This window comes from Pseudomonas sp. A-RE-22, assembly GCF_019956035.1.
GTDB classification, from domain to species: domain Bacteria; phylum Pseudomonadota; class Gammaproteobacteria; order Pseudomonadales; family Pseudomonadaceae; genus Aquipseudomonas; species Aquipseudomonas brassicacearum.
Genome location: NZ_JAHBCZ010000020.1, coordinates 1 through 55,756 on the forward strand (window position 1 = coordinate 1; position 55,756 = coordinate 55,756).

Consider the following 55,756-nt stretch of genomic DNA (forward strand, 5'->3'; position numbering starts at 1 on the left):
GATGAAGGCGGCGCGGTCTCTGAGAAAACGAGCCACCTGCATCGCGGGCAAGCCTTGCTCCCACAGCAATTTTTTCACAGTGGTTTTTCCTTCAACAGTGTTGGTCCCCTCGTCACAGTCGATCGCGCTAGCGCTCGATGCTGCGGTTCCAGCGGGCGTTCCAGGCCGGGCGTTGTTCGTTGACCTGATCCCAATCCACGGCAATCGCCGTTTCCAGGTATTGCTTCATCGCTTCCACCTGGCCGCGGGTCTTGTCGGTGGTCGGGGTGTTGGGGTTGGACGGGATCTGGTCGCCTTCTTCCAGGGCGATGGCCTGGGCTTGCGGGGTCAGCAGGAAAGCGGCGAGCTTTTGCGCCAGTTCCGGTTGGGTATTCTGGGCGATGGCACATTCGGCGACGTTTAGGACCACGGCGCCTTCCTTCGGCTGGGCATATTCGACCGGCATGCCCTTGATTTTCAATGCGGTCACCTGGGTTGGCGTCAGTGGGAACAGCGCGGCTTCGTCGGTCTGCAGCATTTCGGATATCTTCGCCGAGCTCGGGATGTACTCCAGCACGTTGCGCCCCACCGTGTTCGGCCAGGCCTTGAAGCCCGGTTCGACGTCGGTTTCGCTGCCGCCCTGGATCCGGTTGAACATCAAAAAGCCGTGCAGGCCGAACGTGGATGAGGCCATCGACTGGAACACCACTTTGTCCTTGAAGCGTGGATCGGCCAGGTCCATCCATGAGGTGGGCGTATTCCAGCCCTTTTCCTTGAAAAGCCGGGTGTTGTAGGCCAACCCCGTCACCCCGAGGCTGACGGCCACGGCCTGATCCTTGATGCGCCCCTTGGCCGGGATCTGCGCCAGGGGCGGGCTGTCCTCGAGCTTGTCGCACAGGCCCATGGCGATGGCGCGATACATGATGCCGTCATCGAGGAACATCACATGCATCTGCGGGTTGCCTTTGCTGGCCTGGACTTTGGCCAGGATGTCGGCGGAGGTGCCGGGTACGATGACCACTTTGACGTTGTTGGCTTTCTCGAAAGCCGGCAAGACCTTGTCGGCATAGAGCCGCTCCATCGTTCCGCCGTTCATGCCCAGGTAGAGCGTCGGCTCGGCCAACGCCTGGGTGACCGGGAGCAGGGCGCCCAGGCAAGCGGAACCCAGCGAGCAGAAACCGAACAGTGCACTGCGTTTGACGTTATTCATTGGCGCGACCTTCCTCTATCAAGCAACGGAGATGGAGTGAAACCGGGTGATGGAAAACGCATCCAGCGGCGTGGTCGAAGCCCCGCTGCAGATGATCTCGGTGAGCGCCTGGCCCACCGCCGGGCCGATCTGGAAGCCCGCGCCGGCAAAGCCGAATGCGTGCAACAGACCAGGCTGGGTGCTGCTGTGGCCGATCACCGGTTGGCGATCTGGCAGGTAACCTTCGGTGCCGCTCCAGGTACGAATCGCCTGGGCGCCCTCCAAAAACGGGTAGAGCTCGACGGCCTGGCGCAGGATTTCCAGCACTGCGCTCTGGCCGGGTCGGGCGCGTGCAGCGTCCAAGGCAAAACCCTGCCCGCCGCCCAGCACGCAATTGCCGCGCGAGACTTGGCGGGCATAGATACCGCCGCCCTCGACGCCAGTGCTGGCGTCCATGACCAAAGGCAAGGGTTCGGTGACCAGCATCGCTGGGTGCCCGGCGTGCATCGGCACCGCTTCGCCGAATTGCGCGGCGAACTGGCTCGCCCAGGCACCGGCGCAGTTCAGCAGCCAGGGCGCGTGGTACGTCAGGCCCGTTGCGGTGTGTACGACAAAGCGCTGGCCGTCGTGCACAACGTTGCTGACGGCGCATTGTTCGTGGACTTGCGCGCCATGCCGGCGAGCGGCCTGGGCAAAGGCTGGCGATACCAGGCGCGGATTGGCATGGCCGTCGTCCGGGCACAGCGACGCCCCGACCGCAACGGCGCCGACCCACGGAAAACGGGCGCGCAGGGCCTTGCGATCGAGCAGCTGCAGATCCAGGCCAAAGCCCTGGCTGGCGGCGGCATAGTCGTGCAGCGCTTGCAGATCTTCAGCGCTGCGGGCCAGCTTCAGATGACCGCTGCGCTGGTACTCACCGTCGATGCCAATCAATTGTGGCAACTGGCTCCAGATCTCATGGGCCCGTTGCGACAAGGGCAATTGCGACAGCGGCCGGCCCTGGCGGCGCACACCGCCGTAGTTCACGCCGCTGGAATGCGAGCCGCAGAAGTCGCGCTCCAGCAACGCCACCCGGCGTCCGGCCTTGCTCAGGAACAATGCGGCCGAGGCGCCGACGATGCCGCCGCCAATGATCACTGCATCCACTTCGATCATGGCTCGACCTCCAGGCCGAACGGCACGGGCTTGATCGGCGCCTGGGCCCGCAAGCGGCCGATGCTGGACACGGTGCGGCCACTTTCGCGGGCAATGATTTCCGCTGCGGCGGCACCGCACATTCGTCCCTGGCAACGGCCCATGCCGACCCGGCAATGCGCCTTGACCCGATTGATCTCCCAATGGCCTTCGCCCACCACCCGGCGAATGTCGCCGGCGCTGACTTCTTCGCAGCGGCAAATCATCAGGTCATCGACAGCGTCTGCGGCCCATTCTTCAGGAAAGGCAAACGCACGTTCCAGGCCCTCTCGGAAATGGCCGGTACGTTCGAGGGATTGTTCCAACTGAGTGCAACGCTGCGGGTCGATCAGATAACCAATGTCTTCGAGCAAGGCGAGGGCCGCCCGTTCACCGGCCATCTCAGCGGCGTCGGCGCCCATGATGCCGGCGCCGTCACCGGCCAGATAGATCCCCGGCACGCTGCTGCGACCAGCGCGATCCCGTCGTGGCAGCCAGGCGCGGTTGAGGGCGTTCCAGGAAAACTCGCAACCCAGCAGGTCGGCCAGTTGGGTTTCACTGCGCAAGCCGTGGGCGAAGGCCACAGCGTCGCAGTCAAGGGTGTGTTCGCCGTTGGCGTTGCACCATTTCAGCGACTGCACCCGGCGTTCGCCGTCGAGACGCGACAGGCTCGCGCCTTGATGCACGGCAATGCCATGGGCAGTCAGCCAGGCGCGATAATAGAGGCCCTTGGCGAGGGTAGCCGGTTGTGCGAGCAGGCCGGGCAGGGCGCGGACCTGGGCGCTAAAGGGCGAACTGTCGAGGACCGCGACCACGTTGGCGCCGGCCCGGGCGTATTGATAGGCCACCAGATACAGCAAGGGGCCGCTGCCGGCGAACACCACCCGCTCACCGATGGCGCACCCCTGGAACTTCAGGGCGATCTGCGCCGCGCCCAGGCTGTACACCCCGGGCAGAGTCCACCCGGGTACCGGCAGGATCCGGTCGGTGGCACCGGTTGCGACGATTATGCTGGCGTACTCGAGGCGGTCGGCGCGGCCTTCATGCAGGGTATCGAGCAGGCCGGCTTCGGCGTTCCACACCAGGGTGTCGGGACGGTAATCGAGCTGTTCGCGCAATGCGTCGAGCGTCTGGTGGATGGCGTTGGCCTTGTGCGCTTCGAAGCCATAGAGCTTGCCTGGCGAGCGCTTGAAGTTGGCCGGTTGGCGCCGATAGATCTGCCCGCCACCGCGGGCGGCTTCGTCCAGCAGGATCGGGTATAGGCCGTGGGCGACCAATGTCTGCGCGGCACGAATACCGGCGGGGCCGGCGCCGATGATGGCTATAGGTTTCATTGCCACCTCATTGGCCGGGCCGGGGGATTTGTGCTGTGCTTGAAGCCGTCATCGCGAGCAAGCTCGCTCCCACAAGGGGTCTGTGGTGGATGCGGCTCTTGTGCGCGCCGCGATACCCCTGTGGGAGCGAGCTTGCTCGCGATGAGGCCAGGCCAGTCGACAGTGTTCATACCTGACGCCCCGGTTCGCGGCTGATGTGCTGGCCGGCTTCGAGCAGGGTCGAGCAGGCGCGTACGCGGCGGCCGTCGCCCAGGCGGACCCAGCAGTCCTGGCAGGCGCCCATCAGGCAGAAACCGGCCCGGGGTTCGGCGCTGAAGTCGCTGCCGCGCAGGTGTTCGCTGCAGGTCAGCACGGCGGTCAGCAGCGTGTCCCCCAGCAGGCCGGTGGCAGGCTGGCCGTCGAGGGTAAAGTCCAGGGCCGGGCGGTCGCCTTCGGCCAGTCGTTTCAGCAGCGCCATGGTGTCCTCATTGTTTGCCTACCAGGACCCGATCCAGGCCATAGACCCGGTCGAGCAGAATCATGGTCAGCGCGGTGAGCGCGATGACCAGTGCCGAAACCGCCGCCATCATCGGGTCGATGGATTCGGTGGCGTACACGTACATGCGCACCGGCAAGGTTTGCGTGGCCGGCGAGGTGACGAAGATCGACAGGGTGACTTCATCGAAACTGTTGATGAACGCCAGCAGCCAGCCCCCGGCTACCCCCGGCAGGATCATCGGCAAGGTGATTTGCCGGAACAGCGTGAAGCGCCCCGCCCCCAGCGATTGCGCGGCCTGTTCGGCGCTGCGGTCCAGGCCGATGGCCGAGGCCAGCACCAGGCGCAGTACATAGGGCGTGATCACCAGCACGTGGGCGAAGATCAGCCAGGCAAAGCTGCCGTTCACGCCCATCAGCGCAAACAGGCGCAGCAATGCGACCCCCAGCACCAGGTGCGGAATGATGATCGGCGACAGGAACAGGCCGTTGAAGAAGTCCCGGCCGGGGAACTCGAACCGGGTAATCGCGAGGGCCGCCGGCACCGCGATCAACGTCGCCAGCGAGGCCGCGCTGAACGCCAGGACCAGGCTGTTGTAGAACGCATCGACAAAGTCCGCGCGTTCGAACACGGCGCGAAACCAGCGCAGGGAAAACGTCGTGGTCGGCAGGCTCAAGGTGTTTTCCGGGGTGAAGGCGACGAGGCAGACCACCACCAGCGGCGCGAGCATGAAGACCACCACCAGGGCGTGAAACAGCAGCGCGAAAGGACCGTTTCTGGACATGAATTACCCCAATGACTTCTTGTAGCGGCCTTCGATCATCCGGTTCCACGACAGCATGATCAGCAGGTTGAGCAGTAGTAGCGCGACGGCAATGGCCGCGCCCATTGGCCAGTTCAGTTCCGACAGGTACTGGTCGTAGATCAACGTGGCGACCATCTTCAAGCGCCGTCCGCCGAGCAGACCGGGAATCGCGAAGGAACTGGCGGCGAGGCCGAACACAATCAGCGTGCCGGACAGCACGCCGGGCATGATCTGCGGCAACACCACTTTGCGGATCACCGTGAACTGGCTCGCTCCCAGGGACAGCGCGGCCTGTTCGGCGGCCGGGTCGAGTTTCTGCAGCGAGGTCCAGACCGGAATGATCATGAACGGCAACATCACGTGGACCAGGGCGATGACCACGGCGAATGGCGTATAGAGCAGCTTCATCGGCGAGCCGCCGAAGGCTTGCTGGGCCTGGTTGACCAGGCCGTCGGCGCCGAGCAGGAGGCTCCAGCCAAAGGCGCGCACCACCACTGAAATCAGCAGCGGGGTGAGAATCAGGATCAGGAAAATCGAGCGCCACGGTGCGCCCATGCGGCTGAGAATGTACGCCTCGGGCACGCCGATCAGCACGCACAGGAAAGTGGTCAGGGCGCTGATCCAGAACGTGCGCAAAAAGATCTCGTAGAAGTACGGATCGCCCAGCAGGCTGGTGTAGTGCTCGAAGGTATAGGCGTCGCCGTTGATGCCCGAACTGTAGTCGAAGACGTTGAACGACAGGACCAAGGTCAAGCCCAGGGGAATGACCAGCAAGCCCAGGTACAAGGCCAGGGCTGGCGCGGACATCAGGTAGCCTTGGCGACCGCGGCGCATTGCATCGATCAGCTTCATGCCGGCACCTCGTCCGCAGTCAGCACCCGCAGCAGCGCCGGGTCCCAATCCAGGCCCACCGCCGTGCCTTCGACCAAGGGCGCGGAGCCGTCGTTGCGGCGCACCACGCAGAGTTCACCCAGGCTGGTCGAGACGCCGTACAGCCATTGGCTGCCAAGGAAGAAGCGGCTGACGAGGGTGCCTTGCAGTCGCCCTGAACCGGCCTCGCACAGGTCGATTTTTTCCGGGCGCAGGCTTAGCGTCAGCTCGCCATTGCCCTGGCTGCAGGCTTGAACGACGCCCGCACTGTCCCGCATGCCGGGCAGCAGGTTGGCTTTGCCGACGAAGCCGGAAATGAACTCGGTGCGAGGGTGCTCGTAAAGGGTGTACGGCGCATCGATCTGGGTGATGCGCCCGGCCTGCATCACCACGATCCGGTCACTGATCGAAAGGGCTTCGGACTGGTCGTGGGTCACCATCAGCGTGGTGATCCCGACTTCGCGCTGGATGCGGCGGATTTCGTATTGCATCTCTTCGCGCAAATTGGCGTCGAGGTTGGACAGTGGCTCGTCGAGCAACAGCACCGGCGGCTCGATCACCAGCGCCCGGGCCAGTGCCACGCGTTGGCGCTGGCCGCCCGAGAGTTCTCGCGGGTAGCGGTCGGCGTGGCGGTCCAGGCGTACCAGTTTCAACACCCGGTCCACCCGTTGTTGCAGTTCGGTATTGGCCACTTTGCGCATGCGCAGGCCGAAGGCGACGTTGTCCTTGACGGTCATGTGGGGAAATAGCGCGTAGCTCTGGAACACCACACCCAGGCCACGGCTGGCGGGCTTGGCGTGGGTAATGTCGCGGCCATCCAGCAGGATGCGCCCGCTGCTGACCTCGACGAAGCCGGCGATCATCTGCAGGGTCGTGGTTTTGCCGCAGCCGGAAGGTCCCAGTAGCGAGACGAACTCGCCTTTTTCCACCGACAGATTGGTGGCGACCACGGCGTCGATATCGCCGTAACGTTTGCCAAGTCCTTCAAGTTGCACAAAAGCCATAGCTGCGCTCCACCTGAGATTGTTATGCGTCGCCCGCGAGCGCGCTTTTTTATGGGCAGATACGAAAGGGTGTTGCTGGGGTGCGTTGGCGCTCGACCTTGAGTCGGCTGCCGCTGTTGTTCGAATCGCCCCTGTCTGGACGAAGAGTAGGACGAAGAATAGGATGGGCTCAATGGACTATTTCACTGAAGCGAAGACTATTTTCAATTTCATTCAGTGAGTAAATTGAATAATGAGAAATGGCATGTCTAATTCCACTGATCGGAATAATGAGAAAGGCGAAGTCGGTGTCGGTGCGGTCTCCCGACTGTTTGCCGTGCTGCGCAGCCTGGGTGACACCGCCGAGGATGGGGAGCGGGTGACACAATTGGCTCAGCGCATCGGCCTGTCCCAGCCCACCACGCATCGCTTGCTGCGCAGCCTGATGGACGAAGGCATGGTCGAGCAGGACGCACGCAGCAAACGCTATCGCCTGAGCCTGGAGTTCTTCGCCCTGGCCGCCCGCGCCGGCAACACCGGCAACCTGCGCGAATTGGTGCGCCCGGCGATGCTGCGGTTGTCGGCCTCCCTGGGGGACTCGTTATTTTTGCTGGCACGCAGTGGTTTCGATGCGGTCTGCCTGGATCGCAGCGAGGGGCCGTTTCCGATCCGCACGTTCACCGGCGACATTGGTGGCCGCGTGGCGTTGGGCGTGGGGCAGGGCAGCCTGGCGATCCTGGCGTTCCTGCCGGAGGAAGAGCGCGACACGGTGATTCAATACAACCTGCCGCGGCTCAAGGATTTCCATTTGTACGATGAAGTCTTCCTGCGTTCGGAAGTGGAGAACGTCCGTACGCTGGGCTACGCCGGGCGCAATACCGGCGTATTGCAAGGCATGGCCGGGGTGGCCGTGCCGATCCTGGACCGCGACGGCCGCGCCGTGGCCGCCTTGAGCGTGGCAACGGTGAGCGACCGCCTGGGGCCCGATCGCCTGCCAACGGTGGTGGACATGCTCAAGCGCGAGGCGGCCCTGATCGGACCGCGGATCAACCCGTTCGACCCGTTGCTGCGCAGGCCTTCGCAGGTGTTTGGGCAGGGGTGAACACACTCTCAAGAGCGGCCTGTATCCCCTGTGGGAGAGAGCTTGCTCGCGATAGCGGAGGTTCAGTTAGAAATGATGTCGACTGATACACCGCCATCGCGAGCAAGCTCGCTCCCACAGAGATTCCCACAAGGGGGCTCAGAACTTCAGGGTCTGCTTGAGCCGTTGCACCGTCGGCGTATCACTGGGAATGACCATCGCATAGTTGTAGCCCGGCCCGGACCAGTACTCGGCTTGCAATTCGCCCTCGCGGCGACTGCCCCGGGGCAGGAGGAAGTTTTTCGGGCCGGGTGGGCGCACGTAGAAGCTGATTTTCTGACCGCTCGGGTCCTGATAGACCACCATTGCCGCCGCGCCTTGTTCGGTGCTGAGCAAGCGCCCGCTGACCGGCTTGAAGCCTGCGCCCGACAGGTCTGGCAGCCGGTCGGCCTGGGTGAAGTAGCGGTCGAGCCAGCCTTGCATGCTCAGCTCGTCACTCGTCTGGTAATCGGCCGGAAGGATGCCCTGTTGGGCAATCAAGCGGTATGCCTGCAGGGCGTCAGCCATCGGGGCAGCAGCGCTGAGCAGGGTCATTTGCCGCGCCTGCCAGCCACTGACCCCGCCCACGCTGACAGCCAGCAGCAACACCGCGGCGCTGGCCAGGTGGCGGCGGGAGCGATGTTTCAGGTGCTGGCGAATCATGGCTGGGTCGAGGTCGGGGTTGGGCGGCTGTTGCAAAGCGCCGCTCAGGGCCGTGCGCAGGTGTTGCGCGTCCTGTTGCCAGGCGCGGACCCGGGCGGCGACTTCCGGCTGGTTGGCCAGGTAGGCCTGCACCAGGCGCTGGTCGGCCTCGCTCAGTTGGCGATCGACGTAGGCGTGCAGGTCGCTGTCGCTGGGGGGCATGCTGATCATTTGAGTATCCGCAGGGTAGGGCGGGTGATTTCGCCGTCGCTGAGTTGGCGCAGGGCCTGGCGAGCGCGGGACAGGCGGGACATGACCGTGCCGATCGGCACGTCGAGGATGTCGGCGACTTGCTGGTAACTCAAGCCTTCCACCGACACCCACAACAACAGTGCACGTTGTTCCGTCGTGAGTTGATCGAAGGCCTGCAGGGATGATTGCGCGATCACGCTGCGCTCGGCCGAAGGGTGGGCATCGTCGCGGCCGGTGAAAAACTCCAGCATGCGCGCATACCGACGGGAGCGGCGATGACCGTCGAGAAACTGCCGGTACAGAATCGAAAACAGCCAGGCCCGCAGATCGCCGTCCGGGCGCTTGTCGTTCCACTTGGACAACGCCCGTTCCAGGCATGCCTGCACCAGGTCATCGGCGTTGCTCGGGTTGCGCGTCAGCGACACGGCAAAACGCCGTAGCCTGGGGATGAGCTCGCGCAACTGTTCGTCGAGTGCGTTCATGAAAGTGTGGTTTCTATGGGCAGTCATTGCGCCGGGACTGGAAAGACGACCCGCGAACGAGATTATTCCAGTGCAGGAAAAATAAATACGAGGTGTGGGAATAAACCTGTCACGCCTTCGTCTGACGGGTCCTTTCCAACAAATGGCCCCGAGCCCTGGAGCTTTCTCATGGTAGATACTTCACCCTCGTCGAGCCGGCCACCCTTGAGTGCCGCCGGCCTGATATTGCGTCTGAGCGGCATCGCGGTGATTGTTGCCGCGCTGGCCGGGGCGTTTGCCTACGTCAATGGCAGCCTCGACCCACAGCGCCTGACACCGCAGGCGTTGGTCAATGTGCTGGAAAAAAACAACGGCGTTCATCCGGGCTTCCGACGCAACCATTCAAAAGGAGTCTGCGTCGCGGGCTATTTCCAAAGCACGGGCGAGGCCAGCGCCTATTCCAGCGCCCAAGTATTCTCGCAGCCGCAAACGCCAGTGGCTGGGCGTTTCGCCTTGCCCAGCGGCAACCCCTATGCGCCGGACGGCAGTGTGCCGATTCGCAGCCTGGCACTGCGTTTTACCCAGGCCAACGGCCAGCAATGGCGCACTGGCATGAACAGCATGCCGGTGTTTCCGGTGGGCACGCCCGAAGCCTTCTACCAACTCCAGCAAGCCCAGTCGCCGGATCCTGCCACCGGAAAACCGAACCCTGCGGCCGTACCGGCGTTCTTTGCCGCGCACCCCGAAGCGATGCCGTTCCTGCAATGGATCAAGACCGCCAAGCCGTCGGCCAGTTATGCCACCGAAACCTACAACGGCATCAACGCGTTCTATCTGGTCAACCCCGCCGGGCAGCGTCAGGCGGTGCGCTGGGGCGTGGTGCCGATGAGCCAGGACGCTGCGGATGCGACGCCACCCCAGGGGGGCGACTTCCTCGAGCAAGACTTGGTGAAGCGTCTCGCCGCCGGGCCGTTGCGCTGGCAGTTGAATATCTCCCTGGCCAACCCGGGGGACCCGGTGAACGATGCCAGCAAGGCTTGGCCCGCCGACCGCAAGGTACTCAATGCCGGCACGCTGGTGCTCGAGCGCACTCAGGCGCAGGACAACGGCGAATGTCGCGACATCAACTATGACCCGCTGATCCTGCCCCAAGGGATCGAAGGTTCCGAAGACCCGCTATTGGTCGCGCGTTCCGCCGCCTATGCCAGTTCCTATCTGCGCCGTACCAGCGAAGTGAGCCAGTTGCCCGCCAAACAGGAGTCCCGCCCATGAGCGCCCCTCGTCACTTTGCACCGCTGGCCCGGCTGCTGCACTGGCTGATGGCAGTGATGATCATCGCCATGCTGTTCATCGGCGCGGGCATGGTCGCCTCGGTCTCCGAACGCCATGAATGGCTGCTGCAGTTGCACAAACCATTGGGTATCGCGATTTTACTGTTGGTGATCGTGCGCCTGGTGGTGCGTTTTACCACCCGTCAACCGCCGCTGCCGGCGGATCTGCCGGCCTGGCAAGTGCTGGCGGCAAACGCCTCGCATGTGCTGTTGTACGCCCTGATGCTGGTCCTGCCGCTGTTGGGCTGGGGCATGATTTCGGCGGCGGGGGACCCGGTGATGCTCGGCGACTCGTTGCAACTGCCTTCGATTCTGCCAGCCCACGCCCAGACGTTCGCACTGCTGCGCAAGGCCCACGGGTACTTGGCTTACCTGTTGTTCGTGATGGTGCTGGTGCATCTGGCGGCGGCGTTGTTTCACGCTTGGGTGCGCCGGGATGAGGTGTTGGACAGTATGTTGCGCGGCAAGGGTTGATGGGTTGTGGCCAGGGAGCAAGCTCCCTGGCCACAGAGGATTGATCAGGTCATTGGATCAGCGCAATTCGTCGACCATGGCCTCGATGGTGCTCAATACATCCTTGCCCAGTTGCATCGAGCGTTTGCCAGACCAGCCGGTGATCGGGTTCGGGTGATCGTTGTGGTCCTTGAACGGCATTTCCAGGGTCAGGGACAGGCAGTCATATTTCTGCCCGACCGCGTTGCAGGCCAGGGTCATGTTGGCCTGGCCCGGTTCGTCGCGGGTGTAGCCGTGAATGGTCTGGAAGTCTTTGGTCTGGTGCTTGAGATGGCTGCGAAAGCGCTCTTCGAGTTCGGCAATGCGTGGCGTGTAGCCCGGGTTGCCTTCGCAACCGGCGGTGAAGACGTGGGGAATTTCCTCATCGCCATGAGCATCGAGGAACAGATCGACGCCGTACTTTTCCATTTGCTGCTGGACGAAAAAGACCTCGGGACTGATTTCCGGACTGGCGTTCTGCCAGGCACGGTTGAGGTCCTGGCCCATGGCGTTGGTCCGCAGATGCCCGTGGAACGCGCCGTCCGGGTTCATGTTCGGCACCAGGTACAGATCGGCCTTGGCGAGCAACTGGTTCAGTTGCGTATCGTCATGCTGCTGGAGGCGTTCGATCACACCCTCCATGAACCACTCGGCCATGTGCTCGCCGGGATGCTGCTGGGCGATGATCCAGACTTTGCGCCGGCCTTGCGCACCGCTGCCTTTGCGCAGCAGCTGAACGTCACGGCCTTCCACGCTTTTACCGACGGCCAACAGTTCGGCGCCGGCCTTGTGCTGCGCTTGCTCGATCAGCCAATCGTGCCGGCCGCGACTGTAGGGTTCGAAGTAGGCGAACCAGGCGTTGGTCTGTTCGGTCTCCAGATAAAAACGCAGGGCGTCGCCTTCAAATTGGGTCGGAATGCGGAACCAGTTGACGTGATCGTAGGAAGCAACGGCCTGGTAGCCCGTCCAGGCCTTGTTGTAAGACGATTGGCTGGCGTTGAGCAGCCGGAAGGAATACTCCTGGCCGACGTGCAGGCCGCTGGCCTTGAAGTGGAACCACTGGAAATGGGCGCTGCGGGTGTCGGGCCTGATCTTGAGCAACGACTGCAACGGGTTGCTGATGTCGACGACTTCGATGTTGCCGCTGTCGAAATTGGCACTGATATCAAAGGAAGATTTAGCCACGGTCACGATTCCTGGAGAGGATTTTCATGGCCATTACTGTACACGCAAGAAGGGGGAGCCGAGACGATTTACGTCACGTAAAAGAGGGGGCGTCCTCCCTGGACGCCGAGCCAGCTTAGAGAGTCTGCAATTGATTCTCAAGCGCTGGCTGCCGATAGTTTCAGCCTGCGTGGCGGGGCTGCTCTTGCAATCAGATATTCATTTGCTATCATCGCCGCCACCAAATTGGCAGCACCCAAAAAGACTTCTTTAGCCTGAAGCCATAAGCCGAAAAATCGGCAAAAAAAGACCCGGCAAAAAGCCGGGTCAAAAACCGTGATTAGCCTGATGAGGAGATATTCCAGAAGTCCGACCTAAGGTCTTCTGGTCTATCGACTGATCTCGCGATCAGCTGATGCAATAATAATCATTATCATTTGCAAGTCAAATGGTTTTATCGCATCGATTGGAAAATTTTCTCGTCGTCCGCGTTCGCGGCGACATTCCCAAGCGTTACCCCTAGCGAGTCGGGTAGCGATCCAGGGATCGGTCAAGCATCACCTTGACCAGATCAATCATGTGCACCACCGAAAATGCCAGGTCACGGCTCGAACCGTTCAACTGGTTGGCGGACTCGTGGGCGGTCGCCGCTGCACAGCGCAGCAGGTCGCAGGCATGAACAAGGGCTTCTTCTGCGCCGATGCTGTGGTGGACGTCGAAGAAACGATGTTCTGCCTGTGCCTGCGAAACACCTGGTTTCAAGTAGTAGTCGAGGGCGCGTTTGGCCGCCGGGCAATCCTGCAAGGAAGGGAACGTGCTGTCGAAAGGGCTGCCGGGTTGGTCTTTGTCGGGTGTATCCATGGTGATAAAAATCTCCGTGTGTGGGGCTGAACTCCTGAATCCAGAGTAGTACTTATCGTAATTGTGACGATAATTTAAATACTACAATTTGTGTTTTGAATGGCCGGAGTCATCCACGTATCGTGCCGCACATGGATAAATGGATAGAGTTGGTCAAGGCCAAGATGAAGGAGCTGCGCATCACGCAAGTGGTGCTGGCAGAACGGTTGGGAATGTCCCAGGGCGGCGTCGGCCATTGGCTGACCAGGCGCCGGCAACCCAGTGTCGAAGACATGAACCGGGTCCTGCGGGAGCTGGGGCTGGAGTTTTTGGAAGTGGCGATGGTGATTCGCGAGCCGGACACCTCCACGGACGAAGGCATGACCCTGGCGCAGAAGTACAACCCGTACTTCCGCTACCCGGTCAGTGAGTGGCACGAGGTTGGCGAGGTTCGCGAAGGCGATCCTGGCGCCTACAGCCAGGTGCGCTACGAACTGACGGACTACCACGCCCTGGGGGCCGCGTTCTGGCTGGTGGTGGTGGGCGACGCGATGACCGCACCCAGCGGGTTGAGCATTCCCGAGGGCATGTCGATCCTGGTGGATCCGGCGATCGAGGCGGTGCCAGGCAAACTGGTGGTCGCCTGCTTGCCTGGCAGCAGTGACGCGACCTTTCGCAAATTGATCGAAGAGAGCGGGCAGCGTTACCTGGTTCCGCTCAATCCGACTTACCCGAAAAACCTGTACACCGAGCAATGTCGCCTCATCGGTGTGGTGGTGCAGGCCACCATCAGGTTCTGACTGGATCGGCCCAAGGAGCGGGCCGATGCCTATTCTTCGAACGCCACCAGGGCGCTGCCTTCGCTGACCATTTCGCCTTCCTGGCAATACAGCGCCTTGATCACCCCGGCCTTGGGCGCACGAATGCTGTGCTCCATTTTCATGGCCTCCAGGACCACCAGTTGAGCCCCGGCTTCTACCGGCTGGCCGACACTCACCAATACCCGCACGATACTGCCGTTCATGGGCGCGACCAGGCCGCCTTGATGGCTGTGGCTGGCCTCGGCGGCGGCCAACGGGTCGTACAGGTCGATCCGGTGCAGGTCACCCGCCCATTGCAGATACAGGCTGTCGCCTTGGCGAATGACCCGATGACTGCGGCGCATGCCGTGGTGCTCGATCACCAGTTGCTCGCCCTTGAGTTCCGCGCAATGGGCGCTAACGTCCAGCGTCAGCGCGCGATCCTGGCCTTCGCAGCTCAGGTGCAAGGTGGTTTCCCTTGGCAGCCCCAGACGCAGCCCGGTGGTGCTGGCCCAAGGCGAATCGACATCATCGCAGCGCACGCGCGGTGTCAGGCTCAAGGCGAAGCCCTGGGCGGCTGCGAACCAGAACGCATCATCCAATTCGCCCGGCTCTGGCAGCAATTGCGCCTGGTAACGTGGGATAAATCCGGTGTCCAGTTCTGCTGCCGCGAAGGCGGGGTGGGCCACGATTCGGCGCAGGAACCCGATGTTGGTTTTCAGCCCGCCAATGGCAAATTCGTCCAGCATGCTCAACAGCCGCAAGCGCGCCTGCTCACGGTCTTCACCCCAGGCAATCAGCTTGCCGAGCATCGGGTCGTAGAACGGCGAGATTTCATCGCCTTCTTCAACCCCGCTGTCGACCCGTCGGCCCGGACCCTCGGCCGATTCGCGATACAACGCAAGGCGTCCGGTGGCCGGCAGGAAATCGTTGACCGGGTCTTCGGCATATAGCCGCACTTCGATGGCGTGACCGAGCAGCGGCACTTGCGCTTGAGTGATCGACAAAGGTTCGCCTTGGGCGACGCGGATCTGCCAGGCTACCAGGTCCAGTCCGGTGATCGCTTCGGTGACTGGATGCTCGACCTGCAAGCGGGTGTTCATTTCCATGAAGAAGAATTCGCCCCGCGCATCCAGCAGGAACTCCACCGTGCCGGCCCCGACGTAACCAATCGCTTGGGCTGCGCGCACGGCGGCTTCACCCATGGCCTGGCGCAATTGCGGGGTCAGGCCGGGGGCGGGGGCTTCTTCCACCACTTTCTGGTGGCGGCGCTGGATCGAGCAATCGCGCTCGTTGAGGTACAGGCAGTTGCCGTGTCGGTCGGCAAATACCTGGATTTCCACATGGCGTGGCTTGAGCAGGTACTTTTCCACCAGCATCCGTGAGTCGCCGAACGAGGACTGCGCTTCACGCTGGGCCGAGGCCAGGGCTTCGGCCAGTTGGCTGACGTCCTCGACGACTTTCATGCCCTTGCCACCACCGCCGGCCGTGGCCTTGAGCAATACCGGGTAGCCGATGTGCTCGGCGGCGTCGCGAAAGTTCTCCAGGTCCTGGGCTTCGCCGTGATAACCGGGCACCAGGGGCACCCCGGCGGTTTCCATCAAGGTCTTGGCCGCCGATTTGCTGCCCATGGCATCGATGGCCGAGGCCGGTGGGCCGAGGAAGATCAGCCCGGCGCTTTCAATCGCCCGGGCGAACCCGGCGTTCTCGGATAGAAAACCATAACCGGGATGGATGGCCTGGGCGCCGCTGGCTTTCGCTGCGGCGATCAGTTTGTCGATTTGCAGGTAGCTGTCGGCGGCCTTGCTGCCGCCCAGGTCGACGCGGATGTCGGCTTCACGGCTGTGGCGGGCATCGCGGTCGGTGGCGCTGTGGACGGCAACGGTGGTCAGGCCCATGGCCTTGGCGGTGCGCATCACGCGGCAGGCGATTTCGCCACGGTTGGCCACCAGCAACGTGGTTAGGGCAGGGGCGTTCATCGACGCGGCTCCTTGTTATTCGATTCGGCTTGCCAGTTTGGCGCACGCTTTTGCAGGAAAGCCCGCAGGCCTTCCTGGCCCTCCGGGCTGACGCGGATGCGGGCGATGGCGTTTTCGGTGTAGCGCCGCAGCGCCGGGGTAAGGGCGCCGTTACCGACTTCACGCAGCAGTTCCTTACTGGCGCGCATGGCCGCCGGGCTGTTTAGCAGCAGGTTGTCGATCCACTGTTCGACCTGCTGGTCCAGGGCCTCGGCCGGGTAGCTTTCCGACAGCAAACCGATTTCTTTCGCACGTTGCCCGTCGAAGCGTTCCGCCGTCAGGGCATAACGACGCGCGGCACGCTCGCCGATGGCTTGCACCACGAACGGGCTGATCACCGCTGGCGCCAGGCCAATGCGCACTTCCGACAGGCAGAACTGTGCTTCATCGGCGCCAATGGCCATGTCACAAGCGCTGATAAGCCCCAGTGCGCCACCGAACGCGGCGCCCTGGACGACGGCAAGCGTGGGAATCTTCAGCTTGGCGAGGTTGTACATCAGCTCCGCCAGTTCCCGGGCATCATCGAGGTTGGTGTGGTAGTCGAGCTCGGCCGATTGCTGCATCCAGGCCAGGTCAGCGCCGGCGCTGAAATGCTTGCCGCGACCGCGGATCAGCAGGAAGCGCAAGGTTGGATCGCTGCTGACGTGGTCCAGCGCCAGGATCAGTTCGCGGATCATTTCGGCGTTGAACGCGTTGTTTTTCGACTCGCGGCTGAGCCACAGGGTGGCAACGCCCCGTGGGTCGGTGTGCAGTTCGAGGGTGTTGAAATTATCCATGGGCATTCCCCGTTTACATCCGGAACACGCCGAAGCGGCTCGGTTCGATAGGCGCGTTCAGTGACGCGGACAAGGCCAGGCCCAGCACATCGCGGGTCTGGGCCGGGTCGATGACGCCGTCGTCCCATAGCCTGGCACTGGAATAGTAGGGGTGACCCTGTTCTTCGTACTGATCGAGGATCGGTTGCTTGATCTCGGCTTCCTGCTCGGCGCTGAAGGGGTGGCCGCTGCGTTCGGCTTGTTCACGCTTGACCTGCACCAGCACGCCGGCCGCCTGTTCGGCGCCCATCACGCCAATCCGCGCGTTCGGCCACATCCACAGGAACCGCGGGTCGTAGGCGCGACCGCACATGCCGTAGTTACCCGCGCCGAAACTACCGCCAATGATCACGGTGAATTTTGGCACTTTGGCGCAGGCCACGGCCGTCACCAGTTTGGCCCCGTGCTTGGCGATGCCGCCGGCTTCGTACTTCTGCCCGACCATGAAACCGGTGATGTTCTGCAGGAACAGCAGGGGGATTCCGCGCTGGCAGGCCAGTTCGATGAAGTGCGCGCCTTTCTGCGCGGCTTCGGCGAAGAGAATGCCATTGTTGGCCAGGACCGCGATCGGGTAGCCATGCAAATGGGCGAAGCCGCACACCAGCGTCGTTCCGAACAGCGCCTTGAATTCGTCGAACACCGAACCGTCCACCAGGCGCGCGATCACCTCCCGCACATCGAACGGCTGCTTGGCGTCGGCCGAAACCACGCCGTACAACTCGTCGCCCGAGTAAAGCGGGGCAATCGGCAGGCGATGCTGCAACTCGCCCTGTTTGCGCCAATTGAGGTTGGCCACGCTGCGGCGAGCCAGGGCCAGGGCATGTTCGTCGCTGTCGGCGTAATGGTCGGCCACGCCTGAGATCTTGCAGTGCACATCGGCGCCGCCCAGGTCTTCGGCACTGACCACCTCACCGGTGGCGGCTTTCACCAACGGTGGGCCGGCGAGGAAAATCGTCGCCTGCCGGCGAACCATGATCGCCTCGTCCGCCATGGCCGGCACATAGGCGCCACCGGCGGTGCAGGAACCCATGACCACGGCGATCTGCGGGATGCCCTGGGCACTCATGTTGGCCTGGTTGAAGAAGATCCGGCCGAAGTGCTCGCGGTCCGGGAACACTTCGTCCTGGCGCGGCAGGTTGGCGCCGCCGGAGTCCACCAGGTAAATGCAGGGCAGGCGGTTCTGCTGGGCGATGGTCTGGGCGCGCAGGTGTTTTTTTACCGTCAGCGGGTAGTAGGAGCCACCTTTGACCGTCGCGTCGTTGGCGACAATCATGCATTCGACGCCTTCCACTCGGCCGATGCCGGCAATCACGCCAGCCGCCGGCACGTCTTCGCCATAGACTTCATGGGCTGCCAATGGGCTGATTTCCAAAAACGGCGAGCCCGGGTCCAGCAGCCGGTTGATGCGCTCACGGGGCAACAACTTGCCTCGCGAGGTGTGCCGCTCCTGGGCCTTGGGACCGCCGCCTTGGCGAATTTGCGCGAGCAGTGTGCGCAGGGCCTCGACGTGTCCGAGCATCGCATCGCGGTTGGCGATGAACTCCGGCGAGCGCGGGTTGAGCTGAGTGTGCAGCGTGGTCATGGTCAGCTCCGTTAGCGGGTTTCGTTGAACAGTTCGCGGCCGATCAACATCCGACGAATCTCACTGGTGCCAGCACCGATTTCGTACAGCTTGGCGTCACGCAGCAGACGACCGGCCGGGAATTCATTGATGTAGCCATTGCCGCCGAGGATCTGGATGGCGTCGAGGGCCATTTGCGTGGCGCGTTCGGCGCTGTAGAGGATCACCCCGGCGGCGTCCTTGCGGGTGGTTTCGCCGCGCTCGCAGGCCTGGGCCACGGCATACAGGTAGGCGCGGCTGGCGTTGAGCTGGGTGTACATGTCAGCGACCTTGCCCTGGATCAGCTGGAATTCGCCAATGCTCTGGCCGAACTGCTTGCGGTCGTGGATGTAGGGCACGATGAGGTCCATGCAGGCCTGCATGATCCCGGTCGGGCCGCCAGAGAGCACGACGCGCTCGTAGTCGAGCCCGCTCATCAGCACTTTCACGCCACCGTTGAGTGCGCCGAGGATGTTTTCTTCCGGCACTTCGACGTCATCAAAAAACAGCTCGCAGGTGTTGGAGCCGCGCATGCCGAGCTTGTCGAATTTGTTGCTGCGGCTGAAGCCTTTCCAGTCGCGCTCGACGATGAAGGCGGTGATGCCATGGGGACCTTTTTCCAGGTCGGTCTTGGCGTAGATCACGTAGGTATTGGCATCGGGGCCGTTGGTGATCCAGGTCTTGCTGCCATTGAGCACGTACTTGTCGCCATGCTTGTCGGCCCGCAGTTTCATCGATACCACGTCGGAGCCGGCGTTCGGCTCGCTCATCGCCAGGGCACCTATGTGTTCGCCGCTGATCAGCTTGGGCAGGTATTTGGTTTTCTGTTCGTGATTGCCGTTGCGGTTGATCTGGTTCACGCAGAGGTTGGAGTGGGCACCGTAGGAGAGGGCGACCGAGGCCGAGCCGCGGCTGATTTCTTCCATTGCCACTACGTGGGCCAGGTAGCCCAGGCCAGCGCCGCCGTATTCTTCCGGTACGGTGATGCCCAGCAGGCCCATGTCGCCGAACTTGCGCCACATGTCGGCGGGAAACAGGTTATCGATATCGATCTGCGCTGCTCGCGGCGCCAGTTCGGCCTTGACGAAGGCCTGCACCTGGTCGCGCAACATGTCGATGGTTTCGCCGAGGGCAAAGTTCAGGGATGGGTAGCTCATGGGACACCTTTGGCTTTTTTATCGGGTGCGGAGAGTGGCGGAATCGCTCTCACCTTTACGTTAACGTAAGCTTGTGATGAGAGGCTGTCAATCGCCCTTTACGTTAACGTCAACTTGAGCCAGAGTAAGTGCGCTTCAATAGCTTTACCCAAGGCATCTGTGCGTGAGATTCCACTGCTACACCCACTAATAAAGACAAGAGGGGGCGTCATGGATCAACCCGGTTCGCATTCGCAGCTCAGCTACACCCGTGGCTCCCAGGCCAAGGCTTTGCTGGCCCAAACCATCGGCGAGGTTTTCGACCAGACGGTGGCCCGCTATCCCGAGGGCGAGGCGTTGGTGGTTCGCCATCAATCGCTGCGTTATACCTGGCAACAACTGGCCGACGCCGTTGATCTGCACGCCCGAGCCTTATTGGCGCTAGGCTTGAAAGCCGGCGATCGCCTTGGCGTGTGGGCGCCCAATTGCGCCCAGTGGTGCATCAGCCAGTTCGCCAGTGCGAAGATCGGCGTCATTCTGGTCAACATCAATCCAGCCTATCGCGTTTCTGAACTCGAATACGTGCTGAAACAATCCGGATGCCAATGGCTGGTGTGTGCCGGGGCGTTCAAGACTTCGGATTATCACGCCATGTCGCAAGCGCTGGTACCAGAGCTGGCGGAGCAATCGATTGGCCACCTGCAGAGCGAACGCTTGCCGGATTTGCGCGGTGTGATCAGCCTCGATTCCCAGCCACCATCAGGTTTCCTGCCCTGGTCGCAACTGGCCGCCCTGGGTGCGGCGGTGACGCCGGAACAACTGGCTGAACGCCAATCCAGCCTGCGGTCCGATCAACCGGTGAATATCCAGTACACCTCCGGCACCACTGGTTTCCCCAAGGGCGCCACCCTCAGTCATCACAACATTCTCAATAACGGATACATGGTCGGCGAAAGCCTGGGCCTGACGGCTGGCGATCGGCTGGTGATCCCGGTGCCGCTCTACCATTGCTTCGGCATGGTCATGGGCAACCTGGGCTGCATGACCCATGGCAGCACCATGATCTACCCCAGCGATGCCTTCGACCCGTTGCTGACGCTCAAGGCCGTGGCCGAGGAAAAAGCCACGGCACTGTATGGCGTGCCCACCATGTTCATCGCCCTGCTGGACCAGCCGCAGCGGGGCGACTTCGACGTGTCCAGCCTGCGCACTGGCATCATGGCCGGGGCCACATGCCCCATCGAAGTGATGCGACGGGTCATCAACGAAATGCACATGGCCGAAGTGCAGATTGCCTACGGCATGACGGAAACCAGCCCGGTGTCATTGCAGACCGGTCCTACAGACGAACTGGAACTGCGCGTAACCACCGTCGGCCGTACCCAGCCGCAACTGGAAAGCAAAATTATTGATGAGGCCGGCAATATCGTCCCGCGTGATGCTGTCGGTGAGTTGTGTACCCGTGGCTACAGCGTGATGCTCGGTTACTGGAACAACCCCAAGGGCAGCACCGATGCCATCGACCCGGATGGCTGGATGCACACGGGCGATCTGGCGACCATGGACGAGCAGGGCTACGTGCGCATCGTCGGGCGCAACAAGGATATGATCATCCGCGGCGGGGAGAATATTTACCCGCGTGAGCTGGAGGAGTTCTTCTTCACTCACCCGGCGGTGGCGGACGTGCAAGTGATCGGCATCCCGTGTTCGCGCTATGGCGAGGAAATCGTCGCCTGGATCAGGTTTCATCCCGGCCACAGTGCCTCCGAGCAAGAACTGCAGGCCTGGTGCAAGGAGCGCATCGCTCACTTCAAGACGCCGCGTCATTTCAAATTCGTCGAAGAATTTCCCATGACGGTCACCGGCAAGATCCAGAAATTCCGCATGCGCGAAATCAGCATCGAAGAACTGCGCGATAGAGAAGGCTGAGCAAAATCCCCTGTGGGAGCGGGCTTGCTCGCGAAAGCGGCGTCACAGTCGATGAAGATGTTGGATGGGCTGGCCTCTTCGCGAGCAAGCTCGCTCCCAGAAGAAAAACCCAAACCCCAGACAGCACAAAGGGGAGCCGAAGCTCCCCTTTAATTTTGTCGTCGCGTGCTCTTTTTTTATTATTGAGGGGCGGCCTGTTGTTGTTTTTGGCAGCCGTTGCCCTTTACCGCTGTTTTTGGCGATCCCCATCCGGGATCAAGAGCAAACGTATTTTTTTGAGCGCTGATCTGCTTTTTCGCCTGGCGATCCAACCGATTCGGGAGCTACCTGAAGGTAGTTTTATTGTTCTCTGCCCGGTTGCGGGTTGCTCCTGAAAGCACCCTGAAAAGCACATCCTCTCCAAAAAAATCTGTTAGCTGCGTCTCTGCCGTGTTGTTTTTGTTATGTCAGAGTCGTTTCGTCTTGTTTTTATTGGGTTTGCTGCGTTTTTTTATTCTTGTTATGCAAGAGATATAGCAGGTGGCGTGCCAACTTTTAAAAATTTATATAAATCAATGGGTTGTATTTTTTCGTCGAAAAAGCTGACGCGCCAGACCTGACAAATTGTTTCCGTGTTACTCGTTTCACCGCTGTTACAAGGCCAGCGGTAACACCTCACTGTGCGCTGCGGGCCTTGGCGACACGCGAACCGCTAGGGCGACCGAGCACGTCGCAGATCTGCCGACCCGCGGCGATCAGGGCGTCCAGGTCGACACCGGTTTCGATACCCAAGCCATTGAGCAGGTACAGCACGTCTTCGGTGGCAACGTTACCGCTGGCGCCCTTGGCATAAGGGCAGCCGCCCAGGCCGGCGATGGAGCTGTCGAACACCGCGATGCCTTCCAGCAGGCTGGCGTATACGTTGGCCATGGCTTGGCCGTAGGTGTCGTGAAAGTGTCCGGCGAGCTTGTCCCGAGGCACTTCGGCGCCCACCACCTCAAACATCCTGCGGGTGGCCCCGGCGGTGCCCGTGCCGATGGTGTCGCCCAGGGAGACCTCGTAGCAGCCCATGGCATACAGCTCCCGAGCGACCCAGGCCACCTGTTCAGGCTTGACCGTCCCTTCATACGGGCAGCCCAGCACGCAGGACACGTAGCCGCGCACACTGACGCTGTGCTGCTTGGCGGCTTCCATGATCGGCGCGAAGCGCTCCAGGCTGTCCTTGATGGAGCAGTTGATATTGCGCTGGGAAAACGCTTCGGACGCGGCGGCGAACACCGCCACCTCTTTTACACCTGCTGCCAGCGCGTCTTCAAAACCTCGCAGGTTCGGCGCCAGGGCGCCATAGGTCACACCGGGCTTGCGCTGGATCTGCGCGAACACCTCGGCGGAACCGGCCATTTGCGGCACCCATTTGGGCGAGACAAAACTGCCGACTTCGATGTAGCCCAGGCCGGCGGCGCTCAAGGCATCCACCAGGCGCACCTTGTCGGCGACGCTGATGGGTTGGGCTTCATTCTGCAGCCCGTCACGGGGGCCGACTTCGATCAGGCGTACAAAGGAGGGGAGGGACATGGGGGTTGACCTGTAGTGAGTTGCCAATATATCGAGAACGATGCTGCCCCTGTGGGAGCGAGCCTGCTCGCGATAGCGGTATGTCAGTCAACATTGATGTTGTCAGTTACATCGCTATCGCGAGCAGGCTCGCTCCCACAGGGGGCATGTTGTGTTACTGGACGATTTCCTCGCCCTTGATCGTCTGCTCCAGCGCCTGGATGCAGCGTTCTTCGGCGGTGTCGAGTTCCAGCTTCATCTGTTCGATGTCCAGCAATTGCTGTTCGAGCTGTTCCCGGCGCTCGGTGATTTTCGCCAGCATGCTGTGCAGCTGTTTCTGATTGCCGCTGGAGGGGTCGTAGAGTTCGATCAGCTCGCGGCACTCGGCCAGGGAAAAACCAATGCGCTTGCCGCGCAGGATCAGCTTCAGGCTGACCTTGTCCCGCGGCGAGTAAATGCGCTCCTGGCCCCGTCGCTCCGGGCTCAACAGGCCTTGTTCTTCATAGAAGCGGATGGCCCGGGTGGTGATATCCAGTTCGCGGGCGAGGTCGGAGATGCTGTAGGTCTGGCTGCTCATGGAAGCGCTCGAAACGAAAGGGGCTGGCGCTAAGCTAAAGGCAGGTTGACGTTCGCGTCAAGCAATGAGGTTTCTGCACACAAAAACTGTGGGAGCAAGCTCGCTCCCACAATTTTGATCGCCTAAACCTTGTCGAGCTTCTTCTCATGGGCCGTCACCTGCTGGCACAGCTCGATCATCTGCTCGCGCATCCAGCGGTTGGCCGGGTCCTGGTCGGTGCTTTCGTGCCAGTAGAGGTGGGTTTCCACCGGCGGCACATCGTTGACCGGTAACAGGAAGGCGTGCAGATCGTGGCGACGGGCAAAGCGCTCGGGGACGGTCATGACCATGTCCGTTTGTTGCAGGACCTGGGAGGCCATCAGGTAATGCTGGGAGCGCAGGGCGATCTTGCGCTGGATACCCATCTTGCCGAGGGCCAGGTCGACATAACCCAGCCCGTTGCGGCGGCTGGAAATATGCACGTGGGTCTGCGCCAGGTAATCATCGAGGCTGATTTTTTCCTTGCCCGCCAACGGATGACCCTTGCGCATGGCGCACACGTAGCGATCTTCCATCAACTTGACGTGGCGTACCTGCGGGTCGGTGTTGAGCGGTGCGTCCACCGCGAAGTCGAGGCGGCCGGCGGCCAGCTCCTTGGTGGTTTCACGGCGCTTGGACAGGAAACTCTCGATCGCCACGGTCGGTGCCAGGCGACGCAGGCGCTGGAACAGCAGCGGCAGGATTACGCCTTCGGTGAGGTCGGTCATGCTGATGCGGTAGGTCTTGACGGCCTGCAACGGGTTGAAGATCCGGCTTTCCTGCACCGACACCCGCAGCAGCGACAGGGCGTTGCGCACCGGACCGATGATGTTCTGGGCCATGGGCGTCGGCACCATCCCCTGGGCGGTGCGCACGAAGAGCGGGTCGTTGAAGGTTTCCCGCAGACGCGCCAGGGCATTGGACACGGCCGGCTGAGTGATGCCGACGATCTGCCCGGCGCGGGTCAGGTTGGCTTCGGTGTAGATCGCATCGAAGACAATGAAAAGGTTGAGGTCGACCTTGCTCAGATTCATGGCGCTGCACTCTTATTCTTGGGCTTGTTGTGAGGTGCCGGGTGGCGATGAGAATCAGTGAAACATATATCGGTGATGAATGTTAATACACGCCGAGAATAGGTTAGGTAAATTTTCGTAGCTGAACTAGCATCGATTTCATGACCTAAACAACCTCTGCCAAGAAGGTGCTGCTCATGGATTTTGCCTATTCCCCCAAGGTTCAGGAACTGCGTGAACGCGTCACGGCGTTCATGGATGCCTATGTCTACCCGGCCGAAGCAGTGTTCGAGCGGCAAGTGGCCGAAGGCGACCGCTGGCAACCCACGGCCATCATGGAAGAGCTCAAGACCAAGGCCAAGGCAGAAGGCCTGTGGAACCTGTTTCTGCCTGAGTCCGAACTGGGTGCCGGCCTGACCAACCTGGAATACGCACCGCTGGCAGAGATCATGGGGCGCTCGTTGCTGGGGCCGGAGCCGTTCAATTGCTCGGCGCCGGACACCGGCAACATGGAAGTGCTGGTGCGCTACGCCAATGAAGAACAAAAGCAACGCTGGCTCGAGCCACTGCTGCGCGGCGAGATCCGCTCGGCTTTTGCCATGACCGAGCCGGACGTTGCCTCTTCGGACGCCACCAACATGGCCGCCCGTGCCGAGCGCGACGGCGACCAGTGGGTCATCAATGGCAAGAAGTGGTGGACCTCAGGAGCCTGCGACCCGCGCTGCAAGATCCTGATCTTCATGGGCCTGAGCAACCCTGATGCGCCACGCCATGCCCAGCACTCGATGATCCTGGTGCCAGTGGACACCCCTGGCGTCAAGATCGTCCGGCCGCTGCCGGTGTTCGGCTACGACGATGCGCCGCACGGGCATGCCGAAGTGCTGTTCGAGAACGTGCGGGTGCCGTACGAAAACGTCCTGTTGGGTGAAGGACGTGGCTTTGAAATTGCCCAGGGTCGCCTTGGCCCGGGCCGGATTCATCACTGCATGCGTTCCATCGGCATGGCCGAGCGCGCATTGGAGTTGATGTGCAAGCGTGCCGTCAGTCGCACGGCCTTCGGCCAGCCGTTGGCGCGTCTTGGCGGTAACATCGACAAGATTGCCGACTCGCGGATGGAAATCGACATGGCGCGCCTGCTGACGTTGAAGGCGGCGTACATGATGGACACGGTCGGTAATAAAGTGGCGAAGAGCGAAATCGCCCAGATCAAGGTCGTCGCGCCGAACGTGGCCTTGAAGGTCATTGATCGGGCGATCCAGATCCACGGTGGTGCCGGGGTCTCCAACGATTTCCCGCTGGCCTACATGTACGCCATGCAACGCACCCTGCGCCTGGCCGACGGCCCGGATGAAGTCCACCGCGCGGCCATCGGCAAGTTCGAGATCGGCAAGTATGTGCCCAGGGAAATGTTGCGCAGCAAGGGCTAGGATCTGGCCCACCACAGGCTAATCCTGTGGGAGCGAGTCCGCTTACTCCTTGACGCTCATGTATTCCTCGGCCCAGCGGATGTAGTCCTCGGGCTGGGTGTAGGTGTGGGTCAGTTCGGTGGCGCTCAGGTCCGAAGCCTGGGTGAAGATCTGCCGTTGTTCGCGAAGGCTGTCGTAGGTCGCCTTGATCGCGGCGAAATAGGCGCCGTGGCCGTCGATGGTCACGCGCACACCCAACTCGGCCAGGCGCTTGTCGTCGCGCAGCAACGGGTTGCCATAAGTGACAAGCATCAGCGGCACCGTCAGGTTTTCGCTGATCTTCTCCAGATGATCGAAGTCTTGCACGCCCACCATGCAAATCCCGTCCGCCCCGGCACGCTCATATTGCTGGGTACGGCTGATGATTTCCTGGACCGGCAGAATCGCGGCGTTGGTCCGGGCGATGATCGCCATTTCCGGATCGACTCGCGCCTCCAGCGCCGCACGAATCTTGCCGACACCTTCGGCTACGCCGATCAGGTCGGTGGATTTACGCCCGAACTGGGCCGGCAGCAAGGTGTCCTCGATGGTCAGCGCCGCGATGCCGGCCCGTTCCAGTTCAACGATGGTGCGCATCACGTTCAGGGCATTGCCATAGCCGTGGTCGGCGTCGGCAATGACCGGCAGTTGGGCCACGCGGCCGATGCGGGTGGCCTGTTCGGCAAATTCGCTGAGGGTGATCAGGGCGAAGTCCGGCGCGCCCAATACTTGCAACGATGCCACCGAGCCTCCCAGGATGCCTACTTCGAAACCCAGGTCAGCGGCAATGCGCGCCGACATCGGGTCAAACACCGAGGCGGTGTGGTAGCAGGTGTTGGAAGCCAGCAATTGGCGAAAGTTACGACGTAAATCTTGATGGGAAAGCCTGGACATATGAGTTCCACCAATGGAATGGAAAGGCTTGAGCAAAAGTGTCAACGCCGAAAGATCCAAAGGCTATCACGTGGCAGGCGCAAAGATGATGACGAATGTGTATGGGTGATGCCGTTATGGCATCGAAAGAAGGCTGCAGGCCCGGAAAGTCTGCAGCCGGGCAAAAAAAGCCCATTTCAAACTATTCAGTCTTCGGTCGGTAGGCTCCAGAACTGCTTGATCTCATGGATGTTTCCGACGTTGAAGCGCGTCGGGAAGCCGGGGAGCGTGCAGTGGATTTCGTTGGTTAACTGCATGGCGGTATCGACCACATTGGTACCCGCCCGCAGTAATGGGGTTTCATCCCAGTCTTTCATCAGGTTATTCATGGTTTCTCCTTCTTTAGTTGTTGGACAGCGAATGACTAGCTGGCATTGAGCTGTGACAGCGTCTCTGTAAACAGTGCGATCTCTGGCGCAGCGATGCCGGGGTAAAGCGGTCTGTAATTTTTATCGAAACACCAAGCTTCGTCGATCTTGACCAGGTGTTTAGGATGAATAAGTACACTCAATGAAGCGGACATTGACTTCGGGGCGATTTGCTTGTGGATTTCCTGTAGTGCAGGCATGTGCAGGACTTCACCTGGCGCAAGTTTAAGTTTTCGCACTTTACCCAACCTGGGTTTTTTACCTTTTTGCAGCGGTAGATCATCAAGTATTTCGCGTGTAATGGTGGTGTAGCCATCTCCGCTGTAGCCGACTGCATACATTTCAAAGTCGTGACTGTGGTTCAGGTTATAAATGAATGTTTCGCTTTCATCATGAGTCTCTACCGGCGACCAGAATCCCAGGCGAAGGGTGAATGAATCATTCTTGTGCAGTACAAAACCATAGGCGTTATAGAGGCTGTTGCGCGTACTAAAACCGTCTCGCTGGAGGGTGGTATAAAGATGATCGCTCAATAGACAACGGTTGTTGGCCAGTTGGCGCAAGTCTGCAATGATCCTGGTTTTGTCTCGCAGCAGGTCATAAGTGTTCAGTCGCTCGACAAACGTTTCCAGGTTCATGCCGCCAGCTCCAGTGGACGGAGCAAATTGTCCAGGCGTGCGTCCTTGCGTTTTTTCAGCGACGGGACGTAACTCAACGCGTTTTGCGGGTCAGCCCGATAAAGCATCTGGAAGGCTTTCCATGCCACGGCAGGGTGATAATGGTAGATCAGCTCCCCGGCAACCCTGACACCTTCCGGGTCCTGGATCGTTTCGAGTAATTCGAGGCTCAACAGGTACCGGGCGGTACTATTGTCTTGAGGCAGCCAGGCTGTTTTGCGCAATGAGACAGGATCAAATACGTTGATGTCTGCACTGCGGTCGGGGAAATTAATTCTGCCAATCAATGCAGGTTGTTTTTCGCCCCTTTGAGAATAGTCGAATAAGGTTCGATTGCCATCAATGATCAGCGGATTGCAGTTGTCGATGATCGAGGTGTCGGTTTTTTCAAGTTGATGCGTTTTGAGGGTGTATTGCTGGATTTCGAAAGGCTGATCAAGTGCGAATAGAATACTTTGACCGGGCACCGAGTACAGTTGCGAAGAGGCGGTGTTAGATGCTGGTGCCTTGATACTGATATTGCCCACGCTCGTGCAATGCAGCGTGATGGTCCCGGTATGCGGGTTGGTCATGTTCATGATGGCCGCGCGTCGAGACTGTGCCGTGGCAACGTTGTGTTGTATATCCAGATCGGCGATCAATTGTTTGACTTGCGCGGTCATGTCTAATGTCTTGATTTTCTCCGCTATGCGTTCGAGCGGTATTCGTGTAGCAATCAGATTCTTGATCATGAATATTGTCGTTACAGTGGGGCGATGCGCGAAAGTATGGGTCCCGAGTAGGTAAGTGGCAATTATGCAATTGTGGAGAAGTATTGCTGATTAACGAAGTTCTTATGTATTGAATATCCAAGGTCGGGCGGTACCTTTGGCTACGCCGCCACCGCCTGTTGCCCCTGCCTGGGCAATGCCACGGCCCGCACCGTATCACCCGGTTGCACTTGCAGGCGTTTGGCGGTGAGGCGATCAACGAGCAGCTTGTGGCCATGCAGGTGTGCGCGAGCGCTGGTGACGCGGCAGTTTTCCAGGCGCCGATTGTGAATCAGCCAGACCGGTGCCTGTTCGTCCGGGGTGCCAATGACCAGGGTCAGCATCTGGCTGTCGCGCACGGTACGGATCTTCGACACTGGCGCCTCGATCACCGGGCCGCCGTCAAAGATGTCGATGTAGCCCTTATGGCTGAAACCTTCGGCACTGAGGATCTTCAGGGCCGGCTCGGTGTTCGGGTGAGCCTTGCCGATCACCGCCTGGGCCTGTTCGGTGAGCAGGCAGGTGTACAGCGGTTGGCGTGGCATCAGCTCGGCGATGAACGACTTGTTGCCCATGCCGGACAGCTGATCGGCATAGCTGAAGTCCTTCTTGAAAAAATGCCGTCCCAGGCTGTCCCAGAACGGCGAACAGCCTCGTTCGTCGGCATGGCCACGCAGTTCGGCGATCAGTTTTTCGCCGAACAGCTGGGAGAACTCGGCCACGAACAGCAAGCGCGCCAGGGACAGCAGGCGTCCGTTGTGACCGCGACGTTGCTCGGGGTGCAGGAACAACGAGCAGATTTCCGATTGCCCGGACATCTCGTTGTTGAGGAACAGGGTCGGGATCTGCCGCTGGATCCCCAGCTCTGGCGCCGAGCTGACCGTCAGCCCGACCCGATAGTTGTACCAGGGCTCGCGCAGCCCGACCGCGCCGGTCAGGGCACTGATACCTAGCACCTGCCGGTCATCGTCTTCGAGCACGAACAGGTAATCGGCGTCGGCACGTTCGACTTGCCCGGCAAAAGTTCGTTGGGCCCAGCGAATGCGGTGGGCCAGGCGCTCTTCGTTGGCCGGCAGGCTGGTGAAGCCGGGACCTGCGCAACGGGCCAGGTCCAGCAACGCGGGCAGATCGGTAGTGGCGACCGGACGGACAATCATGCTGCAGCTCCTTCATTGTGTCGGTCCAAGCGTCGATGCGTGCCACGGGATCGAGTGAGTTTCATAGGGCAACCACCCGGATCCGCTCGCCATCCGTGACGCCCAGGGCGACCAGCATGTCGGGCGACAGGGCCACGGGGCCTTCGGCGTTGACGTCCAGCTCGGCGACGATGGCCCGGTAGTTTCCCAGACGGTCGTTACTCACCAGGTAACGGCCTCTGGCATCGATCTGCAGGCTTTGCCGGGCCGTGGCGCTCCGACTTTGCGTGATGGTGCGGACGTTGGCGATACGGGCATGCAAGGTCGGCCCACCGTCGAAGATATCGACGTAGCTGTTGGTCTCGAAACCCTCGCGCGCCAGGATGTCGAAGGCTTCCTGGCCGTCGGGATGCACCCGGCCGATGCAGGCCTGGGCGGCTGGCGGCAGCATGGGTACGTAGATCGGGTATTGCGGCATCAGCTCGGCGAGAAAGGTTCGGCTCTGCAAGCCACACAACCGTTCGGCTTCGAGGTAGGGCAGGTCGAAGAAGTGCTGGCCGATGGCGTCCCAGAACGGCGACTGGCCGTCCTCGCTGCTGAAACCGACGATTTCGGTGATGACCGATTCGGCAAAGCGCTGGGGATGGGCGGCGATGAACATCAGTCGGGCCCGGGACAGCAGCTCCGATTCCGGCGTGCGCACCCGCTCGGCGTCGATGTGGAAGCCACGTAGCAGCGTCTGTCCGTTGAGGTCCTGGCACAGCGACAGCGCGGGCACGCCATGCTGGATGTTCAGCTCCCGGGATTCGCTGGAAAACGGCCGGTTGCGCAGGCTGTAGAACGGTTCGTTGCACCCGGTGCTGGAGAGAATTTCCGAACAACCGACCAGGCGCCCGGATTCCAGGTCCTCCAGGACAAAAAAATAATTCTCCGCGCCAGGGCCCTGCACATCGGCCTCGAACGAGGCGCACGAGTCGAGGATCTTTTCCTCCAGGCGCGCGGTATCGTCCGGCAGCGACGTGACACCCACCAGGCTGTCACGGGCCAGTTGTTGCAGTTGCGGCAGATCGGTTAATTGAACTGGACGTAAGGCCAGCATGGATTGCACTCCTGTTCCAGAGAGCCCGATGACCAGCACTGGGCTTGACGATCACTGTCGATGTCCACGCGTTGTAACCACGGTTGGCCGAGTCCTTCGGCCGCCGGCCCTCACTGACCGGCCGGATCGGGCACGGCGGTAGGGTTGCCGAATTTGTTGAGCACACACAGATAGATCACGCCCGCGGCGATCCAGATCAGGCCGAGCTTCTGCGCAGCCACGCCCATGTTGTACATGATGGCCGCGACGATCACGAAGCCGATCAGCGGGCAAATCAAGTGGCGAATCAGTTGGCCGGACTGCTGGCGACGCCAGTAATGGTTGATGACGGTGATGTGCAGCAACATGAAGCCGCTCAGGGCACCGAAGTTGACCAGGGAGGTGAGGGTGTCCACGGCGTCGATGAACAGGTAGCAGATCAACAGCGACAGCACTGCCACCAGGTAGATGCTCAGGTACGGGGTGTTGTGTTTCGGATGGACCTTGGCCAGCACCTTGGGCAACTGGCCGTCCCGGGCCATGCCGAACAACAGGCGCGATACCGCCGCCTGCGAAGTGATCGCCACGGCCACGCCCCAGGCCAGGGCCGTGGCAACCGCGGTCAAGGTGGCCAGCCAGCTGCCGGCTGCCAATTCGGCGATTTCATAGAATGCGGTGTCGGCGGACTTGAAACCCATGCCGGCGGCCAGGTCCGTGGCGATCCAGGTCTGCACCACGAAGATCGCTCCCATCACCAGCAAGGTCACCAGGGCAGCCTTGCCGACGCTGCGGCCCGGGTCGTCCTTGATCTCTTCAGCCAGGGTGGAAATGGCGTCGAAGCCCAGGAACGACAATACCGCGATGGACACGGCTTGCATCAGCAGGGCGAAGTTGAAATGTTCGGGGCTGTAAAGCGGTGCCAGGGTCAGTTGGCCGTTACCGGCACCACCGTGCAGGGCATTCCAGGCGTAGAACAGGAAAATCCCCAGCACCACCAGTTGCGCCAGCAGGAAAATGATATTCATCCGAGCGGTGAAGGTGATGCCCCGCAGGTTGACGAAGGTCGCGCTCACCAGGAAGGCCAGGATGAAACCGACCTTGGGGATGTCCGGGTACAGATGGTTCAGCGCCATGGCGGCGTAGACATAGAGCAGCGGCGGGATCAGCAGGTAGTCCAGCAGCATCAGCCAACCGGCAATGAAGCCAACGTGTGGGTTAAGGCCCCGTTGCGCGTAGGAATAGACCGAACCTGCCACCGGAAAGGCCCGGGCCATGCTGCCGTAGCTCAAGGCAGTAAACAGCATCGCCACCATGCCGATGATGTACGCCAGCGGCACCATCCCCGGTGCCTCGGCGTTGACATAGCCATACACGCCGAACGGGGCGATGGGGATCATGAAAATCATCCCGTATACCACCAGGTCTGTCAGCGACAGGCCGCGTTTCAATTCCTGTTTGTAGCCAAATGCCTCAATGCTCATGAGCCGTTTTCCTTTTCAGCTGTGGGGTTGCTCTTGCTTGCTGTCTGTCGCAGGAAACTTGCCGCTGCCGCGCTACAGCAGGGGCGCCAGGTAGGCGCTCCAGGTTCGTACCGCTTCGGGGCTGCGCAGTTGGTCGTTGCGCACTTCGATCAACACCGAATCCAGGCCGCGGCCATCGCCGTGCACCGGGACCGTCATGTCGGTCAGGGGGTTGATCTTGTAGGGTTGGTTGCCCGCCGCCCGCAGCGAATGCCGGCCCAGCCCGTCGACGATGTGCTGGGCGTATTCCTTGGCTTCGCCGAACAGCACGCCCGCTTCCAGGGCGCGCGGCTGGCCGTAGAACACCGGGGTGAAACTGTGGATGCCCACCACGCGCACCGGTCGGTTGGCGGCCAGGCGCTGGTCGATCAACGCCTGCAACCGTTCGTGGAAGGGATGGAACAGGCGCTGCTGGCGATATTCGCGAGTGGCTTCGTCCAGGGCATGGTTACCCGGAACCTGGTAGATCTCGCTCTGGGCCGGAATGCTGTCGGGCACGTGCAGCGGGCGGTTGAGGTCGATCAACAGCCGTGAGTAATTGGCCGACAGCAACGTTGCGCCGAGGGTTTCGGACAGGCGTTCGGCCAAGGCCAGGGCACCGATGTCCCAGGCAATGTGCTCCTGGGAGGCCGTTTCATCCAGCCCCAGGTCGTTCAGCGCATCGGGAATGAAGCGGCTGGCGTGTTCGCACACCAGCAGCACCGGGTGTTCGGATTCCTCCCGGGCCAGTCGGTAGGGTGGCCTGGTGTAGAGGCCCGATTCAGCACACTCAATAGATTCGTGCATAGTGCTCACAACGCTCGGCAGGTGACAGCGCCTCGGTCAAGGCCAGCTCCTGGGCCTTCAAGGCGAAGTAGGTTTCAACCAGCGGGCCGGGCAGGGTCTCAAGCAGCGCCCCGCTGTGGCGCAGGCAGTCCAGTGCCTGGGCCAGGGATGTCGGCAGCGCGATAATGCCACGGGCGTGCCGTTGTGCTTCATCCAGCTCATCGGGTATTTCATCAGTGACAGCGTTCAGGGCCAGTCGTTGCTGGATGCCCAGTCGCCCGGCGATCAACAGCGCTGCCATCGCCAGGTGCGGCGAAGCGGTGGCGTCCATGGCGCGGAACTCCAGGTTGTACTGGTTCGCCAGCGGTTTGCCGCTCAGGCTTACGGTCGGGCAGATGCGCAGCGCCGCTTCGCGGTTGCGCTGTCCCAGGCACGCATAGGACGCGCTCCAGTGATGAGGCTGCAGGCGTTCGTAGGACACCGGTGTCGGCGCGGTCAGCGCACACAGTGCAGGCAGATAGTGCAGCACACCAGCGGCCCAATGCTGGCCGAGGCTGGACAAGCCGTTGCTGCTGGCGGCGTCATGCAGCACCGGGTCCGCGCTCAGATCCTGCAGGCTCAGGTGCAAATGCACGCCGTTGCACACGGCGTTTTCCGCGGTCTTGGGGGCGAAGCTCAGGTCCAGGCCCATTTGCCGGGCGATCTCGCGGGTGATTTCCCGTACGTTCACGGCCCGGTCGGCGGCGGCTACGCCCAAAGTCGGGCGGCAGGTGATTTCGTATTGATGCTGGCCATATTCCGGCAGGAACATTTCCGGCTCGACACCGCCGGCCCTCAGGGCACTGAGCAACCATCCGGCGAATTCGGCCTGCTGGCGCTGGGCCTGGAGGCTGAAGGCCAGGCGATCAGGCTGCGCAGGCGTGGCAATCAGGTTGAATTCATGCTCGAACGCGGCGAAAACCTGCAAGCCCAGTTCGGCGCGATAACGCTCCACTTCGTTCTGCAACAGCGTGCGCGGGCAGGCGTTCCAGGGCCGGCCGTCGGTCTCGCGTACATCGCAATGGATAAAGTCGAGGACGGGCGCCTGGGCGTCGGGGCCGTTGTTGACGGTCACCCGGCTGGACAGGTCCGGCACCAGTCGCAGGTCGCCATAGGCGCCCCAGGGGTTGGTCGAAGCGATGATGTCCTGGGGCGTCAGCGCGCTGTTGGCCGGCACCCAGCCACAACCGGCGGTGACGTAGTGGGGCAATTCATCGCTGGGAAACGAGCGCCCACGGGTCACGCCGATCAGGTCGGTGGTCACCAGGGTTGTGACGGGCAACGGGGCGAGGACGGCGGCAGGATCGAGGCGGCTCATGGCTGCATCTCCTGCAAACGCGCGAGCACGGTGTCGGTATCGGTGATCCAGCAATAGCCCTTGATCGCGTTCAGGCACGCCAGGTGCCGTTGTTCGGTGTAGGTGGCGCAGGCATCTTCCACCAGCGTGACCAGGTAGCCGCGATCGGCGGCGTCGCGCACGGCCATGTCGACGCACTGGTCGGTGACGATGCCGGCGACGATCAAGTGGCGGGTCTGCAGGTTGCGCAGCACATAGTCGATGTTGGTGGAATTGAAAACCCCTGAGGAGGTCTTGGGCAGCACGATTTCGTTTTCCAGCGGCGCCAGTTCGGCGATGATCTGCGCCTCGGGGCTGCCCTTGGGCAGGTGCATGTCCGACAGCTTGTGATCCAGGGAACGGTCGCGGCCATCGGCGGTGAGGCTTTCGATGTGGGTGTGCAACACGTTGTGCTGCGCTTCGCGCATCGCGTTGAGCAAGCGCTGCTGGTTGGGGATGACCTGCTGGCGGGCTCGCTGGATGAAATACTCGGCCTCGCGAGTGTGCAGGTGGGCATCGAATTGCGGTTCCAGCCAGGCGCGTTGCATGTCCACCAGCAGCAAGGCGGTGTGCTGGCAGGTGAACGGCAAATCCCGGGGCGAGTGGTGGGGGAGCGAGAACATCCTTATTTTTCCTCCAACAGATGTGTGTTGAATTCCGTGCGCAAGGCATCGATGCCTTCCAGGCGTTCGGCCAGCTCGGGGCATTGCAGGGTCAGGCAGGCAATCAGTGCCTCGACCTGGGCCAGCGCTGGCACCAGGCTGTCGAAGGCCGAGATCGATTCCACCGGGGCGCTGATGATCAGGTCGGCCAACTCGCGCAACGGCGAAGCGTAGACGTCGCTGAACAGCACGACGCGGGCGTGGCGCTCCTTGGCCGCGCTGGCCACACGCAGGGCCTGGGCCTGGTAGCGACGGTAATCGAAGATCAGCACCACATCCTGGCGCTGCACGTCGAACAGCCGGTCAGGCAGTTGGGCGTTGTCTTCCAGGGCGAAACAGCCGGCGCGCAACAGCCGCAAATGGTTGAGCAGGTAGTGGGCCAGGAAGCTGCTGAAGCGCCCGCCGAAGCAATGCACCTGGTGGCGGCTGTCGAGCAACCACTGCACGAGAATGCGCACGTCTTCGGGTTGAGTCAGGGCCTGGGTGTCGATGAGGTGGCGTTGACTGGCGGCCAGGTACTGGCTCCAGGTATCGCCTTGCTGCAATTTGGCCCGCGGTTTCAACAGGGTGCGGGGGGAGCGCAGGCGATGGTCCATGTCACTGAGCAGGGCATCCTGGAATTCGGCGTAACCGCCAAACCCGAGTTTTTTCACCAGCCGCACGATGGTCGGGTCGCTGACGCCGGCATGGTCTGCCAGGCGTGACATCGGGCCGAGGCCGTTGCGTGGGTAGTGATCGAGCAGGGCACGTACGACCTTGCGTTCCGACGGCGTCAAAACCAGGCCGGGATCGGTGATCAGGTCTCTGAGAGGTGGCATCCGTGCTCCTTGCCAGGATGGGTGTTGAATTTCTTTCATAACTCCTGGAAACAGTATTTATGTAGCTGGTGCTACATGTCCAGTGGTTTTTACGTTCCGTTTAAAATGCTCGAATATTGTGCGAAACCCTTGTAGGAGTTGGTCCCGGCTGGGTAGACCAGGTATGTCAGTCGATACTTCTGGCGATGTCGGACATAACGCCTTTTTGTCTCATTTATTTGATTTCGTATAAGGTGCTGTACAACTAAAAGCATGAATATCCCGCCCATGCGACCTTTTCGATTGCCTGAGAATCCAGTGTGCAAGCCACTCGTCTGACCTTGATCTGCCACGCCCGCACCGTCGCCCAGAAGCAGGCGCGCTTTGGCCTGGACGAACCACTGGACGCCGACTGGCTGGCATGCCGCGCGCAGGTCGAGCATCGCTACCGAAATATCCGGCAACTGCTGTGCGGGCCGGAACTGCGCACGCGCCAGACCGCCGCGTTGTTCGGCGCCGAGCCCGAGCAGGACCAGGCCCTGGCCGATTGCGATCTGGGACGCTGGGGCGGGTTGTCCATCGATGACTTGCTCCAGGCTGAACCGCAAGCCCTGCAGAGTTGGCTCGACGATGCCGAGGCGGCTCCCCATGGTGGTGAATCTGTCGCCCAGTTGTGTCGCCGTGTCGGGGGTTGGCTGGCCAGTCTGGAAACCCGGCCAGGACATCTGCTGGCCGTCACCCACCCCTTCGTGATCCGCGCAGCCCTGGTGAATGTCTTGGGTTGCCCGGCCGCCACATTCAACCGGATCGACATTGAACCGTTGTCCACCCTCGAATTGCGTTTCAACGGCGTATGGCGATTACGCACCCAGGGACCTGGCCAGGAGTCGTCGCGATGAAGAAATTGTCAGTCATCGGCATTGGGGCCGGCGATCCGGATCACCTGACGATGCAGGCAGTGAAAGCCTTGAACCGCTTGGACGTGGTCTTTCTCATGGACAAGGGCCCGGCCAAGGACAAACTGTTGGACCTGCGGCGCGAAGTCTGTCGGCGCTACATCGTTGATCGCACCTACCGTTTCGTCGAAGCCTACAGCCCGGAACGCCAACGCGGCGACCTGGACTACAAGGACAGCGTCGAAGCGTTGAACCGCGCTAAACAGGCCACCTTCGAACGCTTGATCAATGAAGAACTGTCCGACGGTCAACGGGGTGGTTTTCTGGTGTGGGGCGATCCGGCGTTGTACGACAGTACCGTGCGCATTCTGCAGGCGATCCTCGATGCGGGCCGCTGCGCCTTCGAATTCGAGGTGATCCCCGGCATCACCAGCGTCCAGGCTCTGGCGGCCCGGCACAAAGTGCCGTTGAACCGCATTGGCGGTTCGCTGGAAATCACCACCGGACGCCGGTTGGCGGCGGGGCAGGTGGGCGACTCGACGAGTGTGGTGGTGATGCTCGATGCCGAGGACGCCTATCGCCAGGTGAGCGATCCGGATACGCACATCTACTGGGGAGCCTATGTGGGGACGCCGGATGAAATCCTTATCGCCGGCCGCCTGGGGGACGTGGCCGATGACATCGAGCGCACCCGCAAGGCCGCGCGCAAGGTCAATGGTTGGATCATGGATACTTATTTGTTGCGTAAACCTCAATGACGCTTGCACATCAACCTGTGGCGAGAGGGCATGTGGGAGCAAGGCTTGCCCGCGATACAGGCGATGCGGTCTTCCAGAAATCGAGGCGCTCATATCGCGAGCAAGCCTTGCTCCCACATATATGCCCTCACCACAGCAGCGTTCGACAGCTTCATCACCAGTAGGCTATTTACCCCCGCCCAAACCGCTCCCGATACACCGACGGCGCCAACCCGACGACGCTGCGAAACGCCACGCGAAAGCTTTCCACCGAGCGGTAGCCGCACAGTTGCGCGATGTTGTCGGTGTTGTCCCCGGTGCTTTCCAGCAACTCGCGGGCCCGGGCCAAGCGTTCATGTTGCAGCCAGGCCTTGGGCGACACGCCGCAGGCCTGGGTGAAATGGCGCAGGAAGGTGCGTTCGCTCATGGCCGCCTGGCTGGCCAGTTCGCGCACCCCGAGGGGTTCGTGCAGGCGTTCGCGGGCCCATTGCATGACACTCGACAGGTCGCTGCGTGGCGTGCGGCTGACCGGCGAGGGAATGAACTGCGCCTGCCCGCCCGTACGTTGCGGCGACATCACCAACCGGCGTGCCACGGCGTTGGCGACCTGGACGCCATAGTCCCGTGCCACCAGGTGCAGGCAGGCATCGATACCGGCGGCGCTGCCCGCCGAGGTGATGACCTGTCCTGAATCCACGTACAGCACATCCGGGTCTACCCGCACGGCCGGAAAGCTTGCGGCCAGTTCGTCGGCGTAGCGCCAATGAGTCGTGGCGCCCAGGCCGTCGAGCAACCCGGCGGCGGCGAGTACGAAGGCACCGGAGCAGATCGACAGCAGGCGCGCACCACGGGCGTGGGCCCTGCGCAGTGCTTCGAGCAACGCCTGGGACGGTGGTTCGCTGCGGTTGCGCCAGCCTGGCACGATGATGGTCCGGGCGGTTTCGAGCAGTTCCATACCGCCATCGGCCAATACCTGGAAGCCGCCCATGGCGCGCATCGGGCCGTCATCGACCGCGACGATCCGATGCGTGTACCAGGGGAAATCGAATTCCGGTCGCTCCAATCCGAAGATCTCGACGGCGACACCGAATTCGAACGTGCACAGGCCGTCGTAGGCAAGAATCGCGACCAGACCAGGGTTAGGCTGCATTTGGCGGAAAATTCCCACAGAGTGTCTTGTGCGCCACTGTAGCGGTAAGCATCGGGGGGATAAAGTCTCTTCACGCCTTATCTATCCTGGAGTACACGCCCATGACCAGCCTGGTTCGCGAAGTGCCTGCTGCCCCCTCCGATATCGCCCTGCAGCATTTCAGCCGTCGCCTGACATTCGAAACTGATTGTTCCGACGTTCACGCCAGCCAACAGGCCGGCGATATCGATTTTGTGCTGGTGGATGTACGCGGACCACTGGCCTACGAACGCGGCCACGTACCCGGGGCGATCAACCTGCCAACCCGCACGCTCACCGCCCAGGCACTGGCCGCCTATGCCAAGACCACCCTGTTCGTGGTGTATTGCGCCGGCCCGCATTGCAATGGCGCGAACAAGGCGGCAGTGCGCCTGGCAACGTTGGGCTACCCGGTCAAGGAAATGATCGGCGGCGTCATGGGCTGGCTCGATGAAGGCTTTCGCCTGAGCGGCACAGTGGAGCGCATGGCGGAGGAGGCGATCAGCTGCGACTGCTGAGACAGCGCAAACAGCTTTTTGTGGGAGCGAGCTTGCTCGCGATGACGGCGGCACATTCGGCATTGAGGCACGCTGACGCACCGCGATCGCGAGCAAGCTCGCTCCTACAGAACTTCGGCATTACAACACGGCATTAGTGGCTTTTTATAAATATTTGTCGCCTCAACATAATTCCCCTCCCGAGTGCCCCTCTAGACTCCCGGCCACTTCGGTTTTTGCTGACCGAACGCTGCCTACGAATCTGCCTATAACGATCAATAAAATACCTGCGCACTCAGGAGCGAAAATGAACAAGCTAGCCATGTTCGGTGCCCTGGCACTGTCCGTATTGTCCCTGTCGGCCGTGGCCGAAGAGGCCAAGCCGATCCGCCTCGGGATCGAAGCCGGTTACCCGCCTTTTTCGATGAAAACCCCCGACGGCAAGCTGACCGGCTTCGATGTCGATATCGGCGATGCCCTCTGCGAGCAGATGAAGGTCAAGTGCACCTGGGTCGAGCAGGAGTTCGATGGCCTGATCCCCGCGCTGAAAGTGAAGAAGATCGATGCGATCCTGTCGTCCATGACCATCACCGACGATCGCAAGAAAAACGTCGATTTCACCATCAAGTACTACCACACCCCGGCACGGTTCGTGATGAAGGAAGGCTCCGAGGTCAAGGACCCGCTGACCGAGCTCAAGGGCAAGAAAGTCGGTGTGCTGCGCGCCAGTACCCACGACCGTTTCGCCACCGAAGTGCTGGTGCCCGCCGGGATCAACCTGGTGCGCTACGGCTCCCAACAGGAAGCCAACCTGGACATGGTCGCTGGTCGCCTCGACGCCATGCTGGCCGACTCGGTCAACCTCGACGACGGTTTCCTGAAGACCGATGCTGGCAAAGGCTTCGCCTTCGTGGGCCCGACCTATGAAGACGCGAAATACTTCGGCGGTGGCGCCGGCATTGCGGTGCGCAAGGACGATAAGGTCCTGGCCGACAAATTCAACGCCGCCATCAGCGAAATCCGCGCCAATGGCACGTACAAGAAAGTGCAGGACAAATACTTCGCCTTTGATGTCTACGGGCATTAATCGGTAAGAGCTCCTACACAGCTCCTACGCCTAGTCATTCGGAGATTTCATGCAACGTATCGACCATACCCTGCCATGGAGCCACCTGGGCACCGAGCGTCGGCTCAGTGTGTTTCGTTACGGCCATGGCCCGCGCAAGGTTTATATCCAGGCCAGCCTGCACGCCGACGAACTGCCGGGCATGCGTACTGCCTGGGAGCTGAAGCAGCGGCTCAACGACCTCGAGGCGCAAGGCCTGCTCAAAGGGGTGATCGAGCTGGTGCCGGTGGCCAATCCCATCGGCCTGGATCAACATCTGCAAAGCGCCCACATGGGGCGTTTCGAACTGGGCAGTGGCAAGAATTTCAACCGCTCTTTCGTGGAGCTCAGTGCGCCGGTGGCGCAACGCATCGGTGATCGGCTGGGTGACGACCCGGCCGCCAACATCACCTTGATCCGCCAGACCATGGCCCAGGTTCTCGACGAGCTGCCGGCGCCGCTTTCGCAACTTGAAGCACTGCATCGCCTGCTGCTGCGCCATGCCTGCGACGCCGACATCACCCTGGACCTGCATTGCGATTTCGAGGCAGCGATCCACTTGTATGCCTTGCCGCAACAGTGGCCGCAATGGCGCTCCCTGGCCGCACGCTTGAAGGCCGGGGTGGCGTTGCTGAGTGAAGATTCCGGTGGCAGTTCGTTCGACGAGTCCTGCTCCTCACCCTGGTTGCGCCTGGCCAAAACCTTTCCGGCGGCGTCGATCCCAGCGGCGAACCTGGCGACGACGCTGGAGCTGGGCAGCATGGGCGACACTCGCGTGGAACAGGCCCAGGCCAATTGTGAAGCCATCCTCGGGTTTTTGGCCGAGCAGGGTTTTATCGCCGGGGACTGGCCATCCGCCCCCGTCGAATGCTGCGAAGGCTTTCCGTTCGAAGGCACCCAATACCTGTTCGCGCCCCACCATGGCGTGGTGAGCTTTCTGCGTGAGGCCGGTGAATGGGTGGAGCGCGGCGATCCGCTGTTCGAAGTGGTCGATCCGTTGAATGATCGGGTCACCATCGTGCGGGCTGGCACCAGTGGCGTGCTGTTTGCCCTGGACCGCGGGCGCTACACCCAGCCGGGCATCTGGCAGGCAAAAGTCGCCGGGCGTGAACCGATTCGTACGGGGAAATTGAGCAACGACTGATAAGTGCTGTCTACCTCACCGCACGCTTCTTGTCGTGCGGCTATCGAACGATGGAGGAAGATTGATGTTTAAAGCGCTCGCCCTGTTTCTATTGCTGGTCTCGTCCGGGTTGCAAGCCCAACCCTCGCTGCACACGGACTTGCCGCTCAACTACCTGGCCCAAGCCGATGAGCAAGCCGGCAACCGCCCGCTGGTGATCTTCCTGCACGGCTCCGGCAGCAACGAACAGGACCTGTTCGAACTCAAGAGCGAGTTGCCCCGGGATTACAACTACCTCTCGGTGCGGGCGCCGAAGAGCATGGAACAGGACCGTTATCAGTGGTTCGCGAAGACGGGCGACGGTGCCTACGACGGTGACACCTCGGACTTGAAGGCCAGCGGTCAGATGCTGCTGGACTTCATCGACAAGGCTCGGGCCAAGTACTCGACCGATGCGAGCAAGGTCTACCTGGTAGGGTTCAGCCAGGGCGCGATGATGAGCTACGAAGTGGCCCTGCGACACCCCGAAGCCGTCGGCGGTATTGCCGCAATGGGTGGGCGGGTCCTGTCAGTGCTGCAGGCGGAACTGACCCCAGATGAATCGCGCCGGACACTGGCGGTGTTCATCGGCCATGGCACGGCAGACCCGATCATTCCCTACCACGATGGTACCGAGGCCAACAGCTTCCTGAAGACCCTGGCGCTGGAACCGGAATTCCATGCCTACCCGGGCGTCGGCCACAGCATCAGCGCCCTGGAAGTGCAGGACCTGCGGGCCTGGCTGGAGCGGCTCAATCCCTGACCACCCTAAGCCCCTGTGGGGAAATCCTGTGGGAGCCGAGCTTGCTCGCGATAGCGGTGGGTCAGCTTGCGTCAATGCCAGGATGTGCCAACGCCATCGCGAGCAAGCTCGGCTCCCACATTCCCACATGTTCCGGGGCGCTTATTTACCGCTGGCGATCTGTTTCACCAACGCTTCATGACCGGCCTTGTCGCTGGCCCGGGAGATGACCTGCACCACGGCCATGTGCGTACCGGAGGCGCCCAGCAACGTGGTGTCGAGGGTTGGCCCGCCGCCCTGGGTCGCGCTGGTGTCGAGCTGACGCAGGCCCAGGCCGGTGCCTTTTTGGGTCAGGCTTTTTTCGCTGAGGATCTTGGCGTCCGGCAGGGCCTTGATGCGTTGGGCGGCGAAGTCGGCCATGGTGGTGTCGAGGAATGCACCATCGTCGTCCTTCACATTCGTACCGTTGACGATGGTGTTCTCAGCGGCAATCACCACGGTCCTGCTGGTGGCATTGCTGTACATCGTCCCTGTCGCCCCAGCGGTGCCCTGGGCCACTTCACCAGCGGGTAGCGGCGTCGCCGTGAAGCCCTTGGGCAAGGTGAAGGTGAACTTGCCGCCGAGCATCGACACTTTCTGCGCCGGTGCATCGCCGGCAGGTTTGGCCGGGGCCGCTTGGGCGGATACCACGACCAGGCTGGCGATGGCCCCCAGCAACAGGGCGGCGGCTTGTTTACTCAGCAATGACATTGAAACGCTCCACAGATGGTCGTGCCTGGAGGCCGATCATCCCATGGGCGTCGCACCTGACTCCAGCGCCAGTGCAGAAGAGACCGTCATTTTGGCGAAAGGTGTGCGGTGTCGCCGGGCGGTGGCCGCACCAGCAGGCGTCGGGTCACCAGCAACATGGCCATCGACACCGCGACGCCCAAGGCAAAGGCGGGCATGCCCAGCACCGGCAGGGCGAGGGCCAGGGTCAGGCAGAAGGCGGCGAAGCAATACATGCCGGTGGCCGTCGCCCGCAGCAGCGCGGCGGTAAAGGCCGGTCCCCGGGTTTGTTGGGAGAACACCGCCATGACACTGCCCAACACCGGGAATACCGCCAGCAGCCCGCTCCAGCGCTCGCCCACGGTACTGGCCAGCAGCGTCACCGCCAGGGTCAACAGCGCGCCGGCGATCATGCGCAGCGGCAATTTGTCGGATTTGGCCGCCGGCCCGTTCATCACCGGCCGGACCGTCGGGAACAGATATGGCGCCGCCAGCAGCGCGACCAGGGCGATCAGGCTCGACAACGGCAGCGAAGCCGGTAGCCAGGACAGGATCAACGCCACCAAGGCCCAGACCCCTAGCGCGATGCCCAGCGCCCAGGGCCAGTTGCGATGCTGGGCGACCTGGGCGTACACCACGCAGAAAGCGATCATCGCGAACATCGCCGCCAGTGCCGCGGTCGCCGACTGCGCGGCAAACAGCTCGCCTTGTTCCACGGCCAGGAACAACAGGATCGGTCCCACTACGACGGGCAACCCCGAGAGCCAGCCGGCCACGCTCGGCCCCCAACGCCTGCCCGCCCGGGAAATCAGCAGCAGGAACGTGGGAATCACCAGCAATTTGAGCAGCAGCACGCGGTCATCCTTGTCAGTCGTCGAGGCGCCACGTTAGCACCGCCCGCATCGCAAACCCACTGTGGGGGCGAGCTTGCTCGAGATGGTGATCGTACATTTTTCGCGAATATGCCCGCGCACACTTGAACTAGCAGCCGATCGCCACGGGGGTGGGGTGTCTGGGCTGACGTCATCGCGAGCGCGGGCACGAAGGATTCCAGGGCTCAACCCCGCGCAGCACTGAAACGCTGCGCCAATCCCTCACGCTCGAAGTGTTCGGTGATGAAGTCGATAAAGGCGCGAGTCTTGGTCGGCATCAGCGTGCGGCTGGGGTAATAGAGGGAAATCAAGCCAAGGTCCATGTACCAGTCTGGCAGCAGCCGTACCAGTTCGCCGCGTTCCAGCCAGGGCAGCACATCCGGCACGGTCAGCAGCGAAATGCCCAGGCCCAGCAAGGTGGCTTCGCGCATGGCGACCGGGTCGTTGAGAATGATGGATTCAGGCAGCCGCAACGCCGACTCCAATCCGGCAGCATTGCGCATCGTGGCCTGGCGTACCCGCCCGGTGAGGCTGGAGCGCAGCACGATGTTATCGAAGCGGGCCAGGTCTTCTGGGTGTTCGGGGCAGGAGCGTGCGGCCAGGTAGGCCGGGCTGGCTACCGCGACCAGATGTGCTGGCGCCAAGGTTCGCGAGATCACGCCAGGTGTCAGTTCGAAGCCGCCGCCAATCGCCGCGTCGAAACCTTCAGCGATCAGGTCTACCCGTCGGTTCTCGAAATGCCATTGCGGGCGGATCAACGGGTGCAGGGCCAGAAATTGCGGCAGCAACGGCAGCACATGGCCGATGCCGAAGCTTGGCGACAGGCTGAGGCGCAGTACCCCGGCCGGCTCGCCACGCTCAGTGGTCACGGCGCCGATGGCGACCTGCAAGGCTTCGAGATGCGTGCCGATGCTGGCCAGGAAGTGTTCGCCGTTCTCGGTCAAGGACAGCTTGCGGGTCGAGCGCTGGAACAGCCGCACCCCCAGGTTTCGCTCCAGCATTGCTACATTGCGGCTCACGGCCGCGGGCGTCAGGGCCAGCAACCTGGCGGCCGCCGAGAAACTGCCGGTTTCGGCGCTGCGGGCAAAGCATTCGAGATTGGCGAGGCTTTCCATCAAAGTGGCCTGATAGTAATGCTTGAAAATGATTCAACGTATTACTGGCTAATCATGACGTAATAGCAAGGGCAATATGCACCTCAACGGCGGACATCACCGCCCAGGGTTATCCAACTTTGAGGACATACGACATGAGCAGCATCGACACCATCGGCATCATCGGCGCTGGCGCCATTGGCAGTGCATTTGCTCGGGCCTTGGCCCGCCAGAACATCAACGTCGTGATTGCCAACAGCCGCGGCCCCGAAAGCCTGGCCGGGTTGGTCACCGAGCTCGGCCCCAACGTACGCGCCGGCACCGTGCAGCAAGCCGCTGCCCAACCCATGGTGCTGGTGGCCGTCAACTGGCCGAAGTTGCCCCAGGCGTTGAGTGGCTTGCCGGACTTTGCCGGACGAATCGTGATCGATGCCAACAACGCAATCAAAGTCCCGGAGTTCGAGGCGATTGATCTGCAGGGCCGGGCTTCTACCAAGGTGTTCAGCGAATGGGTGCCGGGGGCACGGGTGGTCAAGGCGTTCAACCACATGTTGGCGCGCCTGCTGGAGGCTGATCCAGCGTCCGAAGGCGGCAAGCGCGTGTTATTCCTGACTGGCGACGATGAGCAGGCCCGTGGGGAAGTCGCGCAGTTGATCGCCCGGCTGGGATTCTTCGGCGTGGACCTGGGCCCATTGAGCGTTGGCGCACGCTTGACTCAATTCCCGGGCGGGCCATTGCCGGTGCTGAACCTGGTCAAGTTCGACTGAGTACTTCGCGACATGCGTAAGGAAGCGCTCGATCAGCGTGGGAACCCGGCCTGAAGCACTCAGTCGGGTTCCACGTCCAATTGCAGGCTGTCGTCTGCCAGGCGTTTGGCTCGCCGGACAATGCCGCTGATGCGTCGGCCTTCGGCATTGAACACCACGAGCTGGGCCTTATGCAGATCCTTCGGCAGTGGTGGTCGCACGTGCAGCGCGAACCAGGGTGGTTCGCCGTCATCGAGGCGTTTGACGTCGAACTCGCAGTCGACACTTTTGGTGTCACGACCAAACAGCGTGTCGAGGCCGTAGTCAAGATGAGTGCTGTCGGCAGCAGGGTCGAGGGACATCGGCGGTCTCCTGGATGGGTACGCACGGCTGATGTTCAAGTGATTCTTCCCGCAATGGAAAATTCCATTGAGTGATCTGTAGAGATTAGCCTCAATCTGTGGGAGCAAGGCTTGCCCGCGATGCAGGCGCCTCGGTTCACAAAGGACCGCGTCGACTTAATCGCGGGCAAGCCTTGCTCCACAGATCATTCCCTTCTCCCCAAGAGCCGGGCGGCTGTTGATCAAAGACCAGGCACGCCGTCTTTCCACGCCGACCAGTTTTTCACAATGTCCTGCACCAGCGGGTTGCCGGTGCGGAAGAGGTTTTCCAGCGCCGGGACGAACGCGCCCTGGTCGGCATATTTGAGCAGGTTGTCCACTTCGTTGCCGCCGGGCTCGGGGCGGTCGAAATCGGACCCGGCCCGCAGCACGGCCAGCCGGTTGATGTCCACCCGGCCTTCGCGGCTGGCCCGGAGCAGGGCCTCGTAGGTGGAGTTGTCTTCCTGTTGGGTGGTGCAGTAGACACCTTTGTTATCGGTGAGCAGGCGGGTCCAGACTTCGGCGCGCTCGCTCAGGCGCGTACCGGAGAACCAGGTGTTGCCGGCCAGGGTGTCGCAGCGGGTCACCACCGGCGGCTGGTTGGCCGGGGCGTACGGATACTTCAAGCGCCAGGCCGCCGATTCCTTGCTTTCCGCCAAGCTCACCTTCTGGCTGAGGGCAAAGGCCTTGGCTTGCAGGGCCGGGTTGAGTTCGAAGACTTCCGTCTTGTAGTCCAGCGGCGGCTTTTCATTCGGCCCCTTGGTATTGATGCCCAGGTAGCCGGTGGGCCAGTCCTTGGGCACATCCCGCGAATCCAGCTCCCACTGGGTGCCGAACTCCACCAGGTAATGGGCCCAGGCCGTCGTGCCAAGCGTGCCGTGGTGCGGGTTGATGCCGGCGATCCCGGCCACCAGGAAATAGCTTTTACGCAGGTCGACGGTGGGGGAGAGCGCCAGGGCCAGTGTCGAGGCTGCAGCGTTGGTCTGGCCCATGCCGGTGATCAGCAGGCAGACCCGTTCGGCATTGCAGCGGACCGTCGGATACTCGGCGGACAGCCCCGGCACGCGGATTTCAGTCTTGAGTTCGAGGCGTTCGATCCAGTTCTGTGCCTCGGGGGCGAACATCGTGATCAGCATCACTTTGGGTTGAAGCGGCGGCGCGGCCCCGGCAGTCGAGCAGAACAGGGCCGTGCAGGCCAGGCCGATTGAAATAGACAGGCGATTGATCATGTATTCGTGACCTCCATGGATTCGAAGTGGTGCTTCTACGGTTTGCTCAGAATTGATAGCCAACCCCGGCGTAGTATCCCCAGCCATCGGAGCGGGCGCGGAAGTTGCCCTCGCCAAAGTTAAGCTCACTGCCGTCCTGCCAATTGCCGCCGTTGTGGAAGTAACGGCCCACCAGCGTAAAGCGCAGGTGCTTGAACGAATACAGCAGGACGTTGGTGGCGACCGTGGCGTTGGCGGTGCGTGCGGGATTGTCCTTGTGCAGGTCCGAACCGAAATCGAAGTTGGTGAAGCCGATGTACGTCAGCGAGGCGCCGTTGCTGAACTGGCTGATCGGCACGATGTATTTGAGCTGGGCGCGGTAGCCGTCCCAGGAGTATTCATTGCTCGCGCCATAGTTTTCCCATTGATAACGGCCATAGAAGTTGGCCGACAGGTTGACCCTCGAGTGGGTGTCGATGTCGGTGCCCAGGCCGCTGTACAAGGTGTTCGCACGATTGGCGCTGTTGCTGCCGTGATCGTAGATCCAGTCGAACGCCACATACCACTCCTTGAACGGACCGATGGCCAGGCTGCGACCGGCAAGGTAGTCGATGGAAATACGCGGTTCGTGCTCCATGAACACCGGGGAACCGTGGTCCCACACCCCTTTATCGTGACTGTTGCCAATGTTGAAAATCTTTGGAATGTCGACGTAGCCATAGAGCTCGAAGGGCCCTTTGCGTCCGAAGTATTCATATTCCAGATAGACATCGTCGACCGGTTGCGGGCCGAAGCTGATGTCCTTGCTGCCGATGAGCGTCAGGTCCTGGTTGTACCAATCCGACAGGTAGGCACCTTTTTTCGAGGGGGTGGCCTCGGGGCTGAGGGCTTCGCCTTGGGCAGACGCCTCGGCGGTTTGGGCTTGGGTCGTGGTGCTGAGTAGTCCGGTAACGGCGGTCAGTAGCAGGGCGGCTGCCAATACGCCGGGTGTAGCGCGACACCGGGAAGTGCAGTGCATGGAAAGTCCTTGTTCGTGCGGGCCGAAGCCCGGGTTCCGTGGTTGAAAAAAAAGCCATCGATCCGCTGGGTAGGATTGATTGCGCAAACGTTTGCACATGTCGTACCAGTTTTTTGTATTGGCTTGAAATGCATGGGGTTCAGGCTTTTTTCCTGTCCTGTTGGTCAGGCTTGGTGCACCGAATTCGGCAGCGTCGTATGAAGTGGCACCAACGTGTTGCAGTAGCATGTGCTCGACGCGGCACTGAGTCGGTGGTGTTGCTGGTAGAATCGGCCATCTTGACTGACCAGAGGTATGCCCATGAGCGAGCCGATTCGCCTGACCCAGTACAGCCACGGCGCCGGCTGCGGCTGCAAGATTTCGCCCCAGGTACTGGAAGTGATCCTGGCCGGCAGCGGTGCGCAGAACCTTGATCCCAATTTGTGGGTCGGCAATGCGTCCCGGGACGATGCTGCGGTGTACGCCATCGACGAGGAGCGCGGGGTGGTCTCGACCACTGACTTCTTCATGCCGATTGTCGATGATCCTTTCGATTTCGGTCGCATCGCCGCCACCAATGCCATCAGCGATATCTACGCCATGGGCGGTGACCCGCTGATGGCCATTGCGATTCTCGGCTGGCCAGTCAACGTATTGGCCCCGGAAATTGCCCGGGAAGTGATTCGCGGCGGTCGCTCCGTGTGCGACGAGGCCGGTATTCCCCTGGCCGGCGGGCATTCGATCGACGCGCCTGAGCCGATTTTCGGCCTGGCGGTCACAGGCCTGGTGCAAAAGCGCCATATGAAACGCAACGACACGGCCACCGCCGGTTGCCGCCTGTACCTGACCAAGCCCCTGGGCATCGGCATCCTCACCACGGCGGAAAAGAAAGGCAAGCTGCGCGCCGCCGACGTCGGCCTGGCCCGTGACTGGATGTGCACCCTCAACAAACCTGGCAGCCGCTTCGGCAAGCTCGACGGCGTGACGGCGATGACCGACGTCACCGGGTTCGGCCTGCTCGGTCACCTGGTGGAAATGGCCGACGGCAGCCGACTGACCGCGCGCATCCGCTATGACGCGGTGCCGCGCCTGCCGGGTGTCGAGTACTACCTCGACCAGGGGTGTGTGCCGGGCGGTACGCTGCGCAACTACGACAGTTACGCCAGCAAGGTCGGTCGGGTCCAGGAACTGCACAAGCGCGTGCTGTGCGACCCGCAGACCAGCGGCGGCCTGCTGATTGCCGTCACCCCTGAAGGCGAGGCCGAGTTCCTGCGGGTTGCCGCTGAACTCGGGCTGGCGCTGGAACCTATCGGCGAACTGGTCGAGCGACAGAGTTACGCGGTCGAGGTGTCTTGATGAGCAATGACATCACCGATTACCGCGACATCTTCCTCAACGACCGGCCGATGATGGACACGCGCGCCCCGGTCGAATTCATCAAGGGGGCCTTCCCCGGCGTGATCAATTTGCCGTTGATGACCGACAGCGAACGGCAACGTGTCGGTACCTGCTACAAACAGCAGGGGCAACAGGCCGCCATTGTCCTGGGGCATCAACTGGTGTCCGGCGAAATCAAGGCCGAACGCATCCGGGCCTGGGCCGAGTTCGCCAAGACCCATCCTGACGGCGTGCTGTATTGCTTTCGCGGCGGCCTGCGTTCGCAGATCGTACAGCAATGGCTCAAGGATGAAGCGGGCATTGATTACCCCAGGGTCGGCGGCGGCTACAAGGCCATGCGCACCTTTTTGCTGGACACTGTCGAGCAGGCGGTAGCCCAATGCGACCTGGTGCTGCTGGGCGGCATGACCGGCACCGGCAAGACCGAAGCGCTGGGGCAACTGAGCAATAGCCTGGATCTGGAAGGTTATGCCAACCATCGCGGTTCCAGCTTCGGCAAACGCGCCACCGGCCAGCCTTCCAACATCGATTTTGAAAACCGCCTGGCCGTGGACGTACTGAAAAAACGCGCCAGTGGCATCGAACAATTCGTGCTTGAAGATGAGAGCCGTGCGGTCGGCAGTTGTGCCTTGCCGCTGCCCTTGTACCAGCGCATGCAACAGGTTCCGATGGTCTGGCTGGAAGACAGCCTGGAGCATCGGGTCGAGCGGATCCTGCAGGATTACGTCATCGACCTGTGCGCGGAATTTGTCGCCGTACATGGCGACGAAGGTTTCTCGTTGTTTTCCGAGCGGTTGCTGGCAAGCCTGGACAACATCCACAAGCGCCTGGGCGGTGACCGTCACCGGCGCCTGATGAACATCCTGGAAGCCGCCCTGGCCGAGCAGGCCAACAGCGGCGCCGTCGACTTGCATCGCGGTTGGATCGAAGGCTTGCTGCGCGAGTATTACGACCCGATGTACGTGTTCCAACGGGAAAAGAAGGGGCTGCGGATCGAGTTCTCGGGGGAGCAGGCGGCGGTGTTGGAATATCTGCGGGAGCGTGTGGCCCGGGGAGGGTGACCACAGGTTCCATATCCCCTGTCAATTCCTGTGGGAGCGGGCTTGCTCGCGATAGCGGTGTTTCAGTCACATCAATCTCAATGGGTCTGACGCTATCGCGAGCAAGCTCGCTCCCACAAAGGGAATTAGCGACTGATCAAGTCGGGCAGGTTTCCTTGCCATTGTCCAAGCCCTGCTTGTAGCTCCGGCTGGTGAGGCTGGCCTTGCCGTTGTGCCAGGTCAGGGTCAGCACATACAGCGAATCGAAGTCTCCCGAGGCCCAGTCTTCGGTAATGGTTTGTTCCTTGCCGACCGCTTCGCCGGCGACCTTGTTGATCAGCTCCGGCAGGTAGCCATGGGACCAGGCGGTATAGATGGTGGCGTTGTGGTACTTGTCGTGCAGCAGTTCGTCAGCCAGGTCGCTGGTGTCGTTGGCCGAATAATTGATGTTCACCGGCAACCCGAGCTTGATGGCGCTGGGGCTGATGGTCATCAGCGGGCGAATATAACTGTAGGAGTTGTCCTGCTCGCCCTCTTCGACATTGCGGGTCGGGTTGGCCGCGAACACGTAGTCGGCCTTGCCGAATTTTTCCGGCAGCAGGGTGGCCAGGTCGATGGCGCGGTTGAGGCCCTGGCAGTTGAGTTGGCCCAGGCCACCGGCGGGTTTCTCGGCGTGGCGCAGGAACACCAGGGTCTGCACGCCGTCGGCTGGTTGGGCGCGGCTGATGCTGGATTCCAGCGCCAATCCCAGGCCGCAGACCACAAGCAGCGTCGGCAGCAGTAGCCACGAACGGTGTTTGAAGCGTCTGGCGAAATTCAGTGGGTTCATCATCGAATAATTATTCTTCAGCACTCTTGAGTCAGGCTGACAAACCCTGGCACCACGAAGCGGCTGGCCTCGGGTGTTTTCCCTGTCGTTACGCCGCGTTGAATCCTCGGGGCATTGCTCAGAGTCCCTTCAAGCCCTTTGGTTCGATCCTGGCGGGTCCCGGTGCACTGTAAGGCCTCCTGTTGGGAGGTAGGGCGAATGTTAGCGACAGGATGTTGCGGATTTAAGAAGGGCCGATGTGAATTCCGTGACGGGCAGTGATGCCATCCCGTACATCTTGGATTATCCTCGGGCTTTCCTTCATTTCCGAGCCGACCCCATGCCCGACTTGACCCCATTCCCCATCACCGAGAAGTGGCCTGCCCAGTACCCGGAGTGGATCCAGCTCTACTCCCTGCCCACCCCCAACGGCGTGAAGGTCTCGATCATGCTGGAAGAGATCGGCCTGCCGTACGAGCCCCACAAGGTGGACTTCGCCAGCAACGACCAGTTGTCGCCCGAGTTCCTTTCCCTGAACCCCAACAACAAGATCCCGGCGATTCTCGATCCCCATGGGCCGGGCGACCAGCCGTTGGCGTTGTTCGAGTCGGGGGCGATCCTGATTTATCTGGCGGACAAGAGCGGGCAGTTGCTGGCCCAGGAGTCGGCGGCGCGCTACGAGACGATCCAGTGGCTGATGTTCCAGATGGGCGGGATCGGGCCGATGTTCGGGCAACTGGGGTTCTTCAACAAGTTCGCCGGCAAGGACTACGAGGACAAGCGGCCGCGCGATCGTTACGTCGAGGAAAGCAAGCGCCTGCTCAAGGTGCTCGATGGTCGTCTGCAAGGGCGCGACTGGATCATGGGTGAGCGCTATACGATCGCGGATATCGCCACGTTCCCCTGGGTGCGCAATTTGATCGGATTTTACGAGGCCGGTGATTTGGTCGGTATCCAGAATTTCCCCAATGTGACGCGGGTGCTGGAGCGCTTCCTGGCTCGACCGGCTGTGGCGCGCGGGTTGAAGATTCCGGAATGAGTTAAACCCGACGACTCGCCGATTCGATTACAAGCCACCGGCTGACGTGCATCAATGGCTCGCTGACCTTGCGAGTAGATTATTGCCTGGCCGGTAACACTCTGTTTTCCACCCGCCGTTTGTGCCCTGGCCGGCCAGGGCATAAGCTTTGCCCTTTGTGATCGAGCACCCATTTCTGCCCAGGAGCCCCATGTCCAGCCAGTTCCCCGAAGCACGTCCACGCCGTCTGCGTCGCAATGCAAGCCTGCGCAGCTTGTTCCAGGAAACCGAGTTCACCTTGAACGACTTGGTGCTGCCGATTTTCGTCGAAGAAGAAATCGATGATTTTGTGCCGATCAAGAGCATGCCCGGCGTGGTACGCATTCCTGAATCGAAGCTGGCCGGCGAGATCGAGCGCTATGCCCGTGCCGGCATCAAGTCGGTGATGACCTTTGGTGTGTCCCATCACCTGGACAACGACGGCAGCGATACCTGGAGCGAGCGCGGCCTGGTGTCGCGCATGGCCGGGATCTGCAAAGACGCAGTGCCGGAGATGATCGTGATGTCCGACACCTGCTTCTGTGAATACACCGATCATGGTCACTGCGGTGTGCTCCACGGCGATGAAGTGGACAACGACCGGACCCTGGTCAATCTGGGCAAGCAGGCCGTGGCGGCGGCCCGAGCCGGTGCCGATGTGATCGCGCCATCGGCGGCCATGGACGGGCAGGTCCAGGCGATTCGCCGGGCCCTGGATGAAGCCGGCTTCAGCCAGACAGCAATCATGGCCTATTCCACCAAGTTCGCCTCGGCACTCTATGGCCCGTTCCGCGAGGCCGGCGGCAGCGCGTTGAAAGGCGACCGCAAGAGCTACCAGATGAACCCGATGAACCGCCGCGAAGCATTGCGCGAATCCTTGCTCGACGAGCAGGAGGGTGCCGATGCGCTGATGGTCAAGCCGGCCGGTGCCTACCTCGATATCATCCGCGACATTCGCCAGGCTTCGAACCTGCCGTTGTCGGCTTATCAGGTCAGTGGCGAATACGCGATGATCAAGTTCGCCGCCCAGGCTGGTGCCATCGACGAAGCCCGCGTGGTACGCGAGAGCCTTGGCGCCATCAAGCGGGCGGGGGCAGACCTGATCTTCACCTACTTTGCCATGGACCTGGCGCTGAGCGGGATCTGATCCCGCACTGCCCCCGGAGTTGGCTGTGAGTCCATGTTCACCGCCATTCCCACATGGTTTTAGATGATAGGAGATTCTAGGTACACCACCATTCTCCTGTGGGAGCGAGCTTGCTCGCGATAGCGGTGGGCCAGCTTGCATCAGTGTTGCCCGTGCCGCCGCCTTCGCGAGCAAGCTCGCTCCCACATTGGGCATAGCCCGCATCCACTTTTGATCGTATGGTTGCTCCGGAATAACGAACCCGATGGAGCACCATGCAATTCAACCGATTGATGATCAGCCTTGCTGCGCTGCTGGCCTTGGCCGGTTGCGGCAGCCGTCAGGCGCAGGAGCCTGAGCGTCAGCCTGCTGAGGTCAAGAAGCAGATTGTGCAGTTGTTGCCGGCCAAGACTGTGGATCGCGAAGGCTGGGCGACTGATATCTACGTGGCCTTTGCGGCCCAGCAGATTCCCTCTACCACGCAGAACATCTGTGCTGTCCTGGCGGTGACCGAACAGGAGTCGACGTTCCAATCCGATCCGCCAGTGCCGGGGCTGGGCAAGATCGCTCGTCAGGAAATCAACCGCCGGGCGGCGAAGGTGCACATTCCGGAGCTGTTGGTCAGTGGCGCACTCCAGGTGCGTTCGTCCAACGGCAAAAGCTACAGCGATCGGCTCAATGCGGCGCGTAGCGAGAAGGAGCTGAGCGAGATTTTCGATGATTTCATCAGCATGGTGCCGCTGGGCAAGACACTGTTCGGCGGTTTCAATCCGGTGCACACCGGTGGACCGATGCAGGTCAGCATCGCGTTTGCCCAGGCCAATGCGCGCAATTATCCCTATACGGTGGAAGGCTCGATTCGTCGCGAAGTGTTCAGTCGTCGTGGCGGGATGTATTTCGGCATCGCGCATTTACTGGGCTATCCGGTGAGCTACACCGAGCCGTTGTATCGTTTTGCCGATTTCAATGCTGGCTGGTACGCCAGCCGCAACGCAGCTTTCCAGCATGCGGTGAGTGTGGCGTCGGGCATTTCCCTGGCGCTGGACGGGGATCTGATTGCCCATGATTCCATCATGCCAGGCAGTACGGAACTGGCGGTGCGCACGCTGGGCAAGTCGTTGGGAATGCGCAACCCGACCATTCGCGATCAATTGGAGTTGGGTGACAGCCTGGCGTTCGAGGACAGCAAGCTCTACAAGCGCGTGTTTGAACTGGCTGACAAGGCCGAGGGTAAGCCGTTGCCACGGGCGGTATTGCCGGGAATCGTGCTCAAGAGCCCGAAGATCACGCGCAAGCTGACCACGGCGTGGTTTGCCAAGCGGGTGGATGAGCGTTATCAGCGGTGCATGGCGCGGGCGTCGGGGCGTTAGCCAGGCGTTGGCGCGTGAAAAAGCCCGGTGGATGAGGCCGGGCTTTTAGGGGGATGGGTTTGGTGGGGGATCAGTCTCAAGCGGTGTATCGGGTAGGCTGCCAGGCAACTCATGCGTGGTTTTCGATCAGGCGATCAGAGCCACCTTCAGCGACGCGACGTTCCAGCAGGCGTTCGGCACCGCCTTCAGCGACGCGGTTTTCCATCAGGCGGTCGGAGCCACCTTCAGCGACGCGACGTTCCAGCAGGCGTTCGGCACCGCCTTCAGCGACGCGGTTTTCCATCAGGCGGTCGGAGCCACCTTCAGCGACACGACGTTCCAGCAGGCGATCGGCACCGCCTTCAGCGACGCGGTTTTCGATCAGGCGATCAGAACCGCCTTCGGCGACGACGGGTTGGGACGAGGCGGCAAATACGTTGGCGGCCAGTACAGAGAAAGCGAGGCTGAGGATGACTTGGCGTTTCATGATGGTGTGCTCCGGGGTGCAGTGGTTTGTGTGGGGCCATTGTTGTCCCGGGCGATCATCAAGAG

55 protein-coding genes and 1 pseudogene are annotated in these 55,756 nt (G+C 61.6%); 18 read left to right on the forward strand and 38 right to left on the reverse strand.

Annotated features, from left to right (window positions below; translation table 11 throughout):
* Positions 1-127: 127 nt before the first annotated feature.
* From KGA89_RS11530 to KGA89_RS11560, 7 genes are all read right to left on the reverse strand, one after another.
* Positions 128-1,189 carry an ABC transporter substrate-binding protein gene (locus KGA89_RS11530; protein ID WP_003199958.1) on the reverse strand — a complete coding sequence of 354 codons (1,062 nt, stop codon included), beginning with the start codon at positions 1,187-1,189 and terminating at the stop codon, positions 128-130.
* A gap of 18 nt (positions 1,190-1,207) precedes the next feature.
* Positions 1,208-2,323 carry an NAD(P)/FAD-dependent oxidoreductase gene (locus KGA89_RS11535; RefSeq protein ID WP_223471592.1) on the reverse strand — a complete coding sequence of 372 codons (1,116 nt, stop codon included), beginning with the start codon at positions 2,321-2,323 and terminating at the stop codon, positions 1,208-1,210.
* Complete coding sequence (locus tag KGA89_RS11540; protein ID WP_223471593.1) at positions 2,320-3,675, reverse strand: NAD(P)/FAD-dependent oxidoreductase; 1,356 nt, start codon at positions 3,673-3,675, stop codon at positions 2,320-2,322. The genes KGA89_RS11535 and KGA89_RS11540 overlap by 4 nt, the downstream gene beginning before the upstream one ends.
* Before the next feature lie 166 nt (positions 3,676-3,841).
* Positions 3,842-4,132, reverse strand: coding sequence for a (2Fe-2S)-binding protein (locus tag KGA89_RS11545; RefSeq protein ID WP_003199964.1), 291 nt, complete (start codon positions 4,130-4,132; stop codon positions 3,842-3,844).
* A gap of 7 nt (positions 4,133-4,139) precedes the next feature.
* Positions 4,140-4,934, reverse strand: a complete 795-nt coding sequence (locus KGA89_RS11550; RefSeq protein ID WP_003199966.1) for an ABC transporter permease — start codon at positions 4,932-4,934, stop codon at positions 4,140-4,142.
* 3 nt (positions 4,935-4,937) lie between these two features.
* The gene (locus KGA89_RS11555; protein WP_223471594.1) at positions 4,938-5,807 is read right to left on the reverse strand and encodes an ABC transporter permease; all 870 of its coding nucleotides are present in this window, start codon (positions 5,805-5,807) and stop codon (positions 4,938-4,940) included.
* Complete coding sequence (locus tag KGA89_RS11560) at positions 5,804-6,829, reverse strand: ABC transporter ATP-binding protein (RefSeq protein WP_223471595.1); 1,026 nt, start codon at positions 6,827-6,829, stop codon at positions 5,804-5,806. The genes KGA89_RS11555 and KGA89_RS11560 overlap by 4 nt, the downstream gene beginning before the upstream one ends.
* Before the next feature lie 244 nt (positions 6,830-7,073).
* On the opposite strand from KGA89_RS11560, the gene KGA89_RS11565 reads away from it, so the two are divergent.
* A complete protein-coding gene (locus KGA89_RS11565; RefSeq protein WP_223471596.1) occupies positions 7,074-7,910 on the forward strand; it encodes an IclR family transcriptional regulator in 837 nt (278 codons plus the stop codon).
* A gap of 138 nt (positions 7,911-8,048) precedes the next feature.
* On the opposite strand, the gene KGA89_RS11570 is transcribed toward KGA89_RS11565, so the two are convergent.
* Positions 8,049-8,801: an anti-sigma factor family protein gene (locus KGA89_RS11570; RefSeq protein ID WP_223471597.1), complete on the reverse strand. Its 753-nt coding sequence runs from the start codon at positions 8,799-8,801 to the stop codon at positions 8,049-8,051.
* Entirely contained in the window at positions 8,798-9,304 is a 507-nt protein-coding gene (locus KGA89_RS11575) for a sigma-70 family RNA polymerase sigma factor (protein ID WP_003199976.1), read from the reverse strand. Before KGA89_RS11575 ends, KGA89_RS11570 begins: the two co-directional genes overlap by 4 nt.
* A 168-nt stretch (positions 9,305-9,472) precedes the next feature.
* On the opposite strand from KGA89_RS11575, the gene KGA89_RS11580 reads away from it, so the two are divergent.
* Together KGA89_RS11580 and KGA89_RS11585 are read left to right on the forward strand one after the other, a co-directional pair.
* On the forward strand, positions 9,473-10,555 hold the full coding sequence (locus KGA89_RS11580; RefSeq protein ID WP_223471598.1) for a catalase family peroxidase: 1,083 nt from the start codon (positions 9,473-9,475) through the stop codon (positions 10,553-10,555).
* Positions 10,552-11,088 carry a cytochrome b gene (locus tag KGA89_RS11585; RefSeq protein WP_223471599.1) on the forward strand — a complete coding sequence of 179 codons (537 nt, stop codon included), beginning with the start codon at positions 10,552-10,554 and terminating at the stop codon, positions 11,086-11,088. The genes KGA89_RS11580 and KGA89_RS11585 overlap by 4 nt, the downstream gene beginning before the upstream one ends.
* A gap of 57 nt (positions 11,089-11,145) precedes the next feature.
* Here KGA89_RS11585 and KGA89_RS11590 read toward each other — a convergent pair whose 3' ends face one another.
* Positions 11,146-12,297 carry a M14-type cytosolic carboxypeptidase gene (locus KGA89_RS11590; protein WP_027912595.1) on the reverse strand — a complete coding sequence of 384 codons (1,152 nt, stop codon included), beginning with the start codon at positions 12,295-12,297 and terminating at the stop codon, positions 11,146-11,148.
* A 492-nt stretch (positions 12,298-12,789) separates the two neighbouring features.
* Positions 12,790-13,131, reverse strand: coding sequence for a DUF6124 family protein (locus tag KGA89_RS11595; RefSeq protein ID WP_223471600.1), 342 nt, complete (start codon positions 13,129-13,131; stop codon positions 12,790-12,792).
* Positions 13,132-13,262: 131 nt separating this feature from the next.
* Here KGA89_RS11595 and KGA89_RS11600 point away from each other — a divergent pair, with 131 nt between their 5' ends.
* Positions 13,263-13,910, forward strand: a complete 648-nt coding sequence (locus KGA89_RS11600; RefSeq protein ID WP_223471601.1) for a LexA family protein — start codon at positions 13,263-13,265, stop codon at positions 13,908-13,910.
* A gap of 29 nt (positions 13,911-13,939) precedes the next feature.
* On the opposite strand, the gene KGA89_RS11605 is transcribed toward KGA89_RS11600, so the two are convergent.
* Genes KGA89_RS11605 through KGA89_RS11620 form a run of 4 tightly spaced genes read right to left on the reverse strand, consistent with a single transcriptional unit; the run spans position 13,940 to position 19,500 of the window.
* Entirely contained in the window at positions 13,940-15,889 is a 1,950-nt protein-coding gene (locus KGA89_RS11605; RefSeq protein WP_223471602.1) for an acetyl/propionyl/methylcrotonyl-CoA carboxylase subunit alpha, read from the reverse strand.
* On the reverse strand, positions 15,886-16,704 hold the full coding sequence (locus KGA89_RS11610) for a gamma-carboxygeranoyl-CoA hydratase (RefSeq protein WP_223471603.1): 819 nt from the start codon (positions 16,702-16,704) through the stop codon (positions 15,886-15,888). Before KGA89_RS11610 ends, KGA89_RS11605 begins: the two co-directional genes overlap by 4 nt.
* A 13-nt stretch (positions 16,705-16,717) precedes the next feature.
* A complete protein-coding gene (locus tag KGA89_RS11615; RefSeq protein ID WP_223471604.1) occupies positions 16,718-18,325 on the reverse strand; it encodes a carboxyl transferase domain-containing protein in 1,608 nt (535 codons plus the stop codon).
* 11 nt (positions 18,326-18,336) lie between these two features.
* The gene (locus KGA89_RS11620; protein WP_003199994.1) at positions 18,337-19,500 is read right to left on the reverse strand and encodes an isovaleryl-CoA dehydrogenase; all 1,164 of its coding nucleotides are present in this window, start codon (positions 19,498-19,500) and stop codon (positions 18,337-18,339) included.
* A gap of 210 nt (positions 19,501-19,710) precedes the next feature.
* On the opposite strand from KGA89_RS11620, the gene KGA89_RS11625 reads away from it, so the two are divergent.
* Complete coding sequence (locus KGA89_RS11625; protein WP_223471605.1) at positions 19,711-21,408, forward strand: AMP-binding protein; 1,698 nt, start codon at positions 19,711-19,713, stop codon at positions 21,406-21,408.
* Between the two features lie 654 nt (positions 21,409-22,062).
* Here the strand turns inward: KGA89_RS11625 and KGA89_RS11630 are convergent.
* From KGA89_RS11630 to KGA89_RS11640, 3 genes are all read right to left on the reverse strand, one after another.
* Entirely contained in the window at positions 22,063-22,962 is a 900-nt protein-coding gene (locus tag KGA89_RS11630) for a hydroxymethylglutaryl-CoA lyase (protein ID WP_223471606.1), read from the reverse strand.
* 154 nt (positions 22,963-23,116) lie between these two features.
* Positions 23,117-23,518, reverse strand: a complete 402-nt coding sequence (locus KGA89_RS11635; RefSeq protein WP_003200000.1) for a MerR family transcriptional regulator — start codon at positions 23,516-23,518, stop codon at positions 23,117-23,119.
* Between the two features lie 122 nt (positions 23,519-23,640).
* Positions 23,641-24,570, reverse strand: coding sequence for a LysR family transcriptional regulator (locus KGA89_RS11640; RefSeq protein ID WP_003200002.1), 930 nt, complete (start codon positions 24,568-24,570; stop codon positions 23,641-23,643).
* 176 nt (positions 24,571-24,746) lie between these two features.
* Between KGA89_RS11640 and KGA89_RS11645 the strand changes: the two genes are divergently transcribed.
* Positions 24,747-25,976 (forward strand): acyl-CoA dehydrogenase, encoded by a 1,230-nt coding sequence (locus tag KGA89_RS11645; RefSeq protein ID WP_223471607.1) that lies wholly within the window; start codon positions 24,747-24,749, stop codon positions 25,974-25,976.
* Positions 25,977-26,018: 42 nt separating this feature from the next.
* On the opposite strand, the gene KGA89_RS11650 is transcribed toward KGA89_RS11645, so the two are convergent.
* From KGA89_RS11650 to KGA89_RS11700, 11 genes are all read right to left on the reverse strand, one after another.
* Positions 26,019-26,888, reverse strand: a complete 870-nt coding sequence (locus tag KGA89_RS11650; protein WP_003200006.1) for an oxaloacetate decarboxylase — start codon at positions 26,886-26,888, stop codon at positions 26,019-26,021.
* Positions 26,889-27,073: 185 nt separating this feature from the next.
* Positions 27,074-27,256, reverse strand: a complete 183-nt coding sequence (locus tag KGA89_RS11655) for a hypothetical protein (RefSeq protein ID WP_003200007.1) — start codon at positions 27,254-27,256, stop codon at positions 27,074-27,076.
* A gap of 35 nt (positions 27,257-27,291) precedes the next feature.
* Positions 27,292-27,933: a transposase gene (locus tag KGA89_RS11660; RefSeq protein ID WP_223471608.1), complete on the reverse strand. Its 642-nt coding sequence runs from the start codon at positions 27,931-27,933 to the stop codon at positions 27,292-27,294.
* Positions 27,930-28,703 (reverse strand): hypothetical protein, encoded by a 774-nt coding sequence (locus KGA89_RS11665; RefSeq protein WP_223471609.1) that lies wholly within the window; start codon positions 28,701-28,703, stop codon positions 27,930-27,932. Before KGA89_RS11665 ends, KGA89_RS11660 begins: the two co-directional genes overlap by 4 nt.
* 140 nt (positions 28,704-28,843) lie before the next feature.
* On the reverse strand, positions 28,844-29,878 hold the full coding sequence (astA, locus tag KGA89_RS11670) for an arginine N-succinyltransferase (protein WP_223471610.1): 1,035 nt from the start codon (positions 29,876-29,878) through the stop codon (positions 28,844-28,846).
* Positions 29,879-29,939: 61 nt separating this feature from the next.
* Positions 29,940-30,956, reverse strand: a complete 1,017-nt coding sequence (locus tag KGA89_RS11675; RefSeq protein ID WP_223471611.1) for an arginine N-succinyltransferase — start codon at positions 30,954-30,956, stop codon at positions 29,940-29,942.
* A gap of 110 nt (positions 30,957-31,066) precedes the next feature.
* Positions 31,067-32,416, reverse strand: a complete 1,350-nt coding sequence (locus KGA89_RS11680) for an APC family permease (protein WP_003200017.1) — start codon at positions 32,414-32,416, stop codon at positions 31,067-31,069.
* Between the two features lie 72 nt (positions 32,417-32,488).
* Positions 32,489-33,241, reverse strand: a complete 753-nt coding sequence (locus tag KGA89_RS11685; RefSeq protein WP_027912586.1) for an N-formylglutamate amidohydrolase — start codon at positions 33,239-33,241, stop codon at positions 32,489-32,491.
* The gene (locus KGA89_RS11690) at positions 33,225-34,577 is read right to left on the reverse strand and encodes a glutamine synthetase family protein (RefSeq protein WP_223471612.1); all 1,353 of its coding nucleotides are present in this window, start codon (positions 34,575-34,577) and stop codon (positions 33,225-33,227) included. Before KGA89_RS11690 ends, KGA89_RS11685 begins: the two co-directional genes overlap by 17 nt.
* Positions 34,574-35,218, reverse strand: coding sequence for an isochorismatase family cysteine hydrolase (locus KGA89_RS11695; RefSeq protein WP_223471613.1), 645 nt, complete (start codon positions 35,216-35,218; stop codon positions 34,574-34,576). The genes KGA89_RS11690 and KGA89_RS11695 overlap by 4 nt, the downstream gene beginning before the upstream one ends.
* 2 nt (positions 35,219-35,220) lie before the next feature.
* A complete protein-coding gene (locus KGA89_RS11700; RefSeq protein ID WP_057447774.1) occupies positions 35,221-36,075 on the reverse strand; it encodes a MurR/RpiR family transcriptional regulator in 855 nt (284 codons plus the stop codon).
* Positions 36,076-36,374: 299 nt separating this feature from the next.
* Between KGA89_RS11700 and KGA89_RS11705 the strand changes: the two genes are divergently transcribed.
* Together KGA89_RS11705 and cobF are read left to right on the forward strand one after the other, a co-directional pair.
* Positions 36,375-36,953 (forward strand): histidine phosphatase family protein, encoded by a 579-nt coding sequence (locus tag KGA89_RS11705; RefSeq protein ID WP_223471614.1) that lies wholly within the window; start codon positions 36,375-36,377, stop codon positions 36,951-36,953.
* A complete protein-coding gene (gene cobF, locus KGA89_RS11710) occupies positions 36,950-37,708 on the forward strand; it encodes a precorrin-6A synthase (deacetylating) (RefSeq protein WP_223471615.1) in 759 nt (252 codons plus the stop codon). Before KGA89_RS11705 ends, cobF begins: the two co-directional genes overlap by 4 nt.
* A 169-nt stretch (positions 37,709-37,877) precedes the next feature.
* Here the strand turns inward: cobF and ftrA are convergent, their stop codons facing one another.
* Positions 37,878-38,837: a transcriptional regulator FtrA gene (ftrA, locus tag KGA89_RS11715; RefSeq protein ID WP_013692675.1), complete on the reverse strand. Its 960-nt coding sequence runs from the start codon at positions 38,835-38,837 to the stop codon at positions 37,878-37,880.
* A gap of 101 nt (positions 38,838-38,938) precedes the next feature.
* Here ftrA and KGA89_RS11720 point away from each other — a divergent pair, with 101 nt between their 5' ends.
* From KGA89_RS11720 to KGA89_RS11735, 4 genes are all read left to right on the forward strand, one after another.
* The gene (locus KGA89_RS11720; protein WP_223471616.1) at positions 38,939-39,373 is read left to right on the forward strand and encodes a rhodanese-like domain-containing protein; all 435 of its coding nucleotides are present in this window, start codon (positions 38,939-38,941) and stop codon (positions 39,371-39,373) included.
* Between the two features lie 286 nt (positions 39,374-39,659).
* Positions 39,660-40,439: an ABC transporter substrate-binding protein gene (locus KGA89_RS11725; RefSeq protein ID WP_223471617.1), complete on the forward strand. Its 780-nt coding sequence runs from the start codon at positions 39,660-39,662 to the stop codon at positions 40,437-40,439.
* A gap of 49 nt (positions 40,440-40,488) precedes the next feature.
* Positions 40,489-41,601, forward strand: a complete 1,113-nt coding sequence (locus KGA89_RS11730) for a succinylglutamate desuccinylase/aspartoacylase family protein (protein ID WP_223471618.1) — start codon at positions 40,489-40,491, stop codon at positions 41,599-41,601.
* A gap of 64 nt (positions 41,602-41,665) precedes the next feature.
* Positions 41,666-42,382 carry an alpha/beta hydrolase gene (locus tag KGA89_RS11735; protein WP_223471619.1) on the forward strand — a complete coding sequence of 239 codons (717 nt, stop codon included), beginning with the start codon at positions 41,666-41,668 and terminating at the stop codon, positions 42,380-42,382.
* A gap of 141 nt (positions 42,383-42,523) precedes the next feature.
* Here KGA89_RS11735 and KGA89_RS11740 read toward each other — a convergent pair whose 3' ends face one another.
* The 3 genes from KGA89_RS11740 to KGA89_RS11750 form a co-directional block, all read right to left on the reverse strand.
* Positions 42,524-43,111: a hypothetical protein gene (locus KGA89_RS11740; RefSeq protein ID WP_223471620.1), complete on the reverse strand. Its 588-nt coding sequence runs from the start codon at positions 43,109-43,111 to the stop codon at positions 42,524-42,526.
* Positions 43,112-43,197: 86 nt separating this feature from the next.
* Positions 43,198-43,983 (reverse strand): hypothetical protein, encoded by a 786-nt coding sequence (locus KGA89_RS11745; protein ID WP_223471621.1) that lies wholly within the window; start codon positions 43,981-43,983, stop codon positions 43,198-43,200.
* Positions 43,984-44,186: 203 nt separating this feature from the next.
* Positions 44,187-45,116 carry a LysR family transcriptional regulator gene (locus KGA89_RS11750; RefSeq protein ID WP_223471622.1) on the reverse strand — a complete coding sequence of 310 codons (930 nt, stop codon included), beginning with the start codon at positions 45,114-45,116 and terminating at the stop codon, positions 44,187-44,189.
* A gap of 143 nt (positions 45,117-45,259) precedes the next feature.
* Between KGA89_RS11750 and KGA89_RS11755 the strand changes: the two genes are divergently transcribed.
* Complete coding sequence (locus KGA89_RS11755) at positions 45,260-45,862, forward strand: NADPH-dependent F420 reductase (RefSeq protein ID WP_028237658.1); 603 nt, start codon at positions 45,260-45,262, stop codon at positions 45,860-45,862.
* A gap of 59 nt (positions 45,863-45,921) precedes the next feature.
* Here the strand turns inward: KGA89_RS11755 and KGA89_RS11760 are convergent, their stop codons facing one another.
* The 3 genes from KGA89_RS11760 to KGA89_RS11770 form a co-directional block, all read right to left on the reverse strand.
* Positions 45,922-46,203: a hypothetical protein gene (locus tag KGA89_RS11760; RefSeq protein WP_028237657.1), complete on the reverse strand. Its 282-nt coding sequence runs from the start codon at positions 46,201-46,203 to the stop codon at positions 45,922-45,924.
* A 221-nt stretch (positions 46,204-46,424) separates the two neighbouring features.
* Complete coding sequence (locus KGA89_RS11765) at positions 46,425-47,450, reverse strand: purine-nucleoside phosphorylase (protein ID WP_223471623.1); 1,026 nt, start codon at positions 47,448-47,450, stop codon at positions 46,425-46,427.
* Between the two features lie 46 nt (positions 47,451-47,496).
* The gene (locus KGA89_RS11770; protein WP_223471624.1) at positions 47,497-48,447 is read right to left on the reverse strand and encodes a nucleoside-specific channel-forming protein Tsx; all 951 of its coding nucleotides are present in this window, start codon (positions 48,445-48,447) and stop codon (positions 47,497-47,499) included.
* Positions 48,448-48,747: 300 nt separating this feature from the next.
* Between KGA89_RS11770 and selD the strand changes: the two genes are divergently transcribed.
* On the forward strand, positions 48,748-49,782 hold the full coding sequence (selD, locus tag KGA89_RS11775; RefSeq protein WP_003200050.1) for a selenide, water dikinase SelD: 1,035 nt from the start codon (positions 48,748-48,750) through the stop codon (positions 49,780-49,782).
* Positions 49,782-50,885, forward strand: coding sequence for a tRNA 2-selenouridine(34) synthase MnmH (gene mnmH, locus KGA89_RS11780; RefSeq protein WP_223471625.1), 1,104 nt, complete (start codon positions 49,782-49,784; stop codon positions 50,883-50,885). Before selD ends, mnmH begins: the two co-directional genes overlap by 1 nt.
* Before the next feature lie 136 nt (positions 50,886-51,021).
* Here the strand turns inward: mnmH and KGA89_RS11785 are convergent, their stop codons facing one another.
* Positions 51,022-51,693, reverse strand: a complete 672-nt coding sequence (locus tag KGA89_RS11785; RefSeq protein ID WP_411740637.1) for a histidine phosphatase family protein — start codon at positions 51,691-51,693, stop codon at positions 51,022-51,024.
* Between the two features lie 319 nt (positions 51,694-52,012).
* On the opposite strand from KGA89_RS11785, the gene KGA89_RS11790 reads away from it, so the two are divergent.
* From KGA89_RS11790 to KGA89_RS11800, 3 genes are all read left to right on the forward strand, one after another.
* Positions 52,013-52,711, forward strand: a complete 699-nt coding sequence (locus tag KGA89_RS11790; protein ID WP_003200057.1) for a glutathione binding-like protein — start codon at positions 52,013-52,015, stop codon at positions 52,709-52,711.
* Between the two features lie 190 nt (positions 52,712-52,901).
* Positions 52,902-53,876, forward strand: a complete 975-nt coding sequence (hemB, locus tag KGA89_RS11795; protein ID WP_003200059.1) for a porphobilinogen synthase — start codon at positions 52,902-52,904, stop codon at positions 53,874-53,876.
* Between the two features lie 254 nt (positions 53,877-54,130).
* Positions 54,131-55,225, forward strand: coding sequence for a DUF1615 domain-containing protein (locus KGA89_RS11800; RefSeq protein ID WP_223471627.1), 1,095 nt, complete (start codon positions 54,131-54,133; stop codon positions 55,223-55,225).
* Between the two features lie 118 nt (positions 55,226-55,343).
* Here KGA89_RS11800 and KGA89_RS11805 read toward each other — a convergent pair.
* Positions 55,344-55,691 (reverse strand): annotated as a pseudogene (locus KGA89_RS11805) (phage infection protein); the annotation flags it as partial.
* Positions 55,692-55,756: the final 65 nt, after the last annotated feature.

Coding starts and splice junctions, on each gene's coding strand:
- KGA89_RS11605 (WP_223471602.1), bottom strand. CDS start 15,889: ATGAACGCCCCTGCCCTAACCACGTTGCTGGTGGCCAACCGTGGCGAA.
- KGA89_RS11635 (WP_003200000.1), bottom strand. CDS start 23,518: ATGAGCAGCCAGACCTACAGCATCTCCGACCTCGCCCGCGAACTGGAT.
- KGA89_RS11615 (WP_223471604.1), bottom strand. CDS start 18,325: ATGACCACGCTGCACACTCAGCTCAACCCGCGCTCGCCGGAGTTCATC.
- KGA89_RS11800 (WP_223471627.1), top strand. CDS start 54,131: ATGCAATTCAACCGATTGATGATCAGCCTTGCTGCGCTGCTGGCCTTG.
- KGA89_RS11565 (WP_223471596.1), top strand. CDS start 7,074: ATGTCTAATTCCACTGATCGGAATAATGAGAAAGGCGAAGTCGGTGTC.
- KGA89_RS11685 (WP_027912586.1), bottom strand. CDS start 33,241: ATGCACGAATCTATTGAGTGTGCTGAATCGGGCCTCTACACCAGGCCA.
- KGA89_RS11560 (WP_223471595.1), bottom strand. CDS start 6,829: ATGGCTTTTGTGCAACTTGAAGGACTTGGCAAACGTTACGGCGATATC.
- KGA89_RS11650 (WP_003200006.1), bottom strand. CDS start 26,888: ATGTCCAGGCTTTCCCATCAAGATTTACGTCGTAACTTTCGCCAATTG.
- KGA89_RS11700 (WP_057447774.1), bottom strand. CDS start 36,075: ATGCCACCTCTCAGAGACCTGATCACCGATCCCGGCCTGGTTTTGACG.
- KGA89_RS11690 (WP_223471612.1), bottom strand. CDS start 34,577: ATGAGCCGCCTCGATCCTGCCGCCGTCCTCGCCCCGTTGCCCGTCACA.
- KGA89_RS11680 (WP_003200017.1), bottom strand. CDS start 32,416: ATGAGCATTGAGGCATTTGGCTACAAACAGGAATTGAAACGCGGCCTG.
- KGA89_RS11750 (WP_223471622.1), bottom strand. CDS start 45,116: ATGGAAAGCCTCGCCAATCTCGAATGCTTTGCCCGCAGCGCCGAAACC.
- KGA89_RS11575 (WP_003199976.1), bottom strand. CDS start 9,304: ATGAACGCACTCGACGAACAGTTGCGCGAGCTCATCCCCAGGCTACGG.
- KGA89_RS11720 (WP_223471616.1), top strand. CDS start 38,939: ATGACCAGCCTGGTTCGCGAAGTGCCTGCTGCCCCCTCCGATATCGCC.
- KGA89_RS11535 (WP_223471592.1), bottom strand. CDS start 2,323: ATGATCGAAGTGGATGCAGTGATCATTGGCGGCGGCATCGTCGGCGCC.
- KGA89_RS11675 (WP_223471611.1), bottom strand. CDS start 30,956: ATGCTGGCCTTACGTCCAGTTCAATTAACCGATCTGCCGCAACTGCAA.
- KGA89_RS11530 (WP_003199958.1), bottom strand. CDS start 1,189: ATGAATAACGTCAAACGCAGTGCACTGTTCGGTTTCTGCTCGCTGGGT.
- KGA89_RS11730 (WP_223471618.1), top strand. CDS start 40,489: ATGCAACGTATCGACCATACCCTGCCATGGAGCCACCTGGGCACCGAG.
- ftrA (WP_013692675.1), bottom strand. CDS start 38,837: ATGCAGCCTAACCCTGGTCTGGTCGCGATTCTTGCCTACGACGGCCTG.
- KGA89_RS11540 (WP_223471593.1), bottom strand. CDS start 3,675: ATGAAACCTATAGCCATCATCGGCGCCGGCCCCGCCGGTATTCGTGCC.
- KGA89_RS11580 (WP_223471598.1), top strand. CDS start 9,473: ATGGTAGATACTTCACCCTCGTCGAGCCGGCCACCCTTGAGTGCCGCC.
- KGA89_RS11655 (WP_003200007.1), bottom strand. CDS start 27,256: ATGAATAACCTGATGAAAGACTGGGATGAAACCCCATTACTGCGGGCG.
- KGA89_RS11545 (WP_003199964.1), bottom strand. CDS start 4,132: ATGGCGCTGCTGAAACGACTGGCCGAAGGCGACCGCCCGGCCCTGGAC.
- KGA89_RS11790 (WP_003200057.1), top strand. CDS start 52,013: ATGCCCGACTTGACCCCATTCCCCATCACCGAGAAGTGGCCTGCCCAG.
- KGA89_RS11770 (WP_223471624.1), bottom strand. CDS start 48,447: ATGCACTGCACTTCCCGGTGTCGCGCTACACCCGGCGTATTGGCAGCC.
- KGA89_RS11665 (WP_223471609.1), bottom strand. CDS start 28,703: ATGATCAAGAATCTGATTGCTACACGAATACCGCTCGAACGCATAGCG.
- KGA89_RS11660 (WP_223471608.1), bottom strand. CDS start 27,933: ATGAACCTGGAAACGTTTGTCGAGCGACTGAACACTTATGACCTGCTG.
- selD (WP_003200050.1), top strand. CDS start 48,748: ATGAGCGAGCCGATTCGCCTGACCCAGTACAGCCACGGCGCCGGCTGC.
- KGA89_RS11625 (WP_223471605.1), top strand. CDS start 19,711: ATGGATCAACCCGGTTCGCATTCGCAGCTCAGCTACACCCGTGGCTCC.
- KGA89_RS11735 (WP_223471619.1), top strand. CDS start 41,666: ATGTTTAAAGCGCTCGCCCTGTTTCTATTGCTGGTCTCGTCCGGGTTG.
- KGA89_RS11725 (WP_223471617.1), top strand. CDS start 39,660: ATGAACAAGCTAGCCATGTTCGGTGCCCTGGCACTGTCCGTATTGTCC.
- hemB (WP_003200059.1), top strand. CDS start 52,902: ATGTCCAGCCAGTTCCCCGAAGCACGTCCACGCCGTCTGCGTCGCAAT.
- KGA89_RS11785 (WP_411740637.1), bottom strand. CDS start 51,693: ATGAACCCACTGAATTTCGCCAGACGCTTCAAACACCGTTCGTGGCTA.
- KGA89_RS11740 (WP_223471620.1), bottom strand. CDS start 43,111: ATGTCATTGCTGAGTAAACAAGCCGCCGCCCTGTTGCTGGGGGCCATC.
- mnmH (WP_223471625.1), top strand. CDS start 49,782: ATGAGCAATGACATCACCGATTACCGCGACATCTTCCTCAACGACCGG.
- KGA89_RS11645 (WP_223471607.1), top strand. CDS start 24,747: ATGGATTTTGCCTATTCCCCCAAGGTTCAGGAACTGCGTGAACGCGTC.
- KGA89_RS11555 (WP_223471594.1), bottom strand. CDS start 5,807: ATGAAGCTGATCGATGCAATGCGCCGCGGTCGCCAAGGCTACCTGATG.
- KGA89_RS11550 (WP_003199966.1), bottom strand. CDS start 4,934: ATGTCCAGAAACGGTCCTTTCGCGCTGCTGTTTCACGCCCTGGTGGTG.
- KGA89_RS11765 (WP_223471623.1), bottom strand. CDS start 47,450: ATGATCAATCGCCTGTCTATTTCAATCGGCCTGGCCTGCACGGCCCTG.
- KGA89_RS11640 (WP_003200002.1), bottom strand. CDS start 24,570: ATGAATCTGAGCAAGGTCGACCTCAACCTTTTCATTGTCTTCGATGCG.
- KGA89_RS11630 (WP_223471606.1), bottom strand. CDS start 22,962: ATGTCCCTCCCCTCCTTTGTACGCCTGATCGAAGTCGGCCCCCGTGAC.
- KGA89_RS11585 (WP_223471599.1), top strand. CDS start 10,552: ATGAGCGCCCCTCGTCACTTTGCACCGCTGGCCCGGCTGCTGCACTGG.
- KGA89_RS11600 (WP_223471601.1), top strand. CDS start 13,263: ATGGATAAATGGATAGAGTTGGTCAAGGCCAAGATGAAGGAGCTGCGC.
- KGA89_RS11760 (WP_028237657.1), bottom strand. CDS start 46,203: ATGTCCCTCGACCCTGCTGCCGACAGCACTCATCTTGACTACGGCCTC.
- KGA89_RS11695 (WP_223471613.1), bottom strand. CDS start 35,218: ATGTTCTCGCTCCCCCACCACTCGCCCCGGGATTTGCCGTTCACCTGC.
- KGA89_RS11595 (WP_223471600.1), bottom strand. CDS start 13,131: ATGGATACACCCGACAAAGACCAACCCGGCAGCCCTTTCGACAGCACG.
- cobF (WP_223471615.1), top strand. CDS start 36,950: ATGAAGAAATTGTCAGTCATCGGCATTGGGGCCGGCGATCCGGATCAC.
- KGA89_RS11620 (WP_003199994.1), bottom strand. CDS start 19,500: ATGAGCTACCCATCCCTGAACTTTGCCCTCGGCGAAACCATCGACATG.
- astA (WP_223471610.1), bottom strand. CDS start 29,878: ATGATTGTCCGTCCGGTCGCCACTACCGATCTGCCCGCGTTGCTGGAC.
- KGA89_RS11570 (WP_223471597.1), bottom strand. CDS start 8,801: ATGATCAGCATGCCCCCCAGCGACAGCGACCTGCACGCCTACGTCGAT.
- KGA89_RS11610 (WP_223471603.1), bottom strand. CDS start 16,704: ATGGATAATTTCAACACCCTCGAACTGCACACCGACCCACGGGGCGTT.